Source organism: Vibrio sp. MED222 (genome assembly GCF_000153005.1).
GTDB classification, from domain to species: Bacteria; Pseudomonadota; Gammaproteobacteria; order Enterobacterales; family Vibrionaceae; genus Vibrio; species Vibrio tasmaniensis_A.
In genome coordinates, this window is record NZ_CH902610.1 from 114,621 (window position 1) to 172,291 (window position 57,671).

Consider the following 57,671-nt stretch of genomic DNA (forward strand, 5'->3'; position numbering starts at 1 on the left):
ATTCGATGCAACGCGAAGAACCTTACCTACTCTTGACATCCAGAGAAGCCAGTGGAGACACAGGTGTGCCTTCGGGAGCTCTGAGACAGGTGCTGCATGGCTGTCGTCAGCTCGTGTTGTGAAATGTTGGGTTAAGTCCCGCAACGAGCGCAACCCTTATCCTTGTTTGCCAGCGAGTAATGTCGGGAACTCCAGGGAGACTGCCGGTGATAAACCGGAGGAAGGTGGGGACGACGTCAAGTCATCATGGCCCTTACGAGTAGGGCTACACACGTGCTACAATGGCGCATACAGAGGGCAGCAAGCTAGCGATAGTGAGCGAATCCCAAAAAGTGCGTCGTAGTCCGGATTGGAGTCTGCAACTCGACTCCATGAAGTCGGAATCGCTAGTAATCGTGAATCAGAATGTCACGGTGAATACGTTCCCGGGCCTTGTACACACCGCCCGTCACACCATGGGAGTGGGCTGCAAAAGAAGTGGGTAGTTTAACCTTTCGGGGAGGACGCTCACCACTTTGTGGTTCATGACTGGGGTGAAGTCGTAACAAGGTAGCCCTAGGGGAACCTGGGGCTGGATCACCTCCTTATACGAAGATACTTACGATGAGTGTCCACACAGATTGATTAGGTTTAGAAAGTTTAAGAGTAGAAATACTTTTCCAGATGGGGCTATAGCTCAGCTGGGAGAGCGCCTCGCTGGCAGCGAGGAGGTCTGCGGTTCGATCCCGCATAGCTCCACCATCTTTAAGTGTTTTTCTTTGAAAATATTTAAAAATGGTTCATTAGTTTGAATCAAGCTCTTTAACAATTTGGAAAGCTGACTGATTAGCTTAATTATTTTTACTTTTTAAAAAGTAAAACAAAACGGCCAAGGCTGTGATTAAGTTAATCAAATTTAAAAGTTCTCAATGTTTATCTTTCATTAGGTAAACACAACAAACACATTCAAGTGTCTTGTATTCGAATCAAACTGAGTTTGATTCATAATTGAGTCCGGCAAACAGTTATCAAGAATTAACCCTTCTTGATGACAACCAAAAACCTTGGTTAGTTGCCATACTAGTTTGTTTTCACTTTTCAAAAGCGAAAGTAAAACAGAGACCCTTTCGGGTTGTATGGTTAAGTGACTAAGCGTACACGGTGGATGCCTTGGCAGTCAGAGGCGATGAAAGGCGTAATAACTTGCGATAAGCCCAGATTAGGTAGTAATAACCTTTTGAGTCTGGGATTCCTGAATGGGGAAACCCACTTACATAAGTAAGTATCCTGTTGTGAATACATAGCAACAGGAGGCAAACCGGGGGAACTGAAACATCTAAGTACCCCGAGGAAGAGAAATCAACCGAGATTCCGAAAGTAGCGGCGAGCGAAATTGGATTAGCCCTTAAGCTTTTAATGAGACAGATGAAGGCTCTGGAAAGTGCCGCAATAAAGGGTGATAGCCCCGTAATCGACATCTCATAATCAGTGAAAACGAGTAGGGCGGGACACGTGATATCCTGTCTGAATATGGGGGGACCATCCTCCAAGGCTAAATACTACTGACTGACCGATAGTGAACCAGTACCGTGAGGGAAAGGCGAAAAGAACCCCTGTGAGGGGAGTGAAATAGAACCTGAAACCGTGTACGTACAAGCAGTAGGAGCACCTTCGTGGTGTGACTGCGTACCTTTTGTATAATGGGTCAGCGACTTAATTTTAGTAGCAAGGTTAACCGTTTAGGGGAGCCGTAGGGAAACCGAGTCTTAACTGGGCGTACAGTTGCTAGGATTAGACCCGAAACCAGGTGATCTAGCCATGGGCAGGTTGAAGGTTGAGTAACATCAACTGGAGGACCGAACCGACTAATGTTGAAAATTAGCGGATGACTTGTGGCTAGGGGTGAAAGGCCAATCAAACCTGGAGATAGCTGGTTCTCCCCGAAAGCTATTTAGTAGCGCCTCGGACGATACTACTGGGGGTAGAGCACTGTTAAGGCTAGGGGTCATCCCGACTTACCAACCCTTTGCAAACTCCGAATACCAGTAAGTACTATCCGGGAGACACACGGCGGGTGCTAACGTCCGTCGTGGAGAGGGAAACAACCCAGACCGCCAGCTAAGGTCCCAAAGTATAGCTAAGTGGGAAACGATGTGGGAAGGCTCAGACAGCCAGGATGTTGGCTTAGAAGCAGCCATCATTTAAAGAAAGCGTAATAGCTCACTGGTCGAGTCGGCCTGCGCGGAAGATGTAACGGGGCTAAGCTATACACCGAAGCTGCGGCTACGTACCTTAGGGTATGTGGGGTAGGGGAGCGTTCTGTAAGCCGTTGAAGGTGGTCTGTAAGGGCTGCTGGAGGTATCAGAAGTGCGAATGCTGACATGAGTAACGATAAAGGGAGTGAAAAACTCCCTCGCCGGAAGACCAAGGGTTCCTGTCCAACGTTAATCGGGGCAGGGTAAGTCGACTCCTAAGGCGAGGCCGAAAGGCGTAGTCGATGGGAAACGGGTTAATATTCCCGTACTTCTTACAATTGCGATGGGGGGACGGAGAAGGCTAGGTGGGCCTGGCGACGGTTGTCCAGGTTCAAGTACGTAGGCGGAAAGTTTAGGTAAATCCGGACTTTCATTAACGCTGAGATACGATGTCGAGCTACTACGGTAGTGAAGTCATTGATGCCATGCTTCCAGGAAAAGCCTCTAAGCTTCAGATTGTAAGGAATCGTACCCCAAACCGACACAGGTGGTCGGGTAGAGAATACCAAGGCGCTTGAGAGAACTCGGGTGAAGGAACTAGGCAAAATGGTACCGTAACTTCGGGAGAAGGTACGCTCTTATCAGTGAAGTCCCTTGCGGATGGAGCAGACGAGAGTCGCAGATACCAGGTGGCTGCAACTGTTTATTAAAAACACAGCACTGTGCAAAATCGTAAGATGACGTATACGGTGTGACGCCTGCCCGGTGCCGGAAGGTTAATTGATGGGGTTAGACTTCGGTCGAAGCTCTTGATCGAAGCCCCGGTAAACGGCGGCCGTAACTATAACGGTCCTAAGGTAGCGAAATTCCTTGTCGGGTAAGTTCCGACCTGCACGAATGGCGTAATGATGGCCACGCTGTCTCCACCCGAGACTCAGTGAAATTGAAATCGCTGTGAAGATGCAGTGTACCCGCGGCTAGACGGAAAGACCCCGTGAACCTTTACTACAGCTTGGCACTGAACATTGAACCTACATGTGTAGGATAGGTGGGAGACTATGAAATTGCGTCGCTAGATGTGATGGAGTCGTCCTTGAAATACCACCCTTGTAGTTTTGATGTTCTAACGTTGGTCCCTGAATCGGGATTACGGACAGTGCCTGGTGGGTAGTTTGACTGGGGCGGTCTCCTCCCAAAGAGTAACGGAGGAGCACGAAGGTGGGCTAAACACGGTTGGACATCGTGTGGTTAGTGCAATGGCATAAGCCCGCTTGACTGCGAGAATGACAATTCGAGCAGGTGCGAAAGCAGGTCATAGTGATCCGGTGGTTCTGAATGGAAGGGCCATCGCTCAACGGATAAAAGGTACTCCGGGGATAACAGGCTGATACCGCCCAAGAGTTCATATCGACGGCGGTGTTTGGCACCTCGATGTCGGCTCATCACATCCTGGGGCTGAAGTCGGTCCCAAGGGTATGGCTGTTCGCCATTTAAAGTGGTACGCGAGCTGGGTTTAGAACGTCGTGAGACAGTTCGGTCCCTATCTGCCGTGGGCGTTGGAAAATTGAAAGGGGCTGCTCCTAGTACGAGAGGACCGGAGTGGACGAACCTCTGGTGTTCGGGTTGTCATGCCAATGGCATTGCCCGGTAGCTAAGTTCGGAATCGATAACCGCTGAAAGCATCTAAGCGGGAAGCGAGCCTTGAGATGAGTTTTCCCTGGCACTATAAGTGTCCTAAAGGGTTGTCGTAGACTACGACGTTGATAGGCAGGGTGTGTAAGTGCTGCGAGGCATTGAGCTAACCTGTACTAATTGCCCGTGAGGCTTAACCATACAACACCCAAGGGGTTTTGTGGACTCAAAGAAATACCAAACGCTTGAATGAGTTTGATGAGAGACTTTTAAATCAGTTTTCCAGATTATTTTGCCTTCAGTTTTTAAAAAAACTGAAAGTAAAAGCAAAATTTGCTTGGCGACCATAGCATTGTGGACCCACCTGATTCCATGCCGAACTCAGAAGTGAAACACAATAGCGCCGATGGTAGTGTGGGGCTTCCCCATGTGAGAGTAGGACATCGCCAGGCTTTAAATTAAATCTTTAGGTTGACCAACCTGGAGATATGGACGCTCACTTAGTGAGTTGACCACTGCGGAGTGGTAGTTCAGTTGGTTAGAATACCGGCCTGTCACGCCGGGGGTCGCGGGTTCGAGTCCCGTCCACTCCGCCACTTATAAGACAAAGCCCTAACAGAAATGTTAGGGCTTTTTCGTGTCTAGTGTTTTGGTTTGCGACCAACGAGTCCCGGTGCCTGCAACCCCAGCCGTTCCGCCATTTATTAGAAAGCCTAGTCTTATGACTAGGCTTTCGTCGTTTCAGGGCTGTGAGTTTTTGTCTTCGACTACGATAATATCGCTACAGATTGAGAAGATTCGCTAGGAATAGTGAAGCTTTTTCACTTAAATATCTAAAGTCAGTAGATAACTCTCAAGCTATCCCAAAAATATCACTCTCGACATACACCAATTCCCTAATGACGACTAGTATAAAAACAGTGATCGTTTATTTGGAATTGTTATGAGGTTATTTTGTACATTGGCTCTTATCTTTTGTTCGTTTGTTGTATCTGCAACCTCGTGGGAAAAAGAGAAAAGCCCAACAAGAAATTCAACCTCATCCATAGGTAGTTACGCTAATGGTTGTCTTGACGGGGCGCAAGCTTTGCCAATTAATGGGCAAGGTTATCAGGTGATCCGCCCTCAGAGAGAGCGCTATTATGGCCACACAGAGTCAATTCAGTTTATTGAAAGGCTAGGTTTAACTACAAGCAAACAACTCAACACAAATCTATTGGTGGGTGATATTTCGCTACCTAGAGGTGGACGCTTCTCATCTGGCCATTCAAGCCACCAGACTGGGTTGGATATTGATATATGGTTAAGGCTCACTGATGAGAGACTTTCCGAGAATGAACTTGCTGTTCCTAAGCCAATAAGTGTAGTCGACCTTACCAACTACAAATTACGTAAATCAAATTGGACCGATGATCATTTTCAAGTGATTCGCTATGCAGCCAAAGATGAAAAAGTGGTACGAATCTTCGTCCATCCTGTCATTAAACAAACTCTTTGTGACCAAGAAAACTCTGATGCCAATGGGAGAGCTTGGTTAGGAAAAATCAGACCTTGGTGGGGACATCATTCTCATTTTCATGTTCGTTTAAAATGTCCTAAAGGTAGTTCTAACTGCATCGCTCAAGCAAACCCGCCAAAAGGTGATGGTTGTGGAGATGAACTTGCCAGTTGGGCTCCGCAGACCATTCCAGTTCCTCCACCTAAAAAAGTCGCTAAAAGTAAGAAAAAAAAGAAAGTTAAAGTAATGCCGAGTCAGTGTTTGGCCTTGATATCTAATAAGTAATCGCATCTATCGAGGTTAATTACAGTGGAAATGCCACTGACTTTCTCGTCTCTGAAACTGGAGAAATGTCACACTTTTGTCTAGAGTTTATAAACACGTAATTAAGAACATCGTTTGATATCAAAACAAACGGATAACGACAATAGCAAAAACAACGATGAATTTGATAATGCTTAGTCAGGGATGGCGTGTTTCTTGGGTGAAAGATGCGGCTTATGTGCAGTATATGAAAATCAGAGTCTGATACCCGTCTATAAAAATTCAAGGATAAGACAATGACTATGATTTGCGCGAAGGAATTTTCAGAATGGTTAAGACATAGGTTCAACGCTGAAAGCTCGGGTATTTCTATTTCAAGAGCTGATATCAATCAGCTAACAGGCAGACAACGTTTAGATCCTAGCTTCGTAAATGATGTTCACTATGAGTTAATGCAGTATGGAATGGCATTTGTGACTGATACCAGTAGAGAAAACTTCTATCTTGTTCCGATAGCTCAATCAATAAACTGGCGAGAGCGACTCGAATATCAATTTGAGAAAGAGATGTTCTGTAACATATATCCCATTGAAAAGTCGGGTTAAAAAAAAGGTTCAACTTGATGATTAAGTTGAACCTTTTATCTTTTAGGTCAAGCCTTGAATGATGACAAACTTTTCTAATAATTCGTCGTCAGTTTCAATATGGTTCGGGTCAGTAATGATACATTTTGTGATCGGACATACTGACTGACATGTTGGCTTCTCATAGTGACCTTTACACTCAGTACATAAATCAGGATCGATTTCGAAGATACTGTCACCCATAGTGATTGCACCATTTGGGCATTCTGGGTCACACATATCGCAGTTTATGCACTTGTCAGTTATTAGTAGAGCCATTTATCTTTCCCAAGTAACCGTTATTTACCTGAAGCGTTACGTGTATCTTGGCCTTCGCTCAAGTTACGCATTAGCAAGCCATACTCTAGATCGAGATCTGCTGGCACAGGAATAAATACGAAGTGACCGTTACCTTTTGCGTCGTCTACCGCTTCAGATTTACGGTTTTCCATCACTTCTAGTTTGAAAACAACGTTACCTTTAGGTGTCATCATTTCTAAGCTGTCGCCAACTAAGAATTTGTTTTTTACTTCTACTTCAGCTAGGTCGCCACGGCGTTTACCTGTGAATTCACCAACAAACTGTTGAGTATCAGAGATTGAGTAACCGTATTCGTAGTTTTGGTATGAATCGTGAGTGTGACGACGTAGGAAGCCTTCAGTGTAGCCTCGGTGAGCTAGGCTCTCTAGCGTACCCATTAGGCTCTCATCAAATGGCTTACCTGCAACAGCATCATCGATAGCTTTACGGTAAACCTGTGCTGTACGTGCACAGTAGTAGAAAGACTTAGTACGCCCTTCAATCTTCAATGAATGAACACCCATCTTCGTTAGGCGCTCAACGTGTTGGATTGCGCGAAGATCTTTCGAGTTCATGATGTAAGTACCATGCTCATCTTCAAACGCCGCCATTTTCTCTTCAGGTTTGTGCGATTCAGAAAGTAAAACGACTTCATCAGTTGGCTTACCAAGGCCTAGTGTGTTGTCAGGGCGCTCGTCTTGAACTTCAATACCTTGAGTTTCTACTTCTTGAATAGCAACGCCGGTAGGGTTAGCTTCAACGATCTGACCGTTTTCGTCTTCTTTCGCAGCTTCTGTCTTGTATTCCCAACGACAAGCGTTAGTACAAGTACCTTGGTTTGGATCGCGTTTGTTCATGTAGCCAGAAAGTAGGCAACGACCAGAGTAAGCCATGCATAGAGCACCGTGAACAAAGATTTCTAGCTCTGTTTCTGGGCAGTGTTCGCGAATCTCTTCGATCTCTTCAAGAGATAGCTCACGAGATAGGATCACACGCTCAACGCCTTGAGTTGACCAGAACTTAACGGTCGCCCAGTTTACTGCGTTTGCTTGAACTGAAAGGTGGATCGGCATTTCAGGGAATGATTCACGTACCATCATGATAAGACCTGGGTCTGACATGATAAGTGCGTCTGGGCCCATCTCAACAACTGGTTTAAGGTCGCGAATGAATGTTTTTAATTTAGAGTTGTGTGGCTGAATGTTACATACAACATATAACTTTTTGCCTTGAGCATGAGCTTCATCGATACCGATTTGTAGGTTTTCGTGATTGAACTCGTTGTTACGAACACGAAGGCTGTAACGTGGCTGGCCTGCGTATACTGCATCTGCGCCATAGGCGAACGCGTAACGCATGTTTTTAAGGCTTCCTGCCGGTGATAATAGTTCAGGTACAAATGGTTTCTGTGTAGTCATTGCTTCGTTCTCTAATCTGATCTCAAGTCAGGTTGATACCACCAAGTGATATCAAAGGGGCGCAAATTTTACGCTAAAATGAGTTTGGTTGATAGCCCTAAAGATAACAATGGTATTAAGAAGCGAGCTGATAGGTATTGATAAGCGGGAGTGGGAAAGAAATAAGCTCAGATATCGTCGATACCTGAGCTTCAAATCGGAACAATTAAGCGTTAGGTTGAGTTAACCCGCCTAATGATTCAAATAGGTTTGGTAGGAAAACACTGAACTCACCACAAAGTAGAGAGAAGTCTGCATCAAAACGTGCAGCTTGATCTTCACGAGGAATATCGTCGTTCTCATCTTTTAGTTCATCACTGAATTTTAGACGCTTGATGCTGCCATCTTCAGCAAGAATGAACTCAATGCGATCTTGCCAGTTGATCAGAAGCTTAGTCACAACTTTGTTGGCTTCAATGTGGTTCTTAATCTCATCAGCTTCTAGTTCTTGTTTCTTAACTCGAACAATACCGCCGTCTTCTTGGATTGATTTAAGCTCAGCTTCATCAAGCATGGTGATGCCTTTAGGCGTATCACCTGACTTAACCCATTCCGTTAACGTTGTTTCAATCGCTTGCTCTGGAATAGCTGGCACTACTGGCAAGCTACCCATTGTTTTACGTAGTAATGCTAGTACGTCTTCTGCTTTTTTGTAGCTGCTAGCATCAACAACAATAAAGCCTTCTTTCGGCATGATCAGCGCGTAAGTGAAGTTACTGCGGCTGAAAGCACGAGGAAGAAGATCGATGATGATGTCTTCTTTTAGGCTGTCTTTCTCTTTCTTTTTCAGAGGAGTACCAGACTCTGCTTCAAGCGTTTCTACTTTTGCATTCAATGAATCTTTGATCACAGAAGCTGGAAGCATTTTCTCTTCTTTCTTTGCACAGATGAGAATGCGGTTTTCTGATACGTGCGTCATCATATCGCCGTGTCTACCCATCGCGTTTACCCAACCAAATTTCTGTTTGTCTTGGCTACCACAAGGGGTAAAACGGAACTCTTCAAGTTGTTTCTCTAGCTGATCTGCGTTGAAGTCTATATCACGATTAAAGCGATAGACGAGGCAATTCTTAAACCACATAAATATTTCTCATACCTTTATCTGAAGACGCTCATCATAGGAGATTTCGATCCATTTGTCTTATACCTGCAATAAAAATTAAAAGTGAAATGTTTGAGACAGTTATATGAAAATTTGTTTTCAAAGGTCACAAAAGTGTCATAATTAAACCAGATAATGCAATGCGTTGATTAAATACTAAGGCTATTCAATTATGTCGAGAAGGATTCTGGTCGTTGAAGATGAAGCACCTATTCGTGAGATGCTGTGTTTTGTACTTGAACAAAAAGGCTACCAAGCAGTAGAGGCTGAAGATTACGATACAGCGGTAAACAAGCTATGTGAACCTTTCCCAGATCTAGTATTACTAGATTGGATGCTACCTGGTGGTAGCGGGATAAACTTTATCAAGCACATGAAGCGTGAAGAGTTAACTCGCAACATCCCAGTGGTGATGCTGACGGCTCGTGGCGAAGAAGAAGATAAGGTGCGTGGTTTAGAAGTGGGCGCTGATGATTACATCACCAAGCCATTTTCACCAAAAGAGCTCGTTGCTCGCCTGAAAGCGGTTATCCGCCGTGTAACGCCTACTGCACTAGAAGATGTGATTGATGTACAAGGCCTTAAGCTAGACCCTGTATCTCACCGCGTTACCGCAAGTGAAGGTCCAGTTGATATGGGCCCAACCGAATTCAAAATGCTGCATTTTTTTATGACTCACCAAGAGCGAGTATACAGTCGAGAGCAACTGCTCAATAACGTTTGGGGTACCAACGTTTACGTTGAAGATCGTACGGTTGATGTTCATATTCGACGTTTACGCAAAGCACTTGAATCTGCTGGTCATGACAAATTAATTCAAACGGTTCGCGGCGCAGGCTACCGTTTTTCTACAAAGGCTTAACGTGGCTTCACTGCCCAGTTTATGGAGTCCTGAATGGTTGAGAAGTTAACCTGGAAAAAGCTGGCTTGGGAGCTGGCTTTTTTTTACGCACCTTGGATTATAGTCGGATGGATATTCGGTTATTTACCTTGGTTATTGCTGGCTGCAACAGTATTACAGTTAGCATGGCATCTACACTATCAAATGCGTTTGTCTGCTTGGTTGTGGGATGAAAAGCGGTTAACACCCCCTTCAGGTTCTGGAAACTGGGAGTCTCTGTTTAATGGTATCTATCGTATGCAGCAGAGACAGCGTCGTAAGCGCAAAGAATTGACCAACCTTATCCGCCGTTTCAGAAACGGTGCTGAATCCCTTCCCGATGCCGTTGTGGTGTTTCGCGGTGAAGGCAATATTGTTTGGTGCAACAAGCTTGCTCAGTATTTACTGGGTTTTCGCTGGCCAGACGATTCAGGCCAACCCATCTCTAACTTGATCCGCACGCCGGACTTCATCAAGTACCTTAATAAACAAGATTTCTCAGAGCCGTTAGAGATGCCTTCGCCACTTAATGTGGAGCGCATGCTTGAGCTTCGTATCGTACCGTATACCGAGGGCGAACACCTCATGGTAGTACGTGATGTTACTCAGCTAAAACAGCTAGAAGGCATGCGTCGTAACTTTTTCGCTAACGTTTCTCACGAGCTACGCACTCCAATGACCGTACTTCAGGGCTATCTTGAAATGACGGAAGATCCAGACATGGTCGTTGGACCTATGTGGCCTAAGGCTCATGGTGTGATGACTGAGCAGTTAAATCGTATGAACAGTTTGGTCAATCAGCTTCTTACTCTTTCTAAGATAGAAGCGGCGCCAATGCATGAATTGGATGAAGTGGTGAATGTTCCGGCGATGTTGGAAGTTCTTGAAAAAGAAGCCGCTAGTCTCAGTGGAGAGCGAGAACACAAGCTGAAATTTGATATCGATAAGAGTTTACGCGTATTAGCGGATGAAGATCAGCTGAGAAGTGCAATATCGAATCTGGTTTACAATGCAGTGAAATACACGCCGCCTGGTGCGACCGTAAAGGTTCGTTGGTACCAAACCAGTCAAGGCGCGTGTTTGGATGTGTCAGACACTGGAGACGGTATCGAACCACAACACTTGCATCGACTTACGGAGCGTTTCTATCGTGTTGATAAAGCACGCTCACGCGATACTGGGGGCAGTGGCTTAGGGTTAGCGATTGTTAAACATGCGCTTAGTCACCATGATTCACATTTAGAAATTCAAAGTGAAGTGGGTGTTGGTAGCCGATTCCATTTCACGCTGCCTAGCCGATTGACAGTGTCATGAGTTCCTTAATACGCCGGATGCGTTTCCCCATCAGTTCATTATTAGCATTAGCTTTGGTTACCCCTGTTCATGCCGAGCAAAGTGTCGATTCTCTTCCTGATTATTCTAAGGTTCCGGGTATTTCTGGCAGCTTGTTGTCTGTCGGTTCCGATACCTTAGCGGGAATGACAACGTTATGGGTTGAAGAGTTTAAGTCTTACTACCCGAACGTGAATGCTCAAGTTCAGGCTTCTGGTTCATCCACTGCACCTCCTGCATTAACGGAAGGTACTGCTCACCTTGGGCCTATGAGTCGTCCAATGCGCCTACGAGAAGTGGAAGCGTTCGAAAGGGAGCATGGCTATAAGCCGACGGCGCTTCGAGTTGCTATCGATGCGATTGGTCTTTTTGTGCATCGTGATAACTCTATCGAGGGACTTAATTTTCGCGAAATTGACAGCATATTTTCAGAGACATTGCGCTGTGGCGCGACTAAGCCGCTAAACAATTGGCAAGATTTAGGTATCAGCCAGCCGTGGGCAAAACATAGATTCCAACTGTTCGGTCGTAATTCCGTTTCGGGAACCTACGGCTACTTCAAACAAAACGCATTATGTAGTGGCGACTTCAAGAACCGAGTCAATGAACAGCCAGGATCTGCGTCGGTTGTACAGTCGGTCGCTTCATCAATCAGCGGGATAGGGTACTCAGGTATTGGTTATCGAGTGGCTGGTGTTAAGTTAATTCCTATTGCTGAGCATGGTTCTGATTACGTAGAGCCTACTCGAGCGAATATTTTAAGCGGAGATTACCCTCTATCGCGCTTTCTCTATGTATATGTGAATAAACACCCAGATAAACCGCTTTCTCCTGTAGAGAGAGAGTTCCTCACTTTTGTATTCTCGAAGCAAGGGCAAGAACTGGTAGAGAAAGATGGCTATTTAGCGATACCGCCTGAGTTCGCAGAGCAAGAGTTGGCAAAAGTCGGGCTCTGATTGAGGCTAACACAAACTTAGAAAACAAACGTATGAACAGCTTGCTAAGTCGCAGGCTGTTTTTATTTTGACTGTTCGTTATTCTATCTTTAACGACCATCCAGCATTTTGCCAACGTTGTTGTTCTTCTTTGAGTTCATATTCAAGCAGTTGGTTTTGGGCCAACCAATCGCTGTTAGATCCTTTCAATCCCCAGTTATCCTCTTGTTCAATCGTTAGAGTCGTGTCTGGGACTAGTGCTTGATTTCTCTGACGATTGAGTAAGATAGCGAGTCTTAATATGCGAATTAGTAGCGTTATTTGTTGTGGAGAAAATAGAGACAGTTCCGGCAAGTCTTGCCGCTTAATCGCTTTTCTTTGGTGGCGAACCAATGTCGAGATAAGACGTTGTTGCTCAGTATTGAAACCGGGCATTGTCGTGTGCTTAAGCAGATAAGCCGAATGGCGGTGATAGCCTTGGAATGCGATGCTTTGCCCTACCTCATGAAGTAGTGCAGCCCAACCAACTAGATCATACAGCTCATTAGTGACCATAGTCGTTACTTGAGGCTGCACTTGTTTCAGTAATGCAAGGGCGAGTTCTTTGACTCTCTGGCCATGAGCTAAGTCAACATGGTATCGAGAGACGAGCGTTTCGGCAGTTCTTGTTCGAACATCAATATCTTTAAACCTATCCTCCATGTCATAAAGAACGCCTTCTCTCAGGGCGCCATCAGAAAAATGTAACTCCTTTATGTCTAGCGTATCCATGGCTGCTGAAAGAATGATGACGCCAGCAGCAAACACCGGCTTTCTCTCATCACTTAAACCTGAAAGGTCTAAGGTTTTGGATGATGAAAACTCACATAAGTGATTTTTCAAATAGGACAGACGTTGCGGCGTAATGAGACCATCGGTAAAGCCTAAACCAATGAGTACCTCTTTTATTGACTTAGTCGTCCCTGATGAGCCAAAGGCGATTTCCCAAGGCGCCTTTGTATATTCTTCAATCAATGGCATCAATAGACGAGTAGCCGCGGTATAAGCATCTGAGAAGTGTTGTGAGGTTAGCTCTCCGTCAGCAAAGAAGTGTTGAGTGAAGCTGACGCATCCCATAGGTAAACTGCGCATAATTAGGGGCGTAAAGCCTTGCCCTGCGACGAGTTCCGTACTCCCTCCACCGATATCAATAACCAATTTAGATTCAGAAGCGGTTTGAGTGTGTTCTACACCGTTATAGATTATTCGAGCTTCTTCTTGACCTGAAATGATCTCTATTGGAAAAGGAAACAGTGGTTTGGCTTGCTCTAAGAAGTCTTGAGCGTTTTTGGCTTTTCTTAGGGTATGAGTCGCAACAACTCTTACATCATCAAGTTCAAAATCCGCTAGTCGTTCTGCGAACACTTTGAGGCACTCCAAGCCTCGCTCGATAGCACTTTCGGATAAGAAGTTAAACTCATCCAACCCATCACCTAATCTCACTTTCTGTTTGTGTCTGCTGACTAATTGCAGGTGTTGTTCGAATACTCGGGCAACCACCATATGAAAACTGTTCGAACCCAAGTCGATAGCGGCAATACATCGAGAATGTTTGTTATCAATTAGCGGCATGATTTCTTCTCTTGTTTGTACTTCTTGCGAGCAAGTTTCTCCATACGTTTAATATAGTGGTAAGTGGAGAGTTGTGACGTCGGGTAATCGAGTGGGTTTGTTGGAGCTTGTATGTAAGGATTGCTCATCGATTGGTCTAGCACTCGAGCTTTGTTGCTGTCATCGAAATGAAACTCGGTGATATCGATAATGGTTTGCTTGATCTTTGGATCTAAAATTGGAGTGGCGACTTCGATGCGGTGATCGAAGTTTCGTGTCATCCAGTCGGCAGAGGAGATATAGACTTTTGGATTACCAGCGTTACCAAAGATCATCACTCTTGGGTGTTCGAGAAAACGATCGACCACACTAACAATCTCAATCTGCTCACTGATGTTGGAGACTCCCGGTACGAGAGAGCACATACCACGAATGACCATTCTCACTTTTACATTGGCTTGGCTGGCCTGATAGAGCTTCTCAATGATCTCTCGGTCGACCAAATTGTTGAGTTTTAGAGTGATGCTTGCAGGCTTGCTCTCTATCGCGTTTTGTATTTCATTATCTATCAACTGATACAGGCGTTTTCTTGTATTCTTTGGTGACACAATCAGTTGTTTGAACTGTGATTTTTGATAAGGGTTTTCAATATACTTAAAGACTTGTCTCACCTCTTGGGTCAAATCTTCATTCGCAGTGAGCAGAGAAAAATCGGTATACACGCGCGCTGTTACTTCATGAAAGTTACCGGTGCCAATATGAGCGTAATGCGCCGTATGCTTGCCTTCTTTCCGTTTAATGAGCAGAAGCTTAGAGTGAATTTTCAAACTTGGGATGCCATGGATGACTTTTATACCGGCTTCTTGAAGTTTCTTGGTCCACTGAATATTGGCTTGTTCATCAAAGCGGGCTTGTAGCTCAACGACGACAGTTACTTTCTTACCATTGTGTGCAGCATCGATGATCGAGCTAAGGAGCTTTGAGCCTTCTGCAACACGGTAAACGTTTATTTTTATGGAGGTTACCTTCGGGTCAAAGGAGGCTTGCCTCACGAGTTCAGTGATGTGATTAAAGGTGTGATAAGGGTAATGCAACAAGATGTCACGAGCTTTGATCGCTTCGAAATAGTTTGGGTAGTGGCTGAAATGCGCACACTTAATCGCGGGAAGTGGGCGATTAACTAAATCACGCCTATTAAGGCTTGGAAATTCGCAGAAATGCTTGAAGTTATGATAGCGACCACCCGCAATGACACTGTCATAGTCAGACAGCTTAAGTCTGACTTGCAAGAAATTGAGCATTTCAGCTGGCATTTCTGACTCATAGATAAGGCGTATCGGTAGTGCCGTTAAGCGCTGTTCTAAACCTAAAGACATCGATTCTAATAGGTTACTTTCATTGTTCTCTTGAAGATCATAATCGGCATCACGCGTCATTTTTATCGCAAAACAACGTAATGAGTCATACTCAAAGAATCCTTTAAGCAAGTCATCTAAACAAAATCGAACTATATTATCTAACAAGATCAAAGTTGTACGCTGTGAACCAGAAGTGTCTGGTAACTTAACAAACCGAGGGAGGGCTTCTGATGGGATTTCGAGTAAGACATATTGAGAAGATGTCTCTCGCTCAATGTCGATGGCTAAGTAACTTTGCTCGTCTTTGATAATATTGAGCAACTGGCTATCTTCGTTCAAGAGAAACGGAGTTAAATGTGGCAGCACTTTTTTCTTAAAGTACTTTTTGATCCACTCACTCTGTTCTTCGCTGATTTGTTGTTCGTTGACCAGAAAAATACGATTGCGTGCCAGTTCCAATAGTAAGTCGCTATACAGCTCATGGAATTGAGCGTCGAGCTTACTTGCTTGGCTCTGCATTTGAGTTAGCAGGGTTTTCTGCGAGTTGGCAGGTAATTGAGGATCTTGAAGTAAGATCTTTCGTTTCACATCAGCAAATCGGACTTTGTAAAACTCATCGAGGTTTTTCGAGTAAATACCTAAAAAACGAACTCTTTCGATTAAGGGGACTGATTTGTCGGCTGCTTCTTGGAGCACTCTTTCGTTGAAGGATAACCAGCTAAGTTCTTTTGTGACATAGTCTTTTTCCATCGAGATGATAATCCTTGAGTGCTGGCTATAGAGCTGGTTACTTTAATTTAGAATGACAAGATTCACAAAATCTATGATCTTACTTTAAGAAATATGGTCAACAAACTTGTTATTAGTTTCAGTTGTTTAACGTAACTTGTAATATAATTGTCATCTAACGTACATATTATGTCAGTAGCTAAAAAAAGGTAGATAAACAGATGGCTTCAGCCCAATTTTCATTGAAAGAGCGCGACAAAAAAAGATGGTTGAAAGATCGTCTCGTCCGTTTTTCGGTGACATGTGGCGCGGTCAGTGTTCTAGCTGCTCTGGTGCTGATCTTTGTTTACTTGGCGATGGTCATTTTACCGGTATTTTCTGATACTGGTTTAGATACTGACCAAGCCGTGAAGACCGTAGCCATAGAAAAGCCTATCGCCTTATCCGTGGATGAATACGGTCAGCATGCGTTTACTATCGAAAAATCCGGCTTGGTGCAGTTTTGGGATTTAGAGTCTCAAAATACACATTCTTACTTTGAGCGTAATGTTTTAGCTAACCCCATCGCTTTTTCTCGAAATACCCCATCTGAAAACTGGTTTGCCTTTGCTGATAGCGCAAGCAACCTTACTTTTTTCTACCCTGAGTATAGTGCGCCTGTGCTGCAAAAGGGCAGTGAAGCCGAACCTAAAATTGAGCAAATCGATCTCCCGGAACCGTTTTTAAATGATGAATCATCAAACGGAACAACAATCGAAAAATTTGCGTTCTCTAAGAATGGACGTGGTATCACGGTTGCCGCTCAGCTAAGCGATCAACGAGTTTTGGTTAAGTGGTACCAGAGTGATCTTACTGGTCAGTATGTTTTTCAGAAGAGTCAATGGCTGTCGGATAAGTTGGGTTTACAGCAACAGTTGTTAGTCACGCCTGATGGCCAAACTTTATATCTTCGAGCACAATCGGATTTAGTTGTATTGAAGTTATCCGATAGCGGCTTCAATGTTCGTGAAGTGATTGATCTTAGCTTAAATGATGCGAAGCACTCGGTGAAAAGTATCGATTTACTGTCTGGAGCTTATTCACTGTTGGTTACGCATGAGGACGGACAGGTTTCTCAGTGGTTCGATGTACTCAAAGATGAAAAGCGTAGCCTGACCCATATTCGCGACTTCCAACTCGCCGAAGAGGTTCAGTTTATTCTGCCAGATACTTATAGAAAGGGTTTTTATAGTTTCTATCAGAATGGCACATTACAAAGCCACTATACGACCAGTGAAAAGCTGTCGCTGTTTGAGCGCGCATTTGATAAGTCACCACAATTAGCGGCTATGTCTGCTAACGAACTGCATTTGGCGACGCTGATTGATGGCACCATCAGCGTGGCTAAAGTTGATAACGAATATCCGCAAATATCATTCTCATCGCTTTGGCAAAAAGTCTGGTACGAAAGCTATCCTGAGCCACAATACGTTTGGCAATCAACGTCGGCGAACGATGACTTTGAAGAAAAATTCAGTTTAGTCCCTATCACATTCGGTACTATCAAAGCCGCTTTGTTTGCGATGATGTTTGCCGTGCCGGTTGCTGTGCTCGGAGCCATTTACACCGCATACTTCATGTCTCCACGAATGCGAAGAGTCGTGAAGCCGTCGATAGAACTGATGGAAGCTCTTCCGACCGTTATCATCGGATTCTTGGCTGGGCTTTGGTTTGCTCCCATTGTTGAAACGCATTTAACGGCCGTCTTCTCGTTAATGGTGCTATTACCACTGAGCACGCTACTGACTGGGCTTGTTTGGTTCTGTTTGCCAAAAATGGTGACGAGCCGTTTTACTAATGGTTGGCATGCTCTGATATTGATCCCGGTATTGGTGATTACTGTGATGGCAGTCTTTGCTGGTGAAAATGGTATGGAAGCCTTGTTGTTTGGTGGTGATATTCGTACCTTCTTGGCTAACTATGGCATCGACTTTGACCAACGGAATGCGCTGGTGGTTGGCTTCGCTATGGGCTTTGCTGTCATCCCGACAATTTTCACGATTGCAGAAGACGCTATTTTCTCTGTGCCAAAACATTTATCCGATGGCTCACTGGCGCTGGGCGCAACAGCGTGGCAGACCCTTATTTATGTGGTGTTATTGACGGCTAGCCCAGGTATCTTTTCTGCAATCATGATGGGGCTAGGACGAGCGGTTGGCGAGACTATGATTGTCTTGATGGCGACAGGTAACACCCCTATTCTTGACTGGAATATTTTGGAAGGGATGAGGACATTATCGGCAACAATTGCTGTCGAGTTACCAGAGTCCGAGGTGGGTGGTTCTCACTTCCGATTGTTGTTCTTAGCAGCACTCTTACTGTTTATTTTTACGTTCGCGGTGAACTCTGTCGCAGAGTGGGTTAGACAAAGACTGAGAGATAAATATCGTGCGCTGTAGTTTTAAAACTCTACCTCAATCTCTATCAATGGCTGTTCGCTGTTTGATTAGCGTATCTCACGAACTTGGCTCTTCCTTGGGTTCAGCACGTCAGAGCAAGGTCGTTCATAATGAATAAACTGAAGTCATTATTGTCTTGGATTAAATCAGGCTCTCCGTGGATATGGCTAACGGGTGGGGCGGTGAGCATCAGTATGCTTTCGGTTCTTGGCCTAATGCTGCTGATCGGCTGGAAGGGCTTAACCTATTTTTGGCCTGCTCCTTTGTACCAATGGCAAGTGGATTCCAAAGATGCATCGTTAGTTGTCGGCCTCGACGAAACGGTAGTAAAGCAAGATGTATTGATTGGCCAGTTATATGAACGAAAATACATCCCGATAGAGCAAGTCCCACAAGTACAAGACCTATTGTCGACTCAAAACCTGTCGACTGGGCTAATTCAGCGCTTAAGTATCAAAGTTGCCAACAGGGAGATTTATCCAGCGGACTTTGTTTCCATTTTGGATGTTAACTTACGTGAACCAACCACCCCACCTGACTGGGCTGTGATTGAGCGAAGTCGAGGTGGTTATTTCTTTGGTAAACCAGTGGGTTTTAAAACCACTTCTGGCACATTTGATTCGAACATAGACCAAAAGCTCGAGCAAGGCTTGGCGTTCGCTGATACGTTACGCAAAGAGACGTCGCGTGTTGTGAACCAAGAAATCCGCAATATCAGCTGGCAATTGGAAAACTTGCGTTTAGAAAAACGTAAGCTTGAACTCAATGAGTCAGTGAGCGATGAATACCTTAAAACCTATACTCAAACTAAATTGGAATTAAATCGCCAGTTGGCTGAAGCCGAAGTAAAGCTTGAGCATCTTAGAACACAGCTCAATGTCGAAAGCTTGTTGGTAGAAGATATGACAGGAGAGCAGGTTGAAATTTCGCTCAGTCATATTTTGGATTATTGGTACCCGAATAATATGTCTTATCTTGAAAAGGTTGGGCATTGGGGCAAACAAGTTTGGAAGTTCTTGTCGGAGAACCCACGAGACTCAAACTCTGAAGGCGGTGTGTTTCCTGCGATTTTTGGCACGGTACTGTTGGTTATTCTTATGTCGATTGTAGTAATGCCTCTTGGTGTGGTTGCTGCGATATATCTTCATGAATACGCAAAAAACAACGCACTAACACGTTTAATTCGTATCGCCGTAATTAACTTAGCGGGTGTACCGTCGATTGTGTATGGTGTCTTCGGCTTAGGATTCTTTGTGTATACCATCGGTGGTTCAATCGATTCTTTGTTTTACGCAGAACGGTTACCCGCTCCGACATTTGGTACGCCGGGTCTATTATGGTCCGCATTGACCTTGGCGGTATTAACATTACCCGTTGTTATTGTAACAACGGAAGAGGGCTTAACGCGTATCCCTAGCTCCGTGAGGCACGGTTCATTGGCGCTTGGCGCTACTCAATTTGAGACGCTTTGGCGCATTGTTTTACCAATGGCAAGCCCTGCGATTATCACGGGGTTGATATTGGCAATCGCGAGAGCTGCGGGGGAGGTGGCTCCATTAATGCTGGTGGGTGTTGTGAAGCTAGCATCAAGCTTACCTGTAGATGGTCAGTTCCCATATCTACACTTAGAGAGAAAGTTCATGCACTTAGGCTTCCATATCTACGATGTTGGTTTTCAAACATCTAATATCGAAGCGGCGCGCCCTTTAGTGTATGCGACTTCATTTTTACTGGTTACTGTGATTGTTGGATTGAATTTAACGGCCATCAATATCCGTAATAACTTGCGTGAAAAATACCGAACCTTAGGACAAGATTAGATGTTCTCGATTAATGAAACCTTGGGTTACCAAGCACCACTTGATGTTCACAATTTGAAGGATGAGCAAATTGCTATCTCGATTGAAGGGCTGAATCTTTATTATAAAGAGAGCCAAGCACTTGATGATATTTCAATGCAAATCCCAAAGGGACAGGTGACCGCGTTTATTGGCCCATCAGGGTGTGGTAAGTCGACTCTACTGCGCTGCATTAATCGCATGAACGATCTTGTTGAAGGTTGTAAGGTTTCCGGAAAAGTGAAGCTTCATGGCAAGAACGTCTATCACCCTAAGGTGGATGTCGCGACCTTACGACGCCGAGTCGGCATGGTGTTTCAACGTCCGAACCCTTTTCCTAAATCTATCTATGAGAATGTGGTTTATGGATTGAGGCTGCAAGGCGTGAGCAACAGCCGAGATCTTGATGATGCAGTTGAGCGCTCTCTGCGCGCCGCGGCGTTGTGGGATGAAGTCAAAGATCGTTTGCATGAGAACGCCTTTGGGTTATCGGGTGGTCAACAGCAGCGTTTAGTCATCGCTCGTGCGGTTGCCATCGAACCTGAAGTGCTGTTATTGGATGAGCCAACATCGGCACTCGATCCGATTTCTACTCTGACGATTGAAGAGCTGATCAACGATCTAAAAACACAATACACAGTGGTGATTGTTACCCACAACATGCAACAAGCCGCGCGTGTAAGTGACCATACTGCCTTTATTCATATGGGAAAATTGATCGAGTACTCAGATACTGACTCAATTTTTACGTCTCCATTGAAAAACCAGACGGAAGACTACATTACTGGTAGATATGGCTAACCTCTACAAAGGTGTCATCTAGAGCTAAGTCACTCTACAAAAATGGCTTTCTTCATTTCTTTCAAGGAGCAAGTATGCATTTCGGTCGCCACATTTCAGGGCAATTCAATGTCGAGTTAGAATCGATCCGTACTCATGTATTGACCATGGGCGGGTTAGTGGAGCAGCAACTCTCGTTTGCAATGCAGGCGCTCCATAAAGACGATGTTGAATTGGCCAAAAAAGTAATTCGTGACGACCATAAAGTGAATGCGATGGAAGTTTCAATCGATGAAGCATGTACTCGTATTATCGCGAAACGTCAGCCGACTGCCAAAGATCTGCGTTTGATTATGGCGATCATCAAAACCATTACTGATCTAGAACGTATTGGCGATGTGGCCTCTAAAATCGCACAGGGTGCGATTGAGATCCCTTCGACCAAAGAACAAAAATTTCACGTCTCGTTAGAACCATTGTGTCGTCAGGCTATCACTATGCTGCATCAAGTATTAGATGCTTTTGCTCGTATGGATGTAGATGCGGCAGCAGAAGTACATAAACTTGACGATAAGCTGGATGCGGAATATGAAGCTGTGATTCGTCAGTTGATGACGTACATGATGGAGGATCCTAAGAACATCCCCAATATCCTGCAAGTGATGTGGTCAGCTCGTGCGATTGAGCGAGTGGGAGATCGTTGCCAAAATATCTGTGAATACATTATCTACTTTGTGAAAGGTAAAGATGTACGCCACCTTGGTGATCAAAGCCTAGATGACGCACTGAAGTAGGTATTAACTTTAGAACCGAATAATTGCACCAAGGTTAAGGTTGATTGTTGTGTCGTAAGGCACAAAGGTCTTATTGTGATCAAAAATATTCATATCAACACCAGCACGTAGCCCAAGTATTGGTGTTGCTTGGTAAACGTAGGCTCCACCAAGACTTAATCCATGTGCTGTCTTCTCTTCAATTTCGCCGTTACGCGTTTTTGTTCCGTCATAACTCGCTACACCAATCTCCGCCTGAAAGCCGTGATTCTGGTTGCTTCCAAACATATTTTGAATACCAATGCGGTACGCATCGACAGTTTCATCGTATCGGTCGCTGTCATACCAAAGCTGAGAATAGCTCAGATAAACCACACCTAGATTTGCCACATCAGTAATACCTGCTTGTATTCCAAAACCATGATAAGAACCAATCTTTAGTTCAGGAGATAAGTGAAGACCATTTGAAAGTGCAGAGGTTGAGAATAAAGCTGAAGCTAAAAGAAGTGTTTTAAATTTCATGGTACCACCGAAGTAATTTTGCGCTCTCCTTAGCATTAGGTCGATCCATGCGTGAATCCAGTGAAATCACTGGCTAACGGTGATCATTATATGGGCTTTGAAAGAGCAGGCTAATTCGCATTGATTATCTCTGTGATAATGCTTGCTTATCAGCAGGAGTAATCATTACACGTGATCTTTGGGTCTTACGTAGCCTTACAAAACGAGCGTGATAGAAGTGTCTAAACATAAGCTGATGTTCTCTAATGTATTTGTTTAAGGCACATGAGAAAAATAACGATAGTATCGATATAGCTCATTGATGCTCGCTATATTCTTACTTATCTTTAATTTATTCTTCTACTGAATTTTTCCCTTACATTTATTTTTAGGTAGATATCAGTATGAAGAAGTTTCTTTTCGTTGTGACTCCTCTTTTCGCGTTAACTGCGTGCGGCAGCGTTGCCATCATGGACAAATCAGATGCGGTTAATCAGCAGCCAGAACTCATGGTTAAAACTGATGGTGATTTTTGGGGGTTAGGACAAGAAGGGACGTTTGATATTGCAGGTATGTACCAAGGTAAATATAGCCGAGATTCATCAGGTTCAACATGGTTTGAGACTGTTTCATTCAAAGAGGGTGAGCTGGCTGCTGAAATCACTAGAGTCGATAATGGCCAAGTGTGGAACTTAGTCTGTTCTGGCGGTGGCACTTCAGTTAACTACATGGGTGTTGATTTTGGTGGCAATAAACCTTACCGCTGTTCTGTATCTCAAAGCAATGAGAATATAGGAGAGTTCGTTTTAGAGCCTCAATCTGGGATGATCAGTGTTAGCTTAGAAAAGAAAGAAGCTGGCTATATCCGAGTTGGGGCGAATAAATATGACGTAGAAACTGTCCATTCAAGTAAAGACCTTTTAATGTCGGTAGAAAAACCACTAGGGTATAGCTTTAAAAAAGCTTCTAAAGAAATAGCGGCTGCACAGACAAATGGAATGATAACGCTACAGATGTTACCTGAACTTAATGAAGCGGAAAAAGACACATTAGTTATCGGTACCATCGCTAGCGCACTGAGCTGGCGTCCGGAAGAGTAAAATACAATATATAACTTTTAATCGAACTTACTTTTGTACTTGTTCTGATAAAACTTGCTCTATGAGTTTTGAAAGCCAGTTTGTTAAAGGTGAGTTTCGATTTTTAATGTGTATATAACTATAGACCGGAGTTTTCAGCGTTTTTCCGTCGACTGAGACATCTATCCCGCGTAATGTCGGATAGTTTTCTACTGGGAAAAGGTTGGAATGGGGCATGTACATATCAGTATGTTGAATGACATCGATTAGAGCCATGACCAATTCGCTGCGAAAACCGATACGATGCTCGATGGAAAGGTCGGTTAGAATCTGAGACGCTAAGCTAAAATTGTCATTCCAACCTGGCGTTACTAAAGATGCGATTTCGTACCCTGCCATGTCATATGGAGTCACGGTGTTTTGCTTTAAAGGGTGATCTTTCCTAACAAATATACGTCCTGTTAATTCAATGAGCTGCCTTGTATAGACTTCTTTACTTGTCTTTTCCCCTAAGTAGCTTACTCCCATCAAAACCTCATCTTTTTGTATATCTGAGACAGACGAGTTTGACCATGGAACAAGCTTTAGTTTAGCGTTTGGTGCTTGCGCTTTTATATCTTTAAAAAGTGAGCCAGACAGACAAGAAAGCACCACTGGAGATAGGGCTATTTTCAACGTGTAATCGATCTCTTTCGGATCAAAAGTGTTTGATGTATTAACCGCGATAGATAGACCGTCCATGAACGGTTTTATTTGATTGGTGAGCTGCTCTGAAAATGCCGTAGGTTGTAAGCCTCCATGAACCTTTACGAAAAGGTCATCGTTGAAGTGGTGTCTTAGCTTTTGTAGGGCTTGGCTAACCGCTGGCTGAGAAACGAATAAACGTTCCGCAGCCTTTCTGGTGTTTTTTTCTTGATAAACAATAAGAAATGTTCGTAACAGGTTTAAATCAAGAGAGCTGAATAAGTCTTTAGCCATATCTGTCCATGAAAATTTTCTGTGCTATTAACTCTAATATACGCCAGTCCGCTAGATTCGTCAGCGTGGTTCTCTGGATTTGTGTTAGTGACGATTACCCTAAGCGGTGAGGGCAGCTCTCACATTGGATATCTTATTCGCATTAGTTACTGGTATCTGATAATCATCAACATCATTACTGCCCATTTGAGCGCTTGAATTGCTTTCCATTAGGCTGGGTCTTGTCGATTTACCTGAAAGGTGAAGTGCAGGTACTTGGGTGGAGCTTTGAATCATTTTGGCATTCGTTGCGTTGACGCCTGCACCAGCCATTATATCGATTCTGCCATCGGCTTGTTTGACCATATCTGCGAGCACATTGATGCCTTGCTCTGCATTAATAGCAAGCCCTGACGTCAGGATTCTTTCACATCCAAGCTCAATAATCTGCTCTAACGCTACTTTATAATCCTGAAGCTGGTCGATTGCACGGTGGAAGGTGATTGCTAGTTTGAGTTGGTGAGCCTTGCTTGAGAGAATTTGCATTGCAGACATATCAATCTCACCATCAGGTGTTAGTACACCCAGAACGACGCCATTCAACCCTGCTCTCGCACAAGCTTCAATATCTTCCAGCATACAGAGTATATCGTCATAATCGAATATGAAGTCACCTTGTCTCGGTCGTATCATGGCATAAACTGGTACGGACGAAATTTTTGCCGCTTGCTTCATCATTCCGAAGCTTGGAGTTAACCCGCCAAGTGCTAATGAAGAGCAAAGCTCAATTCGATTCGCGCCACCAGATAGTGCGTTATATAGAGATTCTAAGTTATCGATACAGACTTCAATTTCGGTGTTCATCGTATTTATCCGTTCAAAAAGATACGGACGAAATCATAACAACCTAGATACGGATATGAATAGGTGGTAGCAGAGGAAAATAGGGGTAAAGTTTGTTCTTGTAACTGCCTCTATTAAATGTTGCAGAGGCGGTTTGGGTAGATAATTGTCGTCGGAGAGAGATGAAAAAAGCCCGAAGCGTTAACTTCGGGCTTTTAATAGGACTTTACTTCTTAACTGATTGGCGGTGCGCTTTGCGCTATTAGCTTATGCTTTATTTCTCTTTATAGAGAGTCTTCCAACCATTAACCCGCGTTGAGTTCGGGCTTAAGAGGTAATTACTTGCTTAGGTCGTCAGCGTGCTCAGATAGGAATGCAGCAACACCTTGTGGAGATGCGTCCATACCTGATTTACCTTCTTCCCATTGTGCAGGACATACTTCACCGTTCTTCTCGTGGAAGTTTAGTGCGTCTACCATGCGTAGCATTTCGTCGATGTTACGACCTAGTGGAAGATCGTTAACTACTTGGTGACGTACAAGGCCGTCTGCGTCGATTAGGAAAGAACCACGGAAAGCAACGCCTGCTTCTGGGTGCTCAACATCGTATGCTTTGCAGATTTCGTGCTTAACGTCAGCAATTAGAGGGTATTTAACTTGACCGATACCGCCGTCAGCGATAGCAGTGTTACGCCATGCGTTGTGAGAGAATTGAGAATCGATAGAAACACCGATTACTTCAACGCCTTTAGCTTGGAAATCTTCTAGACGGTTGTCGAAAGCGATTAGCTCTGAAGGACAAACGAAAGTGAAGTCTAGTGGGTAGAAGAAAACTACCGCTTTCTTACCTTTAGTGAATTCTGCGAAGTTGAAGTTATCAACGATCTCACCGTTACCTAGAACAGCTGCTGCAGTAAAGTCAGGGGCTTGACGACCTACTAGTACCATTTGGAATCTCCTAAAAAATTAGTTGGCCCAACACATCTTTGTTTGGGCTCCGTTTCTACGGGACAAACTATAGTACAATCGGTACTATAGAAAAAAGCGAATTAAATAGATTAAGTTAATCGAAAAAAGCGATAAGCTTATTCTTTGTCCGTTCCTTAGGTCAAATGACCTTCACTTAAGTTATCCTACTCATATTTCAAAGTAATTTCATGAATAAATGGCCAAGTCTTAAGCAACTTCACTATCTTGTTACTCTTCACGAAACTCGCCACTTTAGCGACGCTGCGGATCGCTGCTTCGTGAGTCAATCGACACTAAGTAAAGGCATTCAAAACCTGGAAGAACTCATTGGTTGTCCTCTCTATGAGAAGAAAGATAAAAAGAGCCCATTGGTTTTCACTCAAGCGGGTGAGCTGGTGGTTAAGCATGGTCGAGAGTTACTGGCGAAAGGGCAAGACTTGGTTGAGCTCGGAAATCTATGTAATGGAGACGCGATGCAAGGGCAGTTGCGAGTAGGGTGTATTCCTACTATTGCTCCATTCCTATTGTGCGATTTGGTACAAGAAGCGAACCAACGTTTTCCACAGTTGAACTTGTTGTTACGGGAAGACACGACAACTAACCTATTGGCTGCGTTGCGTCATGGTGAGTTGGATGTACTGATTCTGGCTTTGCCTGTCGATATCGACAACATGGAGAGCAAAGTTGTTGGGCAAGACCCTTTCAGAATGGTAATCAGCCGCAATCAAGCCGATGGTATTCGTGTTCCGATTAAATATGATGACCTGCCAGACGAATCTGTATTCTTGTTGGAGAACGAGCACTGCTTAACCGAGCACGCGGTATCAGCTTGTAAGCTAACCGACAAAGAGAAGATAAACCCGTTCACCGCCACAAGCCTACATACGTTGGTACAAATGGTGGCAAATGGTTTAGGAACCACCTTTATTCCACAAATGGCGATCGATCATGGTTTGTTGCAAAATCAGAATTTAGTGGTGATTGACCCTCCCGGTCAACAAGCTTATCGCGATATAGGCCTTGTATGGCGACCAAGCTCGTCACGTCTTGAAACCTTTCATCAGTTAGCTGATGTAGTCTCAGAATTGCTTTAAAAAACTAGAAAGTAAAATTCAAAAGAAAAAGAGCAGCTATTTGGCTGCTCTTTTTGTTTGTTTATTTGAGAAGAAAAACAAACAAATAGTGGCGTTAGAAGCTTATTTATCTATTTTACTATAACGTTAGATTTTGAAAAAACTCAGCAAGTCTTTTTGCTTAACAGCTAATGAAGAGAGTTCTTCACTTGCCTGTTTGCTCTGCTCAATTCCTGAAACATTTTGATGAACAATATCAAAGGTCAGAGAAACATTTTGTGAAATATCTTGTGTTACGCCAGATTGTTCTTCAGACGCTGTGGCTACTTGTGTGTTCATATCAGATATTAGTTGTACTGAGTCAGTGATAGAAGCGAATGCAGCACGAAGCTGTTCGCTATACTGTCTAGATTCTTCTGCTAACGAAAGATTGGATTGCATAAATTGGTTCGCATCTTTCGCTTGAGCCTGAAGGCGAGATATTATTTCTTGAATATCGACCGTTGATTGTTGTGTTTTAGCGGCAAGAGAACGAACTTCATCTGCTACCACCGCAAAGCCTCGGCCTTGCTCTCCCGCTCGAGCGGCTTCAATGGCTGCATTTAACGCAAGTAAGTTAGTTTGCTCAGAAATTGAATTGATCACTTCAATAACACTACCGATCTCTACCGAGTACTCTTGCAATTGATTAACGATGTTTGATGTTTCTTCGATCGAGTCTTCAACTTTTCGAGATATATCATCTGATGCATCGAGGGAAACACTGCCATCTTTGACATTTGTCGTTGCCCCAGTTGCAGCGCTCTCTGCGCTAGCTGCATTCTGGCTAACCTCACTCGCAGTACTAGAAAGTTCATTGATGGCTGTCGCGATTTGTTCCATTTGACTCAGTTCTTGTTGAGCATTTCCTTCTGTTTGGCTCATTACCGCGGTTAGCTCAACGGAGGCTGCTGAAACATTGTCTGAAATCTGGTGGAAACCATCGATTATTCGACGTAGTTCTTGGCGCATTTCTAAAATGTTTGCGTATATACCGGTCTCTTTACCCGTAATTGGAATCTGCTTTGAAAGATCACCAGCGGCGACTTCGGCAACAATTGCTTGGATGTCACTTGGCTCTCCTCCAACGACTTTCCATACACTGCGGTAAATCGAAACGGCAATGCTAAGAGAAGCGGCGACAACGAGAATTGAAAGAACGCCAAGCACAAATTGCGCGTTAGAGAATCGCTCGACCATATTAGGCCCGACAGAGTCTTGCTCTGACTTTGTTGATAGCTTTATCTCTTCAATTGTTTTTGCTGCATTAACACCAGCAAGATCAAGAGTCCCTGAAATGATGCCATTTCGCGTGTTTATAGTGTCAACGATCTTTGAAAATGTGTTGCGGTAAATTTTGAAGGCACTAGTGAAATCGTTTAAGTAGTTGATTTGTTCCATCGACATGAGTTGAGATTCGATTGTTTCTGCAAGTAGTGCGGCAGAGGCAAACTCTTTTTCAGCACGCTGAGCATCTTCTGTTTTATTGCTCGTCAGAAATTTAGAAGCGTACAATCTTGATAGCAATACATGCTGCTGAAGCTGTCCTGAACTGACAGCAACTTCTAAATCTTCTTCAGCTGAAGCCTGGGTCATTAGGTTAGTCACTGCCTCACGCATATTGACTCCTGATGGGTCTAAGGCCTCTTGAACTAGGTTGTTTCGAGTATTAACAAGTTGAACAACCTTGTTAAAGCCTTGGCTATATTGATCAAGCTGCTTCTTTATCGTTAGGAATTCATTTTTGTGTAGATCGTCAAGATGAGAGTCTAATATTTCATCTATCAATTGATTTGATGCGGTGATACGTCTATTCAGTTCAGAAGCATGTGACGGAATAGGGTTTTTAATATATTTAAGTGCAGATAAACGAGCTTCCAGTATATTGGCTTGGATTCGACCTGTTGAGACACTTGTTATTGCAAGAGAGCGGTAGGTGTTAAACCCATCACTCGATTGATAAAAGCGTAATGAAGCAACGACTGAAATAACCAAAATTAGCGCGAGAATCACGCCAAAACCTAAGGACAGCAATTTCTTTAAACTCATAAATATCATTCCTAGTAAGGCAGCTTGTTTTTATTCTTAACAAATTCTTACATGATTCTAACGATAAATATATCAATAAATAGTATGTATCCACTATATTTTGATGCCTAAGAATGATGGGTAAAGTAGGTTGTTGATATTGTTGTTTTTTGTAACTTTTCTCTCGGCTTTTCATAAAAATAGATGAGATTTTAGACGTGTCAGAATTTAGATATGTTAAGAGCCTCAGGTTCAAAGGCTCTAAGGATTATCGTGAGTAATACAAACGGACTAACTTTCGACCTCTTCCGGTTCCGCTTCTTCTTGTAGCTCTAGCAGGTTAATGGCTATCGTAACGAAATCGCTGTCTGTAATGATGCCCACGAGTTCGTGGTTCTCTACGACAGGTAAACAGCCCACTTTGTGTTTCTGCATATAAACAGCAGACTCTTTTAGTCCTGCGCGCGGCTCTACAGACATAACACTCTTGTGCATGATGTCATTGAGTGGTGTTGCAAGAGTATAGGATTGAGCTTGTGGGATGTTTTGTAGGCTAGATTCTTGAGCGGCAAGAACGTCTCGCTGTGTGACGACGCCAAGTAGTTGTCTGTCGGCATCAACAACCGGAATATGGCGGATATCAAGCGCTTCCATCATGTGCTTTGCATCGGCCAGTGAGTGTGAGCGCAATAGGGTATGAGGGTTGCGAGTCATCATATCTTCAACCTTGATCATACGGACCTCCTTCTTTTTTATTTGTTGCTATTACTATAGTTTTTTATCCAAAAAATAACTGAGATCTAACGCATTTTTGGGTGAGTTTCATGCAACTAATTTTGTTTTTTTTATGAGGGCGAATGGTCGTATTATTTTACGACTCTTTACAATAATCCAATGCTGTAAACCTTGCTATTGCGGCTCGTGTGCCTATACTAGCCCACTGCGAAATTTTTAGTCATGTTTACGATGTGTTTCTGGTAACGATTTACTTACCGAAACGATTGTTCGGCAACTTCGACTTATTATTCGTCAACGGCATAAATATCATCAACTAAGACAAGACTCGACACATGCAAGTTTCAGATTTTCACTTTGACCTACCAGATGAACTCATTGCTCGCTACCCTCAAGAGGAGCGCACAGCAAGCCGCCTACTTAAATTAGATGGCAATAATGGCAACCTAGCTGATGGTTCGTTTAAAGACGTTTTAGACTTGGTTGAGCCAGGTGATCTTGTTATTTTTAATAACACTCGCGTGATTCCTGCTCGTGTATTCGGTCGCAAGGCATCAGGCGGTAAGCTTGAAGTGTTGGTTGAACGTATGCTGGATGAGAAAAGCATTCTTGCGCATGTTCGTTGTTCTAAATCACCGAAACCGGGTACCAAATTGTTCCTTGGTGAGAACGATGAGTATGAAGCTGAAATGGTGGCACGTCATGATGCGTTATTTGAAATCCATTTCACATCCGATCAAAGCGTTTTAGAGATTCTTAACAGTGTTGGTCACATGCCACTGCCTCCTTACATCGATCGTCCAGATGAAGACGCCGATAAAGAGCGCTACCAAACTGTCTATAATGAAAAGCCGGGTGCAGTTGCTGCGCCAACAGCAGGCCTTCACTTTGATGACAAGCTAATGGCTGACATGAAAGAAAAAGGTGTTGAGTTTGCTTACGTGACGCTTCACGTTGGTGCTGGTACGTTCCAGCCAGTAAAAGTCGATAATATCAATGACCACCACATGCATGCTGAGTACGTTGAAGTACCGCAAGAAGTGGTAGATGCCGTTGCAGCTGCAAAAGCTCGCGGCGGACGCATCATTGCCGTTGGTACAACCTCTGTGCGTTCACTAGAAAGTGCGGCTCAAGATGCAGTGAAAAATGGCACTGAGTTAGTTCCTTTCTTTGGTGACACAGAAATCTTCATCTTCCCAGGTTATGAATATCAGCTGGTGGATTGCTTAATTACCAACTTCCACTTACCAGAATCAACGCTGATTATGTTGGTGAGTGCATTTGCTGGCTACGACAATGTGATGGGTGCATACGATCACGCAGTGAAGAGCGAATACCGTTTCTTCAGCTACGGTGATGCGATGTTCATCAATAAGAAAACGAGCTAATTTTAGCTGGTTATAAACGATATAAGCAGAATTTACGGGTGCTAGCAGTAGGCTAGGAGTCGGGCAGGGTGTCTGTCTAATCTCTCGCAAGGAATACGCGACCGCTCCTCATAGAACCCACTAGACTGAACTTTTGTTCGGCCTAAGGTTCTGAATTAACAGTCAGATTGTTTCTCTGGCATATTGGAGGCTTCGTGAAATTAAAATACGAACTTAAAAAAACTAATAGCGGCGCACGTCGTGGTCAACTTCAGTTTGAACGCGGTACCGTTGAAACCCCAGCATTCATGCCTGTAGGTACTTACGGTACGGTTAAGGGCATGACACCTGAAGAAGTAAAAGACACAGGTGCTGAAATCCTATTAGGTAATACATTCCACCTATGGCTACGTCCTGGTCAAGAAATCATGAAACTGCACGGTGATTTGCACGATTTCATGAACTGGAAAGGTCCTATCTTGACTGATTCAGGTGGCTTCCAAGTATTCAGCCTAGGCGCAACGCGTAAAATCACTGAAGAAGGTGTTCATTTCCGTAACCCTGTAAACGGTGACAAGATCTTCATGGACGCTGAGAAGTCGATGGAAATCCAAAAGGATCTAGGCTCAGACATCGTAATGATCTTTGACGAATGTACGCCTTACCCTGCGACGCATAAAGAAGCTAAAGACTCGATGGAGATGTCTCTTCGTTGGGCTCAGCGTTCTCGCGATCACTTTGATAAGCAAGAAAACCCGAACTCATTGTTCGGTATTGTACAAGGTGGCGTATACGAAGACCTTCGTGATGTATCCGTTAAAGGCCTAACAGAAATTGGCTTTGACGGTTATGCAGTAGGTGGTCTAGCAGTAGGTGAACCAAAAGAAGATATGCACCGCATTCTTGAGCACACATGTCCTCAACTGCCTGAAGATAAGCCTCGTTACCTAATGGGTGTAGGCAAACCTGAAGACTTGGTTGAAGGTGTTCGTCGCGGTATTGATATGTTTGACTGTGTTATGCCAACGCGAAATGCACGTAATGGCCACCTGTTTGTAACGGAAGGTGTGATCAAGATCCGTAATGCGAAGCATAAAACCGATACAACACCACTAGATTCAGATTGTGACTGTTACACTTGTAAGAACTACAGCAAGTCGTACTTACACCATTTGGATCGTTGTAACGAAATCCTAGGTGCTCGACTGAACACGATTCACAACCTGCGTTTCTACCAACGAGTAATGTCAGACATTCGTCAGTCTATCGATGAAGATCGCTTTGAAGAGTTCGTTGCAGAGTTCTACGCAAGAATGGGGCGTGAAGTGCCACCACTAGGTAAAGAATCTTAGTATTTCTTTTTTGCGAGCCCTATCTCTCTTCCGAGTGATGGGGCTTGAAAATAAAGGGATACGACCCAATTAGACAAACAATTACGAAAATATAATAGAGGATGTTTTAAATGTTTATTTCTCAAGCTCACGCAGCAGCAGAAGGTGCACCAGCAGGCGGCGGTTTCGAAATGCTTATCATGCTAGGTATGTTCGCTGTGATCTTCTACTTCATGATCTACCGTCCACAAGCTAAGCGTGTTAAAGAGCACAAGAGCCTTATGTCTTCTATGGGCAAAGGCGATGAAGTTCTTACAAGCGGCGGCCTAATCGGCAAGATCACTAAGATTGCTGAAGACAGCGACTACGTTGCTATCGAACTGAACGCAAACAACGAAGTCGTTATCAAGAAAGACTTCGTTACAGCAGTGCTACCAAAAGGTACTCTGAAATCACTATAAACAGCTAGAGGATCCTCGCTGTGCTAAACCGTTATCCGTTATGGAAGTATTTGATGGTGATGTTTGCCATCGCTATCGCTGCGTTGTACGCACTTCCAAATATATACGGTGAAGATCCGGCAGTTCAAGTTACAGGGGCGCGTGGCGCCTCTGTAGATCTGTCTACGCTGGATGCTGTCACCAATGCTCTTGAAGCAGAAAACCTTTCTACTAAATCCGTTGCTCTCGAAAACGGTTCCATTCTTGTTCGATTTAACGATACAGATACGCAAATCAGTGCCCGTGATATCATCACAGAAGCACTAGGTGATGACGTTATCGTAGCTTTAAACCTAGCGGCTTCAACTCCTGATTGGCTTGAATCTATTGGTGCTGCACCAATGAAACTGGGTCTTGATCTACGTGGTGGTGTTCACTTCTTAATGGAAGTGGATATGGACGCTGCGATGCAAAAACTGGTTGGCCAACAAGAAGAAGCGTTCCGCAGTGAACTTCGTGAAGAGAAAATCCGCTACCGTGCTATTCGCCCATCGGGTAAAGATGCGGTTGAAGTGATTCTGCGTAACGAAGAGCAGCTTGCTGAAGCGAAATCGCTACTGCAATCTAAGCACCAAGATATGACGTTCGTAGATTCAGAATCTAACGGTCGTTTCTCTTTGATTGCTAACTTCACTGAAACTCGTCTTCAAGAAATCCGCAATTATGCGGTAGAGCAAAACATTACTATTCTACGTAACCGTGTTAACGAACTCGGTGTTGCTGAGCCTTTGGTTCAACGTCAAGGTGCTAGCCGTATCGTAGTGGAATTGCCAGGTGTTCAAGACACGGCTCGTGCTAAAGAAATTTTAGGCGCAACCGCGACTCTTGAATTCCGTGAAGTGGACAGCAGTGCCGATTTGGCCGCTGCAGCTTCTGGCCGTGCTCCTGCTGGTAGTGAAATTAAGCAAGACCGCGATGGTCGTCCTGTAGTACTTAAGAAACGCGTTATCTTAGGCGGTTCTAGCATTACAGATGCAAGCTCAAGTGTTGATGAATATGGTCGCCCACAAGTTAACATCTCGCTAGACAGCGAAGGTGGTAGCAAGATGTCTACATTCTCTCGTCAAAATATCGGTAAGCTAATGGCAACCGTATTTGCAGAGTATAAAGACAGCGGTCGTAAAACACCTGAAGGCCGAGTGATCCTAAGTAAGCACGAAGAAGTGATTAACCAAGCGACGATTCAATCTGCGCTTGGCCGTAACTTCCGTATTACAGGTATCGACTCAACGGCTGAAGCTCATAACTTGGCACTTCTACTACGTGCAGGTGCATTGATTGCGCCTATCTCGATTGTAGAAGAGCGTACGATTGGTCCATCTATGGGTCAACAAAACATCGATATGGGTATCATGGCGATGGTTTGGGGTATGGCTGCAGTAATGCTGTTTACACTGCTTTACTACCGTACTTTCGGTTTGATTGCGAACGTCGCTCTGATGGCTAACTTAGTGTTGATTATTGGTGTGATGTCGATGATTCCTGGCGCGACAATGACGCTACCAGGCATTGCCGGTATCGTATTGACGGTCGGTATGGCAGTCGATGCCAACGTTCTTATCTTTGAGCGTATACGTGAAGAACTTCGAGATGGACGTAGTCCACAACAAGCGATTCACCAAGGTTATGCAAACGCATTTAGTACAATCGCCGATGCCAACATCACCACACTACTAACAGCAATCATTCTATTTGCTGTCGGTACAGGTGCGATTAAAGGCTTCGCGGTAACGTTATCAATCGGTATCTTGACTTCAATGTTTACAGCTATTATCGGAACACGTTGTATCGTGAACCTGATGTATGGCGGCAAACGCGTTAAGAAACTGTCGATCTAAGGCTAGGAATTAATATGTTTCAGATTCTAAAAGCAGACAAAATGATCGACTTCATGCGTTGGTCAAAGGTTGCCTTTTTATTCTCAATCTTGATGATTGGTACTGCCATCTATACTCTAACAACGAAATCGTTGAACTGGGGTCTAGATTTTACTGGTGGTACCCTGATTGAAGTGGGTTTTGAGGAGCCAGCAAACCTACCTGACATTCGAAGCGCACTAGAAGCTGAAGGCTTTGGTGATGCTACGGTTCAGAACTTTGGTTCTGCGCGTGAGGTAATGGTTCGTCTACGTCCACGTGATGGTGTTGCGGGCGAAACGCTTGGTAACCAAATCCTGTCTGCAATTAAAGATGGTACTGGTGAGCAAGTTGAGATGCGTCGTATCGAGTTCGTTGGTCCTAACGTAGGTGACGAATTAACAGAAGCTGGTGGCCTTGCTATCCTTGTTTCTCTGATCTGTATCTTGATCTACGTATCAGTGCGATTTGAATGGCGATTAGCTGCAGGTGCTGTATTAGCCCTAGCGCACGACGTTATCATCACACTAGGTGTGTTCTCTCTAATGCAAATTGAGGTCGACCTTACCATCGTAGCAGCCTTGCTAACGGTAGTCGGTTACTCCCTCAACGATACCATAGTGGTATTTGACCGTATTCGTGAGAACTTCCGTAAGATGCGTAAAGGCGAGGCACCTGAAGTGCTGAACAGCTCAATCACACAAACATTGAGCCGTACATTGATCACTTCTGGTACAACGTTATTCGTAGTTATCGCACTGTTCGTTCAGGGCGGCGCTATGATTCACGGCTTTGCGACTGCACTTCTACTGGGTATTACCGTTGGTACTTACTCTTCTATCTACGTTGCATCTGCACTAGCTATGAAGTTGGGTATTACGCGTGAACACCTAATGCCACCACAAGTGGACAAAGAAGGTGAAGAGTTTGACGAAATGCCTTAGGCCACGGCTTAACAACTTTCGCTAAACCAAAAAAACCGCTGGGCAACTAGCGGTTTTTTTATGTCTGTATATTGTGGGTTAGCTTTTGGAACCGACTGAACATTGTCGTATTTACCAATACCAATACCAATACCAAGTGCCAAAGTAGCTAAGTCACTATCTAGTGGCGATCTAAATACAGCTTACAGAGCAGTGATTTGTGCTCACTGCAACTAACCGACATTTTGGTCGTATCTCGTATCTCGTATCTCGTATCTCGTATCTCGGATACAAAAAAGCCTCGCAATAGCGAGGCTTTGAAAATCTTCTGCTCTTAACTAAAGAGCATTAACGCAAGGTCTGAATTACTTCAGCATACCTTCGTTAGAGTTCTCACGAACGTGCTTAAGAATAGACTTAACACCACGTGCGCTTGAAGCAACAACATTACCAGAGGTCATGTAATCAGTGCCGCCTGCAAAGTCAGTCATGATAGCACCCGCTTCACGAGCGATTAGATCGCCAGCTGCTAGATCCCATGGCTTAAGGCCTAGTTCTAAGTAACCGTCAACACGGCCAGCTGCTAGGTAACATAGGTCAAGAGCTGGAGAACCAGTACGACGGAAATCAGCACAATCAACGAATAGACCAGAGATGATCTTCATGAAAGATTCAGAGTGTTGTTTTTGCTTGAATGGGAAACCAGTCGCTAGAACAGTACCTTGAAGGTCTTTTAGTTGAGTAACACGCATACGAGCGTTGTTAAGTTGAGCGCCAGCGCCACGTTGAGCTGTGAATAGCTCGTTTAGCATTGGGTCATAAACACAAGCAACTTCTGTACGACCGTTCATGCGAACAGCGATAGATACAGAGAAGTGAGGGAAACCTTTTACAAAGTTGTTGGTGCCATCTAGTGGGTCAACGATCCATTGTACGTCAGAATCTTTACCTTCAGTTAGGCCTGACTCTTCAGAAATAATGCTGTGCTCTGGGTAAGATGATTTGATTGTCTCAATGATCATGTACTCAGCTTCTTGAGCAATGTTAGTAACGTAATCGTTGTTACCTTTTAGAGACGATTCGATCTTATCAGTTGTTTCTAGAGATTTAGCAATATGGTTGCCAGCTTTACGCGCAGCGCGTATCGCAATGTTTAGCATTGGATGCATATGGTTTTTCCCACAAGATGTTAAAGAACAGTTTAAAGCGGCGGCGAGTATACCAAAGTTTCCCCAAAAGGGAAGTGGTTATTTTTTGAACTCTTGATTTCACATTCCGAGAAGGGTCTGACCATTTTACTTAGCTATGTGTTAATATCTCGCGATTATTTTTAAAGTGGTGTCATATAGCATGTTAGACAATGTAAAAGTCGTTCTGGTTGGTACGTCTCATTCGGGAAATATCGGATCAGCAGCTCGCGCAATGAAAGTGATGGGTTTGAGTCAGTTAGTTCTTGTAGACCCTCAATGTGAAGTTGACGAGCAGACCTTAGCACTGGCTGCGGGTGCAGGTGACATCGCGGAAAACGCGACCATCGTTTCTACACTGGATGAAGCAGTAAAAGACTGTGGTTTGGTGGTTGGTTCGAGTGCACGCTCTCGTACGCTTGAATGGCCAATGCTTGAGCCGCGTGAATGTGGACAAAAATTTGCAGTTGAAGGTCAAAAGCACCCTGTAGCGTTAGTGTTTGGCCGTGAGCGCACTGGCTTAACCAATGATGAGCTTCAGAAGTGTCATTTCCATGTATGTATTCCTGCAAACCCAGAATACAGCTCACTAAACCTAGCAATGGCAGTGCAGACTCTGAGCTACGAAGTGCGTGTAGCTCACCTTGATATGGTCGCTAGCCAATATCAGCCACAGCAACAAGATGAGTACCCTCGTCACGAAGAACTAGAAATGTTCTATGAGCACCTTGAAAAAGTGATCATTGATACCCAATTTATCTCTAAGGATAAGCCGGGTCAGGTGATGAATAAACTACGTCGTCTGTTCAGTCGAGCTCGTCCAGAGTTGCAAGAGATCAACACTCTACGCGGCATTTTGACTTCAATTGAGAAGAGCAAAAGCGACAAATAAAGCCCGCACAAACAATAAGGGTGAATACCTGACTAAAATAGTCAACTAAATACTTGACCAATTTAGTCGGGTATGGGAAGATTCCAACCACATAAACAATGTGGATACGGTGTGATATGAAACTTACATCTAAAGGAAGATATGCGGTAACAGCTATGCTAGATGTAGCACTGCATTCGCAAAAAAGCCCAGTTCCTCTGGCTGATATTTCAGAGCGACAAGGCATCTCGTTATCTTACTTAGAACAGCTATTTTCTAAGTTACGTAAAGCTGGCTTAGTTGCTAGTGTTCGTGGTCCTGGCGGTGGTTACCGTTTAGGTGCTGAAGCGAGCGACATCGCTGTCGGAACTGTAATTGCTGCAGTAGACGAATCAGTTGATGCAACTAAGTGTCACGGTCGAGCAGATTGCCAAGGTGGCAGTCGTTGTTTAACTCACACTTTATGGCGTGATTTAAGCTCCCGAATCAGCAGCTTCTTAAACGACATTACGCTCGGTGAGCTAATGAAAGATAACGAAGTTTTAGAGATTTCTGATCGTCAAGATATCGATCTTGCGGTTAATAATGGTTTTGCACATAAAAATACGAGCACTACAACGATTAGTGCAGCACCTCACGGTGTTAATGCCCGCTCTTAGCGGTCAGTTTTTACATTGGAGTAGAAAATGAAACTGCCTATTTACTTTGACTATTCAGCTACATGCCCAGTCGATCCACGTGTTGCTGAAAAAATGGTTCAGTGCATGACGATGGACGGTAACTTCGGTAACCCTGCATCTCGTTCACACCGTTACGGCTGGCAGGCAGAAGAATCAGTAGATAATGCTCGTGAGCAAATTGCCGATCTACTAAATGCAGACCCACGTGAGATTGTTTTTACGTCAGGTGCTACAGAGTCAGATAACCTTGCTATCAAAGGTGCAGCGCACTTTTACGAGAAGAAAGGTAAGCACGTAATCACGTGCAAAACAGAACACAAAGCGGTTCTTGATCCATGTCGCCAACTAGAGCGTGAAGGTTTTGAGGTTACATACCTTGAGCCAGAAGCTAACGGCATCATCGATCTAGACAAGCTACAAGCTGCAATGCGTGAAGATACTGTTCTAGTTTCTATCATGCACGTAAACAACGAGATTGGTGTAATCCAAGATATCGGTGCAATCGGCGAATTATGTCGTGCACGCAAGATTATCTTCCACGTTGATGCGGCGCAGTCTGCGGGTAAAATCCCACTAGACGTAAAAGAGATGAAAGTTGATCTTATCTCTATGTCTGCACACAAAGCATACGGCCCTAAAGGCATCGGTGCTTTGTACGTTCGTCGTAAGCCACGTATTCGCCTTGAAGCGCAAATGCACGGTGGCGGTCATGAACGTGGTTTCCGTTCTGGTACGCTTGCTACTCACCAAATCGTGGGTATGGGCGAAGCGTTTGCTATCGCTAAGCAAGACATGCAGAAAGATTACGACCACGCACTAGCACTTCGTGAGCGCCTATTGAAAGGTGTTCAAGATCTAGAAGCAGTAACCGTAAACGGCGACTTAGACCAACGTGTACCACACAACCTAAACGTGAGCTTCGCTTTCGTTGAAGGTGAGTCTCTGCTTATGTCTCTAAAAGACCTAGCGGTATCATCAGGTTCTGCATGTACATCAGCAAGCCTAGAGCCTTCATACGTTCTACGTGCTCTTGGTCTGAACGATGAACTGGCACACAGCTCAGTACGTTTCTCATTCGGCCGTTTCACAACGGAAGAAGAAATCGACTACGCGATTGCACAAATCCGTGTAGCGGTAAACAAATTACGCGACATGTCTCCTCTATGGGATATGTATAAAGAAGGGATTGATTTGAACACTGTTGAGTGGGCTCATCACTAATCTCACGGAAATAGAGGATTCGAGGTAACTATCATGGCATATAGCGAAAAAGTAATTGATCACTACGAAAACCCACGTAACGTAGGTTCGTTTGATAAAGAAGACCCAAGTGTAGGTAGCGGCATGGTTGGCGCACCGGCTTGTGGTGACGTAATGAAACTGCAAATCAAAGTATCTGCAGAAGGTATTATTGAAGACGCAAAATTCAAGACTTACGGTTGCGGTAGCGCAATCGCTTCTAGCTCACTGGTTACAGAGTGGGTTAAAGGTAAAAGTATTGATGAAGCTGCTGCTATTAAAAACTCTGAAATCGCAGAAGAGCTTGAGTTGCCACCAGTGAAAGTTCACTGTTCAATTCTTGCTGAAGATGCAATCAAAGCAGCTGTTGCGGATTACAAAAAGAAGCACTAATCGCTTCAATACCGTAATTACGTCGACAAAATAAGTAATATTTTGGAGCACCCTTTGTGCTCCCACCTGAGTTCTCAATTTATATAAAACACAAGGTTGTAGTATGGCCATCACCATGACAGATACGGCAGCAAGCCGAGTTCAAGCTTTCCTAGATAACCGTGGTAAAGGTCTCGGGTTACGCTTAGCAGTAAAAACTACTGGCTGTTCGGGTATGGCGTATGTACTGGAATTCGTTGACGAGCTTAACGAAGAAGACGAAGTGTTTGAGCACTCAGGTGTTAAGGTCATCATTGATCCAAAGAGCCTAGTATACCTAGACGGTACTGAGCTTGATTATGTAAAAGAAGGCCTAAACGAAGGTTTTGAATTCAACAACCCGAACGCGAAAGGCGAATGTGGTTGTGGTGAGAGCTTCAATGTTTAAACGCTTGAATCGTTAAGCGTTGTAAGCGAAGAATAAAATTAGGCTCTGAACAAAGAGCCTAAACTTAGGACCACCTTTACATGAATCATTTCGAATTATTTGGGCTACCACTTCAGTTTCAACTGGATGGTAGCCTTCTTTCTTCTCAGTTTAGAGATCTGCAACGCCAATTCCATCCTGATAAATTTGCGATAGCTTCTGAGCGTGACCGCTTATTAGCCGTGCAAAAAGCGGCACAAATCAACGATGCGTATCAGGTATTGAAGAATCCAATCAGCCGAGCAGAATACCTGCTAGTTCAACACGGTGAAGACATTCGTGGCGAACAACAAACCATGCAAGATCCGATGTTCCTGATGGAGCAAATGGAACTGCGTGAAGAGCTGGAAGATATCGCAGACAGTTCTGATCCTGAAGATGCGCTATTTGCATTTGAAGGCAAGGTTAGCAAAATGTATAAACAACAATTAAGCGCTATCCAACAAGAACTCGAAAGCGAAGCTTGGCTAGAAGCTGCAGACCGAGTAAGAAAGCTTAAGTTTATTGCAAAATTAAAGAATGAAATCGAATTAGTTGAAGATCGTTTGATCGGCTAGTTTGTATAACAAGGACACATCCATGGCACTACTTCAGATTGCAGAACCAGGGCAAAGCGCCGCTCCTCACCAGCACAAGCTTGCTGTGGGTATTGATTTAGGTACAACAAACTCGTTGGTTACTGCAGTACGCAGTGGCGAGGCAAGTACACTCGTTGATCAACAAGGTCGAAGCATTTTACCTTCAGTTGTTCACTATACGTCAGAGTCGTACACCACTGGCGATGAAGCTCGTGCTAACGCGCAGACTGACCCTAAAAATACCATTATCTCAGTTAAGCGATTAATCGGTCGTTCACTGTCAGATATTCAACAGCGATACCCGTCTCTGCCATATCAGTTTGAAGAAAGTGATAATGGTTTACCTGTGATCCGCACAGAACAAGGCAACAAGAACCCAATCCAGGTTTCTGCGGATATTCTACGAGCGCTTGGCCAACGTGCTGAGTCTACGTTAGGCGGTGAGTTATCTGGCGCCGTAATTACGGTTCCTGCGTATTTTGATGATGCACAGCGTGCTGGTACGAAAGACGCGGCTCAACTTGCTGGTCTTCACGTGTTACGTCTTCTTAATGAACCTACTGCGGCAGCGATTGCTTACGGTCTGGATTCAGGTAAAGAAGGGGTGATTGCGGTTTATGACCTTGGCGGTGGCACGTTTGATATCTCTATCTTACGCCTGTCTAAAGGTGTTTTTGAAGTATTAGCAACGGGTGGCGACTCTGCATTAGGCGGAGACGACTTTGACCACTTGATCGCAGAGCACTTCCAAGAGCAAATGGGCTTATCAGAGCTAACCGCAGAACAGAATCGTATTCTTCTAGATGCAGCAACAGAAGCGAAGATTGGCTTATCTGAAGCTGAAAGCGTTAATGTTGAAGTGTTGGGTTGGGCTGGTTCATTAACTCGTGAAGAGTTTGAAGACATCATTAAGCCGCTTGTTAAGAAAACACTGCTTTCATGTCGTCGTGCATTGAAAGATGCTGAAGTTGACGCGGATGATGTTCTAGAAGTCGTGATGGTCGGCGGTTCAACTCGTACGTTACTTGTACGTGAAATGGTCGGTGACTTTTTTGGTCGTACGCCATTAACCAGCATTAACCCAGATGAAGTGGTTGCGATTGGCGCTTCTATCCAAGCGGATATCTTAGTCGGCAACAAGCCTGACTCTGAAATGCTGCTGCTTGATGTTATTCCTCTTTCCCTAGGTATCGAAACGATGGGTGGCTTGGTCGAAAAGATCATCCCACGCAATACCACGATCCCTGTTGCTCGCGCACAAGAATTTACCACGTTCAAAGACGGTCAAACTGCAATGACAGTACACACCGTGCAAGGTGAACGTGAGATGGTTGATGACTGTCGTTCATTGGCTCGTTTTGCTCTAAAAGGCATTCCACCAATGGCTGCTGGTGCGGCGCATATTCGTGTGACTTACCAAGTAGATGCTGATGGCCTGCTATCGGTGACTGCTATGGAGAAGAGCACAGGTGTTCAAGCTGAAATTCAGGTTAAACCGTCTTACGGCTTAAGCGATAATGAAGTGGCGAATATGCTGAAAGATTCGATGACGTTTGCTAAGGAAGACATGCAAGCGCGTGCTCTCGCTGAACAACGTGTAGAAGCAGATCGTGTTATCGAAGGTCTTATTGCAGCAATGCAAGCTGATGGCGATGAGCTGCTTGATGAGCAAGAAAAACAGCTCCTTCTGCAAGCTATTGAAGCACTGATTGAAGTGCGTAATGGCGAAAGCGCTGATGCCATCGAACTAGAAATTAAGAATACCGACAAAGCGAGCCAAGACTTTGCTTCTCGTCGTATGGATAAATCAATTCGAGCTGCACTGTCAGGTCAGTCAGTCGATAATATTTAATAGTTAGAGAATAGATAAACATGCCAAAGATTATTGTTTTACCTCACGAAGATCTATGTCCAGAAGGCGCTGTTTTAGAAGCAAAAACTGGTGAGACGGTTCTTGATGTTGCATTGAAGGCCGGTATTGGTATTGAACACGCATGTGAGAAGTCGTGTGCATGTACTACATGTCACGTCGTGATTCGTGAAGGTTTCGACTCTTTAGAAGAGAGTGATGACCTAGAAGACGACATGCTAGATAAAGCATGGGGTTTAGAGATGGAATCTCGCCTTGGTTGCCAAGCTAAAGTGGCTGATACTGACCTTGTAGTTGAAATTCCAAAGTACACACTGAACTTAGCTTCTGAAGAGCACTAAGAAATAAGCTCGACCAAAACTGTTAGTAAAGCTGGCATAGAATATAAGTCACTAAGATGACAAATCGTCGCTGATAAAGATAAGGAAATGTTATGAGTTTGAAATGGATTGATTCGCGAGATATTGCGATTGAACTATGTGATTTATACCCAGATACCGATCCTAAAACAGTACGCTTCACGGACTTGCATCAATGGGTGCTAGATCTTGAAGATTTTGATGATGAGCCGAATCACTCGAATGAGAAAATTCTAGAGGCCATTATATTGTGCTGGATGGATGAGATGGATTAATCCTCTTGTCTAATCACTTGGTCGCGGGTTGGTATCAGTCCAATGTAAAACGCAGCCAAGTTAACAATTCTTACTAAAAAAAGCGGACCTTATGGTCCGTTTTTTTATCAAAATGACATTTTCCTCCTACATAATGCTAACATCAGTGCGCTAATAAAAAACAATCAGAATCACATACTCAAAGTGGTTCATGACAAGGAGAAATCATGTCTACACAGATGTCAGTATTTTTAAGTCAAGAAGCTGCCCAGCCTCAGTGGGGAGCAAGAGCTATTTTATCGTTTTCAGAAGCGGGAGCGACAATTCACATTGGTGAAGGCCACGATCTAGGCGCAGTTCAACGTGCAGGTCGTACGCTTGACGGACAAGGTATCGCATTGGTTGCACTTAGCGGTAAAGGCTGGGATCTAGAAAGTGTTTGGGCTTTTTACCAAGGCTACCGTGGACCAAAGAAAAAGAATGCATTGGAGTGGGATGCTCTAGCTGAAGCTGATCAAGTTGAATTAGAAGCACGTATCCGCGCGACAGATTGGACTCGTGACATCATCAACAAAACGGCTGAAGAAGTTGCCCCTCGTCAATTAGCTACAATGGCAGCTGAATACATCAAGTCAGTGGCACCAGCAGGCACTGTTAAAGCGAAAATCGTTAAAGACAAAGATCTCCTAACTGAAGGTTGGGAAGGCATCTATGCGGTAGGCCGCGGCTCTGAGCGTACTTCTGCAATGCTTCAACTGGACTTCAACCCAACCGGCGATGAAAACGCACCCGTGTTTGCTTGTCTTGTGGGTAAAGGTATCACTTTCGACTCAGGCGGTTACAGCATTAAGCCAGGTCAATTCATGACAGCAATGAAGGCTGACATGGGTGGCGCCGCGACTATTACCGGTGGTTTAGGTCTTGCGATTGAACGTGGCCTGAACAAGCGCATCAAGCTTATCTTATGTTGTGCAGAGAATATGATCTCTGGTCGTGCATTGAAGCTTGGCGACATCATTACTTACAAAAATGGTAAGACTGTCGAGATCATGAATACCGATGCGGAAGGTCGTTTAGTTTTGGCTGATGGCCTGATGTTCGCAAGCGCTCAGAATCCTGAGTTGATCATCGACTGTGCAACGCTAACTGGCGCGGCTAAAAATGCATTAGGTAACGACTACCACGCATTATTGAGCTTTGATGATGAGTTGTCTCATCAAGCACTAACGGCTGCGAACCAAGAGAAAGAAGGTCTATGGCCATTGCCGCTTGCTGATTTCCACCGTGGTATGTTGCCTTCAAACTTTGCTGATCTTTCAAACATCAGCTCTGGTGATTACACTCCGGGTGCAAGTACAGCTGCCGCGTTCCTTTCTTACTTTGTAGATGACTACAAAAAAGGTTGGATTCACATGGATTGCGCGGGTACTTACCGCAAGTCATCAAGTGATAAGTGGGCTGCAGGCGCGACTGGTATGGGTGTTCGTACACTGGCTCGTCTTCTTATCGACCAAGCAAAATAATAATAAGAGTGAGCGGTATTTCGATACCGCTTATTCATAAACTCAGATCGAATGATCTTAGTAATTTCAGTATTTAATAACAAAAAAATGAAGTGAAGGAATCCCTATGGCTCTAGAAAGAACGTTCTCAATTGTTAAGCCGGATGCAGTTAAGCGTAACCTTGTCGGTGAAATCTACCACCGCATTGAAAAAGCTGGCCTACAGATTATTGCCGCTAAAATGGTTTCTCTTACAGAAGCGCAAGCAAGTGGCTTCTATGCAGAACATGAAGGTAAAGATTTCTTTGGACCACTAAAAGAGTTCATGACTTCTGGTCCTATCATGGTTCAAGTACTTGAAGGCGAAAATGCGATCGCTCGTTACCGTGAACTAATGGGTAAAACTAACCCAGAAGAAGCTGCATGCGGCACTATCCGTGCTGACTACGCAATCAGCATGCGTTACAACTCAGTACACGGCAGTGATAGCCCTGAATCTGCGGCTCGCGAAATCGAATTCTTCTTCCCAGAATCTGAAATTTGCCCGCGTCCAGCTGAATAAGCAGACAACAGCAAGTCTCAATAAAGGCTTCACTTCGGTGAAGCCTTTTTCATTTCTGGTGAGTTCTCGTGTTATTCCTGAGAGTGAAGAAGGAGCATATCAGGAGTCTGAGTTTACTATTGGAGATTCCAGATACCTCGTTCCTCGGTTCTGGAATGACGAACAAGTCGCGTTAGTAGGAGGTCGGAGAGGGTGCGAGTATTAGGTGGTTAAAGCCCGTCATTCCCGAAAGCGACGGAGGAGCGTAATCGGGAATCTCTCTTTGAATTGGCCGAACTTAAGCAGGTAAATTTGACTGTGTGAATTTTAATCACTTAAGTTTGAATGTCTTAGTAAACACAAGGTTTTACAGTGCTTGTTGAAGTCGCGTAAAGGCTGTACAATTCGCGCCCTTAATTATTGTTCCGTCATTGAGAGGCATCATGACCACAGCTAAAGTCAATCTACTCGATTTTGATCGTAAAGGTCTTCGTAAATTTTTCACAGAAGAACTGAATGAGAAAGCGTTTCGAGCAGAGCAAGTGATGAAGTGGATTTATCACTTCGGTGTCGATGACTTCGAACAAATGAACAACATCAACAAAAAGTTACGTGAGAAACTGCTGCATCGCTGTGAGATTGTTGCACCTATCGTTTCTGAAGCTCAGCACTCTGCGGATGGCACCATTAAATGGGCGATGAGCGTTGGTGACCAAGACGTTGAGACTGTATACATCCCAGATGGTGATCGTGCGACGCTATGTGTTTCTTCGCAAGTAGGCTGCGCGCTTGAATGTAAATTCTGCTCTACGGCTCAACAAGGCTTCAACCGTAACCTGAAAGTTTCAGAGATCGTTGGTCAAATCTGGCGTGCTGCACGTGAAATCGGTTTAGAGAAAGAAACGGGTCGTCGTCCAATTACTAACGTCGTAATGATGGGTATGGGTGAACCTCTATTGAACATGAAGAACCTAATTCCATCATTGGAGCTGATGCTTGATGATCTAGGTTTCTCACTGTCTAAGCGTCGTGTAACAGTATCAACATCTGGTGTTGTTTCTGGTCTTGATCAGATGACAGACAACATCGATGTAGCTCTGGCTATTTCTCTACACGCACCAAACGATGCACTACGTAGCCAAATCATGCCAATCAACGATCGTTGGGATATCCAAGACTTCCTAGCATCGGTTCGTCGCTACATTGCTTCTTCAAATGCTAACCGCGGCAAAGTAACGGTTGAGTACGTTCTGTTGGATCATGTGAATGATGATATGGACCACGCTCGTGAACTTGCTGAGCTAATGAAAGATACGCCTTGTAAGATCAACTTGATTCCATTTAACCCTTATCCGGGTTCGCCTTATAAGAAGCCAAGCAACTCTCGTATTGATCGCTTCCAAAAAACGCTGATGGAATACAACTACACAGTTACGGTTCGTAAAACTCGTGGTGATGATATTGATGCCGCATGTGGTCAGCTGGTTGGTGATGTTATTGATAGAACCAAGCGTACTAAAATGCTGAAAGCCGCCTCTGAAGCTAACTTGATCGCAGGTGATGTGATTCAAGTAAAAGCGGTTTAAATACCATTTAGATCTAAACAAGCCAGAAGGATTCCTTCTGGCTTGTTGCTTTTCTGGAAGGTGAATTTCCAATAATTGGATTTTTTCCCCACGCTTTCTTACATTTTTCGTCAAATTTTGGACAAAACCATGAGCTGACGGTAAATTTTGTTTAAAGTGTTTTTGCCTTGCAATGGCATTAGCTTATGATTAACTCATCTTAAATTAATTTAAGTGCTCGCTTGTTACCCGATAATCATCAATGTGTCTATTTAGGTTGGCTACTTGATAAACTAGCTTCCTGAGAAGGTCATCCATAGTCAATGGGTGATGTTCGTCTTTAAGGGTTGATGATTTAGATAACAGGAAAAATTCCACACAAAGTGGGTTGTTAGATTGAGCTTAAACGACAATAAAAATGCTCTCATCAACCTGCGATAATACTTTAGAAGTTCACTCTCTATGAACACAGAACACGAAACACAAACAAAAGAAACTGTCGCTCCAGAAATCGAAGCGGGAACGCTGCTTAAAAATAAACGAGAATCTCTTGGTTTAACACAAAAGCAGATTTCTGATCGTTTAAAGCTGCGCGTTACGCTGATCCAACAAATTGAAGAAAACCAATTCGAGTCAGATCAAGTTGCCACCTTTATGCGTGGCTACATTCGTTCATACGCGAAATACGTCAATCTTGACGAAAAGGTCGTATTGAGCGCACTCCATCATGCTGGTGACGCTCAACATCAAGAACAAGAAATGTTGAGCTTTTCTCGTAAGACCAAAACCGAGAAGCACAACAGCCGTATTATGATCCTTACTTGGAGCATTTTTGCGGTAATTGCGGGTATCTCCTCACTGTGGTGGTGGCAGAACCAACAACAAGACACCCTATCTCAATCTTTAGCTAATACTGAAAGCTCAGAAGAGCTAGCTGTAGAAGAATCACTTGCCCCTGAATTCACCTCTTTAGAAGTGATTGAAGCTGAACAAAATGAAGAGGGTTCTTCTGTTGTTGAAAGTACTGATGACCTTGCTGCGATAAGCGATGCGGAAGATTCTGTTACTTCAACTGACGAAACTACTGCACAGCAAGCAACAGAGACAGAACAAACTGCTGAAGTTGCTGTTAATGCTGAAATTGCTGCTAATGCAGAAGCTGTTGAAGCAAGCACTGCGCCTGAAGCTGTGATTAACGAGTTAGTGATGCAGTTCTCTGCTGATTGCTGGATCCAAGTGAAAGATGCTTCGGGCAAAACCTTGTCGACTGGCATCAAAAAAGCAGGTCAGTCGTTAAATCTATCAGGAACTGCGCCATATAAAGTGATTCTAGGTGCGCCAGAGGGCGTATCGATGACATTTGCAAGTGAACCTGTCGACCTTTCTGGGTATACTTCAGGCAAAGTAGCTAGAATAACCTTACCTTAGAGTTAATATGCAACACGAATCTCCTATTATTCGTCGCAAATCAACCCGTATTTATGTGGGTGATGTGCCGATCGGTGATGGTGCACCAATTGCTGTGCAATCCATGACCAACACAAGAACAACAGATGTAGCCGCGACCGTTGCTCAAATTAGAGCTCTGGAAAAAGTTGGCGCTGATATCGTTCGCGTATCTGTACCGACTATGGATGCAGCTGAAGCCTTTAAGCTAATCAAGCAGCAGGTCTCTGTTCCTTTGGTTGCTGATATTCACTTCGACTACCGTATCGCACTTAAAGTGGCTGAATACGGTGTTGACTGTCTGCGTATCAACCCAGGTAACATCGGTAACGAAAGCCGCATTCGCTCTGTTGTGGATTGTGCTCGTGATATGAATATCCCGATTCGTATTGGTGTTAACGGCGGTTCTCTTGAAAAAGAGATCCAAGAGAAATACACAGAGCCTACAGCAGAAGCGCTTGTTGAATCTGCAATGCGTCACGTCGACATCCTAGACCGTTTGAACTTTGATCAATTTAAAGTCAGCGTTAAGGCGTCTGATGTATTCCTAGCCGTCGGTTCTTACCGTTTGCTTGCTAAGCAGATTGATCAACCTCTTCACCTTGGCATTACCGAAGCGGGTGGTGCGCGTGCAGGTTCTGTGAAGTCAGCGGTAGGTTTAGGCATGCTTCTCTCTGAAGGTATCGGCGATACGCTGCGTATCTCGTTAGCGGCTGATCCTGTTGAAGAGATCAAAGTTGGCTTTGATATTCTTAAATCTTTGCGCATTCGCTCGCGTGGCATCAACTTCATTGCGTGCCCGAGCTGTTCTCGTCAAGAGTTCGATGTTATTAACACCGTTAATGCTCTTGAAGAGCGCCTAGAAGACGTGATTACTCCAATGGATGTATCTATCATCGGTTGTGTGGTTAACGGCCCTGGTGAAGCTGAAGTGTCTCACTTAGGTCTAGCTGGTAGTGCACGTAAGAGTGCTTTTTACGAAGACGGTAAGCGTCAGAAAGAGCGCTTCGATAACGATGACCTTGTCGACAAACTTGAAGCTAAGATTCGTGCAAAAGCATCAGTGCTTGATAAAGCAAATCGCATTGATGTAGAAAACTTAGAAGATTAATACAACGCGATGGGGTGTGATTGTCTATTCGCACTGATACCTGGTCGTGAGAAATTACGGAATAAATACTGTGGCTAAAAATATCCAAGCAATTCGAGGCATGAACGACTGCCTTCCAACTCAATCACCACTGTGGCAGAAAGTAGAAAGCGCAGTTAAAAGTGTGGTGAGCGCATACGGTTACAACGAAGTACGTATGCCTATCGTTGAAGAAACAAACCTATTTAGCCGTGCGGTTGGTGAAGAGACAGACGTTGTTTCTAAAGAGATGTACACCTTTGATGACCGCAATGGTGACAGTCTAACGCTGCGTCCAGAAGGAACAGCAGGTTGTGTACGTTCATGTATTCAAAACAGCCTTATTAACCGTGATGAACAGCGCCTATGGTACATGGGCCCAATGTTCCGTCACGAGCGTCCTCAAAAAGGTCGTTACCGTCAATTCCACCAATGTGGTGTTGAAGTGTTTGGCCTAGACGGCCCAGATGTTGACGCTGAACTTATTATGATGACAGCACGTCTATGGCGTGAACTAGGTATCGATAAGCACGTTCGTCTTGAATTGAACTCAATCGGTTCTCAAGAAGATCGCGTAAGCTACCGTACTGCGTTAGTGGCTTTCCTTGAGCAACACATTGATGTGCTAGATGAAGACTGCAAACGTCGCATGCACACTAACCCTCTACGTGTTCTGGATACTAAGAACCCGGATGTTCAAGCTATCTTAGGTGACGCACCTCGACTATCTGAATATCTAGGTGAAGAATCGAAGCAACATTTTGCTGGTTTGTGTGAACTTCTTGACGCTGTTGGTATCGAATACCAAGTTAACGAGCGTCTAGTACGCGGCCTAGATTACTACAACCGCACCGTATTTGAGTGGATCACAGACAGCCTTGGTGCCCAAGGTACAGTATGTGGTGGTGGCCGTTACGATGGTCTTGTTGAACAACTCGGCGGCAAAGCAACCAATGCTGTTGGCTTCGCTATGGGTCTAGAGCGTCTAGTCCTTATGATGGAAACGCTAGAACTTACAGAAGTTCGTCGTAGTGTTGACGTATACATGGTTGCTGCTGGCGAAGGTACAATGATCGCGGGCATGCAGTTAGCGAATCAATTACGCGATAACGTTGAAGGCGTACGTGTGATGAACCACTTCGGTGGTGGTAACTTCAAGAAGCAATTCAAACGTGCTGACAAAGTAGGTGCTGTTGTGGCGTTGGTACTTGGTGAGAACGAAGTTGCTGACAATACAGTTGTGCTAAAAGATTTGGTTGGCGGCGAGCAACAAACCGTGTCTCAAACGGAAGTTGCAGAAAAAGTTGCTGCGTTAATCTAAGCCATTGAGCAAACGCTCATCATGAATATCAACGTCAGCACTATGCTGGCGTTTAAAGAATTAAAGAGGACAGGAAGTGGAACTTTACGATAGCGAAGAGCAACAAGTTGAAGCCATTAAAGATTGGTGGAAAGAGAATGGCAAAGCCGTAATCTTTGGTGCGGTTATTGGTTTAGGTGGCCTATTTGGTTGGCGCTATTACCAAGATTCAGTCGTTGAAGCGCGTGAAGCCGCTTCAGAAAGCTACACCTCTGCAATCTCAGCTCTAGATGCTAAAGGCGTTGATGCTCAATCTGATATTCAAGCTTTCATCGACGCAAACAAAGACGCTGAATATTCAGTACTTGCTGCTATGCAATTAGCAAAAGCGCAAGTTCAAGCGGGTGACCTTACAGCTGCACTAGAACAACTTGAGTGGGCAAAATCGGCAACTAAGGACGCGGCATTAGCGCCACTACTGACTTACCGTGTTGCTCGTATCAAAGCTGAGCAAGGTGAATTTGACGCAGCATTGACTGATCTTGAAGCGATGACTGACGAATCTTGGAAAGACCGTGTTGCTGAACTGCGTGGTGATATCTCACTTCGTAAAGGCGACACAGATGCAGCTTACAGTGCATACTCTGAAGCTCAACAAGCTGCTGATGCGAGCCAAACGCTTCAAATCAAACTTGACGACCTAGCTAAATAAGGCGCTTTGAATGAAGAAGATGTTTCCAAAAGCGGCGTTGTGTGCGATTGCTCTTGGCCTGCTAGCGGGCTGTGCAAGTGAAGAAGACACCGTAATCATGGCACCAGTACCAACGGTAAACAGCGAGTTTACTCCTAGCCAGGAATGGTCTACGTCGGTTGGTGATGGTGTTGGTCACTACTTTTCAAAACTAACGCCAGAATTGGCTTACGACAAAGTATTTGTTGCAAGCCGTGAAGGTATGGTTAAAGCGCTTGACCCTGAAACAGGTAAAGAGCTTTGGAAAGTCGATCTTGAGAAAGAAGTACTGGCTCGTTTATCGGGTGGCTTAACGGCAGCTTACGGCAAGGTATTTGTTGGTTCTGAAAATGGCGAAGTGATCGCGCTGGATGAATCAACCGGTGAAGAGCTGTGGCGTGTATCAGTGAATGGTGAGGTGCTTGCATCCCCAGCAACTGAAAGCAACATGGTTATTGTTCATACCAGTCGTGGCATGTTGACCGCGTTAGATCAAGAAAGCGGTGAGCAAAAATGGACCATCAGTACAGAAGTACCAAGCCTAACACTTCGTGGCGATAGCTCACCTGTTACGGTTTCAGGTGGTGTATTCTGGGGTACGGCAAATGGTCGTTTAGCCGCAGCTATCGTTGATCGTGGTCAGCTTATTTGGCAACAGCCAGTAGGTACACCAAAAGGCGCAACGGAAATTGATCGTTTGGTTGATGTTGATGCATCACCGGTTGTTCTTGGCGGCACCCTATATACCGTAGGTATCAATGGTCAACTGATTGCTATCGATCTTCGTTCTGGTAAGCCAGTTTGGAAACGTAACTACTCGTCAGCGATTGATTTAGCAAGTGATGGCAGCCGTTTGTTCGTTGTGACTGACAAAGACCATGTGGTTGCGGTTGATGCGCGTAGTGGTACTGAACTGTGGAGCACTCCATTGTTAGAAAACCGCTTACTGACAGCACCTGCTATTATTAATGGTTATGTGGTTGTTGGTGATACTGAAGGTTATCTGCACTGGTTAGATCGTTCATCGGGTGAGTTTGTTGCTCAACAGTTGGTCGATGATAGCGGCTTTGCGGTTGCGCCAATTGAAATGCCTGAAGGCTACTTAGTGACGACTCGCAATGGCGATGTAAAGAAACTAACGATTAGCCAATAAAAGCGTGATATAATTCACAGTCGGCTCCTGGTTGGTAACAGCTAGGAGCCGTTTTGTTGTTATAAATTAATAAACCGTGTGGTTATAGGTAAGAGTTTAAACTTGCGATCAAGTGCTTACCTATAACTACATTTAGAGAAGAAATTGTAGAGGTTGTTATGGTACCTGTTGTTGCTCTAGTAGGGCGTCCGAACGTAGGTAAATCTACGTTATTTAACCGATTGACTCGAACTCGTGATGCATTGGTTGCGGATTTTCCTGGCTTAACGCGTGACCGTAAATACGGTCATGCTCATTTTAGCGAGCATGACTTTATTGTTATCGACACTGGTGGTATCGACGGTACCGAAGAAGGTGTTGAAACTAAAATGGCTGAACAGTCGCTCGCGGCGATTGATGAAGCTGATGTCGTTCTATTTATGGTAGATGGTCGTGCGGGTCTAACACCTTCAGACGTAGCTATTGCTAAGCACCTTCGTCAACTAGAAAAGCCTTCAATGCTAGTAGTAAACAAGGTTGATGGTATCGACCCTGATGCTGCAAGTGCTGATTTCTGGCAACTAGGCGTAGAAGACATGTACCAAATCGCTGCAGCGCACGGTCGTGGTGTAACAGCGTTGATTGATCTTGCTCTAAACCCATTCGCTGAAGCGTTAAAAGCTGAGAATGGCGAAGTAAGCGATTTAACTGAATTTGAAGACGAAGAAGAAGAGCAAGTTGATTTCACTGAAGAAGAAGCGGAAGAAGAATTCAAGCGCCTTCAAGATCAACCGATTAAGCTAGCGATCATTGGTCGTCCTAACGTAGGTAAATCAACGCTAACTAACCGTATTCTTGGTGAAGAACGTGTTGTTGTTTACGATATGCCAGGTACAACTCGTGACTCTATTTACATTCCGATGCAGCGTGATGAGCGTGAATACGTTCTGATTGATACTGCGGGTGTTCGTCGCCGTAAAAATATCAACGAAACAGTTGAGAAGTTCTCAGTGGTTAAAACACTGAAAGCGATTGAAGATGCTAACGTTGTATTACTGCTTATCGATGCTCGCGAGAACATCTCAGATCAAGATCTAAGCTTGTTAGGCTTTGCGTTGAATGCTGGTCGTTCAATTGTTATTGCCGTAAACAAGTGGGATGGCCTAGATAACGACGTTAAAGATCGTGTTAAGAAAGAACTAGACCGTCGTTTAGGTTTCGTTGATTTCGCACGTATTCACTTTATCTCTGCACTTCACGGTACTGGTGTTGGTCACTTGTTTGAGTCTGTTCAAGAAGCTTATAAGTCAGCAACGACTCGTGTTGGTACTTCTGTACTTACTCGTATCATGAAGATGGCGACTGATGATCACCAACCACCTATGGTTCGTGGCCGTCGTGTTAAATTGAAATACGCGCACGCTGGTGGCTACAACCCACCGATTATCGTTATCCACGGTAACCAAGTACGTAACTTGCCAGATTCATACAAACGATTCTTGATGAACTACTACCGTCGTTCACTAGAGATTATGGGTACACCTATTCGCATTCAATTCCAGAACAGCGAGAACCCATTTGAAGCTAAGACAACCAAGCTGACAATTTCTCAAGAACGTAAACGTAAGCGTATGATGAGCATGGTTAAAGGTCGTAAGTAAACCTTTCCAATAGATTTGATACCCGAGCCTGTCTCGGGTATTTTTTTAAGCAAAATTCACGTTAAGCCATAACCTCATATCTCCATATCGTGATGGGTTAACGAATTAGACTCAATTTCAAAAGAAGAACGATATGACCACTAGCGATTCAATGACACCAGCGACATCCATGAAACCAATAATAGTTATCACACCAACCATCACTCAATTTTGTCATCAAACTTGGCTGCTCAATGCAAAAGCGGTGTACGTTGAAAGTGACGACAGCAAAACTCACTTGATCACTGACGTGACACCTTTCCACCCTGTGAGTCATATTTGGCCCGATCACCCAGCAGACCGAGGTTTTGTCAGCGTAGGTGGTGAACAGTATATTGTTGAAGATTGCCTTGTTGGTGCAATAGAGCAATCTACTGGAAATCTTTATATTGCAGCAGATATCCCTGTTAAGCGTGATACGGAAGGGTGGGCGTTTGTGGTTGTCCACCAACTACCTGTATCAGCTTCTATGATTAACATTGGCGATGAAATTGAGTTGTCGGTTGATAAAGAGCACCAAGCCAGTTTGAGCCGCGGTCATAGTGCCGGACATATTGCTTTCTTAGCGTTGAATAAAGTATTGGCTGAGAGTTACTGGCGTAAAGATGCAGACAGAAAAGATCCATTCGGCAGCTATGACTTCAATAGCTACGCACAGGTGACTAGCTTTGTTACTCCAGAGTTGTGTACCGATAAGTATCGTTTAGGTAAAACCTTGAAGAAACGCGGTCTGAACGTTGCTGACATGCTAACTAACCTTGATGGCATTGAGGCCGACATCAACCAGATGATTGCAGGCTGGCTTGTTGAATCGACTCTTGTAACGATGAGACTAGAAGGTGAGGCGTTAACAGACTCTCGCTACTGGGAATGGCAGCTAGATGACGAGACTTTAGTGTCTATTCCGTGTGGTGGTACTCACATCGACAATACTTCAGAACTTAAGGCATTGTCGGTTAAGTTAACCCAATTAGATGACCAACATATCGAAATGCAGACGTGTGTCTCTCGATGATCTCAATTAAAGATCGAAAATAGATTGTTCTGCATTTTTGGTTTTATTGGTTTGCTTATAGTCATATATTCCATTGCAAATTGAAATGCAGTATATGTAACTTATGCTTTCGGTGTGTGGTGATATAAATATTCTTTTTGGGGTAGATCGCTGATCAAAGTAGATAAAGCAAAAGATCAACCTATGATCTTCGGTGGTGTGTTGTGGTAATTTAGTGTGTTAATATTGACCAGTATATAGGCTTGCATAAGAACAAGCTGTTCCCACCATATAATTGAAAGCTTTAGTGAATGAAACAACAATTTTTATTAGAAGGTCACCGAGCAGTAAACAGTTTGCTTCGAAAGCTTGCCCTTGGGTTGGATCGCAAAGAATTAAATCGTAAGATCATTCAACTCACCGAGCAGATTTTTGGTCAAAGGATGGCCTCTATCCTATTGCTAAACCCCGAATCGAATACATTACATTTAGAATATGCTCCAAACTTGCCTGATTTTTATAACCAGCAGATAGAAGGGGTGGGGGTTGGTGCCGGAATTGGTTCCTGTGGCGAAGCGGCGGCACTTAAGAAAGCTGTCATGGTCTCCAATATTAATGCACACCCGAATTGGACTCCTTTCTTAGCCTTAACCAACCAGGCTAACCTTCATGCATGTTGGTCAGTGCCAATCATCTCTTCACATGGTCACGTATTGGGTACCTTCGCAATTTACAGTCAGTACATCTCTGAACCTCATGAGTTTGAACTTGAGATCTTAGAGTTATTGGCTTCTCTGTATTCAGTCGCGCTTGAGAAGTATGAGTTAGAGAATCAACTCAACTTTTTTGCCAATCGAGACTCTCTAACACACAGTTTGAATCGCCGAGCATTGCTGAGAGAAGCCGAGCAGGTGTTAACTAACCGCTGTTTTACTGAAAAAGTGATGGCATGCCTGTTTGTTGATGTCGATAAATTTAAGTCAATAAACGATACGTTTGGCCACAGCTTTGGTGATGATGTGTTGTTAGCCGTTGCAAAAGTGCTTGATGAGGCAACTACTGCCTGTGCCAAGATAGGGCGCTATGGGGGCGATGAGTTTGTCGTGTTCTCTTGCTTTGATGATCAAGAAAGTGTGCTGAACTTTTATCGAAGCTTAGAAAGAACCTTGGAACAAGCTCTCTATATCGATGGCACTCAGTTTTCTGTCAGCGTTGGACTTTCTTATGAGAAAGATCCTGAGTCATTGGAAGGCTTGATCGCACAAGCTGATAAGAACATGTACCAAATCAAGCAAGCTAAGTCTTAGCAGTGGTAGATTGTAAAAAAGTAGTGAGTTAGGAAATGCTAATGAGTGAAAATATCTGCCCTAAGTGCCAATCAGAGCTAGGTTGGGATGGAAAGTATCACTGTGAAAGTTGTCAGGCACACTTTACTAAGGTTGGGTTTTGCCCTGAGTGCAGCAGCCAACTTGAGAAGCTTCAAGCCTGTGGTGCAGCGAGCTATTTTTGTAATGGTGAGTGTAATGAGCTTAAATCTAAATCGAGAGTAAAGTTTGTATTTCAACCTGCGGAATAGACTTAAGCCGAATCGCTTAAACGACTATCTGTAATGTTATATCAGAGACTCAATACCGAAGAGTTGGTCTTTTTTGTATCTAATGAACCTAGAGCTCGCTCTTAGCGACTCTTGTTGTCACTTGCGATTCAATCACACCGTCTTCAACTTGGGTGGTGATCACTTCACCGATTTCGACATCGTTAATCGATGACACAGTTTTACTCGATGCTGAATGGGTGATGCTGTAGCCACGTTTTAGGGTTGCTAATGGACT

50 protein-coding genes, 2 tRNA genes, 2 rRNA genes and 2 other annotated features (1 of these 56 only partly in view) are annotated in these 57,671 nt (G+C 44.2%); of the genes, 41 read left to right on the forward strand and 13 right to left on the reverse strand.

Annotated elements, in window-relative coordinates:
• Positions 1 to 426 (forward strand) — a sequence feature (16S ribosomal RNA rRNA prediction is too short).
• 13 nt (positions 427 to 439) lie between these two features.
• Positions 440 to 574 (forward strand) — a sequence feature (16S ribosomal RNA rRNA prediction is too short).
• A 91-nt stretch (positions 575 to 665) separates the two neighbouring features.
• From MED222_RS03970 to MED222_RS03945, 6 genes are all read left to right on the forward strand, one after another.
• Positions 666 to 741: transfer RNA gene (locus MED222_RS03970), tRNA-Ala, on the forward strand.
• 376 nt (positions 742 to 1,117) lie between these two features.
• A 23S ribosomal RNA gene (locus tag MED222_RS03965) occupies positions 1,118 to 4,007 on the forward strand.
• Between the two features lie 135 nt (positions 4,008 to 4,142).
• Positions 4,143 to 4,258 (forward strand): 5S ribosomal RNA (gene rrf, locus MED222_RS03960).
• A gap of 67 nt (positions 4,259 to 4,325) precedes the next feature.
• A tRNA-Asp gene (locus MED222_RS03955) sits at positions 4,326 to 4,402 on the forward strand.
• Positions 4,403 to 4,749: 347 nt separating this feature from the next.
• Positions 4,750 to 5,589 (forward strand): penicillin-insensitive murein endopeptidase, encoded by an 840-nt coding sequence (gene mepA, locus MED222_RS03950; RefSeq protein ID WP_009848259.1) that lies wholly within the window; start codon positions 4,750 to 4,752, stop codon positions 5,587 to 5,589.
• Positions 5,590 to 5,864: 275 nt separating this feature from the next.
• Entirely contained in the window at positions 5,865 to 6,173 is a 309-nt protein-coding gene (locus MED222_RS03945) for a hypothetical protein (RefSeq protein ID WP_009848260.1), read from the forward strand.
• Between the two features lie 42 nt (positions 6,174 to 6,215).
• On the opposite strand, the gene MED222_RS03940 is transcribed toward MED222_RS03945, so the two are convergent.
• From MED222_RS03940 to rdgC, 3 genes are all read right to left on the reverse strand, one after another.
• On the reverse strand, positions 6,216 to 6,470 hold the full coding sequence (locus MED222_RS03940) for a YfhL family 4Fe-4S dicluster ferredoxin (RefSeq protein WP_004735061.1): 255 nt from the start codon (positions 6,468 to 6,470) through the stop codon (positions 6,216 to 6,218).
• A 20-nt stretch (positions 6,471 to 6,490) separates the two neighbouring features.
• Positions 6,491 to 7,909 (reverse strand): prephenate-dependent tRNA uridine(34) hydroxylase TrhP, encoded by a 1,419-nt coding sequence (trhP, locus tag MED222_RS03935; protein ID WP_009848261.1) that lies wholly within the window; start codon positions 7,907 to 7,909, stop codon positions 6,491 to 6,493.
• A 205-nt stretch (positions 7,910 to 8,114) separates the two neighbouring features.
• Positions 8,115 to 9,029, reverse strand: coding sequence for a recombination-associated protein RdgC (gene rdgC, locus MED222_RS03930; RefSeq protein ID WP_009848262.1), 915 nt, complete (start codon positions 9,027 to 9,029; stop codon positions 8,115 to 8,117).
• A 193-nt stretch (positions 9,030 to 9,222) separates the two neighbouring features.
• Here rdgC and phoB point away from each other — a divergent pair, with 193 nt between their 5' ends.
• From phoB to MED222_RS03915, 3 genes are read left to right on the forward strand one after another with little or no spacing between them, the layout of a single operon-like run.
• Complete coding sequence (gene phoB, locus MED222_RS03925) at positions 9,223 to 9,912, forward strand: phosphate regulon transcriptional regulator PhoB (RefSeq protein WP_004735064.1); 690 nt, start codon at positions 9,223 to 9,225, stop codon at positions 9,910 to 9,912.
• A gap of 33 nt (positions 9,913 to 9,945) precedes the next feature.
• On the forward strand, positions 9,946 to 11,244 hold the full coding sequence (phoR, locus tag MED222_RS03920) for a phosphate regulon sensor histidine kinase PhoR (protein WP_009848263.1): 1,299 nt from the start codon (positions 9,946 to 9,948) through the stop codon (positions 11,242 to 11,244).
• A 17-nt stretch (positions 11,245 to 11,261) separates the two neighbouring features.
• Positions 11,262 to 12,218 carry a PstS family phosphate ABC transporter substrate-binding protein gene (locus MED222_RS03915; RefSeq protein ID WP_009848264.1) on the forward strand — a complete coding sequence of 319 codons (957 nt, stop codon included), beginning with the start codon at positions 11,262 to 11,264 and terminating at the stop codon, positions 12,216 to 12,218.
• A 78-nt stretch (positions 12,219 to 12,296) separates the two neighbouring features.
• Here the strand turns inward: MED222_RS03915 and ppx are convergent, their stop codons facing one another.
• Both ppx and ppk1 read right to left on the reverse strand, forming a co-directional pair.
• A complete protein-coding gene (gene ppx, locus MED222_RS03910) occupies positions 12,297 to 13,808 on the reverse strand; it encodes an exopolyphosphatase (RefSeq protein WP_009848265.1) in 1,512 nt (503 codons plus the stop codon).
• A complete protein-coding gene (ppk1, locus tag MED222_RS03905) occupies positions 13,799 to 15,895 on the reverse strand; it encodes a polyphosphate kinase 1 (protein ID WP_009848266.1) in 2,097 nt (698 codons plus the stop codon). Before ppk1 ends, ppx begins: the two co-directional genes overlap by 10 nt.
• Before the next feature lie 200 nt (positions 15,896 to 16,095).
• Between ppk1 and MED222_RS03900 the strand changes: the two genes are divergently transcribed.
• The 4 genes from MED222_RS03900 (at position 16,096) to phoU (ending at position 21,724) form a co-directional block, all read left to right on the forward strand.
• A complete protein-coding gene (locus MED222_RS03900; RefSeq protein ID WP_009848267.1) occupies positions 16,096 to 18,312 on the forward strand; it encodes an ABC transporter permease subunit in 2,217 nt (738 codons plus the stop codon).
• Between the two features lie 110 nt (positions 18,313 to 18,422).
• Entirely contained in the window at positions 18,423 to 20,132 is a 1,710-nt protein-coding gene (pstA, locus tag MED222_RS03895) for a phosphate ABC transporter permease PstA (RefSeq protein WP_009848268.1), read from the forward strand.
• Positions 20,133 to 20,951, forward strand: a complete 819-nt coding sequence (gene pstB / locus MED222_RS03890) for a phosphate ABC transporter ATP-binding protein PstB (RefSeq protein WP_009848269.1) — start codon at positions 20,133 to 20,135, stop codon at positions 20,949 to 20,951.
• 74 nt (positions 20,952 to 21,025) lie between these two features.
• Positions 21,026 to 21,724, forward strand: coding sequence for a phosphate signaling complex protein PhoU (gene phoU, locus MED222_RS03885; RefSeq protein WP_009848270.1), 699 nt, complete (start codon positions 21,026 to 21,028; stop codon positions 21,722 to 21,724).
• Positions 21,725 to 21,733: 9 nt separating this feature from the next.
• Here the strand turns inward: phoU and MED222_RS03880 are convergent, their stop codons facing one another.
• On the reverse strand, positions 21,734 to 22,225 hold the full coding sequence (locus MED222_RS03880) for a hypothetical protein (RefSeq protein ID WP_032555329.1): 492 nt from the start codon (positions 22,223 to 22,225) through the stop codon (positions 21,734 to 21,736).
• Between the two features lie 383 nt (positions 22,226 to 22,608).
• On the opposite strand from MED222_RS03880, the gene MED222_RS03875 reads away from it, so the two are divergent.
• Entirely contained in the window at positions 22,609 to 23,304 is a 696-nt protein-coding gene (locus tag MED222_RS03875; RefSeq protein ID WP_009848272.1) for a hypothetical protein, read from the forward strand.
• A gap of 27 nt (positions 23,305 to 23,331) precedes the next feature.
• Here the strand turns inward: MED222_RS03875 and MED222_RS03870 are convergent, their stop codons facing one another.
• The 3 genes from MED222_RS03870 to MED222_RS03860 all read right to left on the reverse strand — a co-directional run bounded on the left by MED222_RS03870 (position 23,332) and on the right by MED222_RS03860 (position 26,030).
• A complete protein-coding gene (locus tag MED222_RS03870) occupies positions 23,332 to 24,261 on the reverse strand; it encodes a LysR family transcriptional regulator (protein WP_009848273.1) in 930 nt (309 codons plus the stop codon).
• Positions 24,262 to 24,360: 99 nt separating this feature from the next.
• Positions 24,361 to 25,104, reverse strand: coding sequence for a copper homeostasis protein CutC (locus MED222_RS03865; protein WP_009848274.1), 744 nt, complete (start codon positions 25,102 to 25,104; stop codon positions 24,361 to 24,363).
• A 317-nt stretch (positions 25,105 to 25,421) separates the two neighbouring features.
• Positions 25,422 to 26,030 (reverse strand): peroxiredoxin C, encoded by a 609-nt coding sequence (locus tag MED222_RS03860; RefSeq protein ID WP_009848275.1) that lies wholly within the window; start codon positions 26,028 to 26,030, stop codon positions 25,422 to 25,424.
• Positions 26,031 to 26,239: 209 nt separating this feature from the next.
• Between MED222_RS03860 and MED222_RS03855 the strand changes: the two genes are divergently transcribed.
• On the forward strand, positions 26,240 to 27,145 hold the full coding sequence (locus MED222_RS03855) for a hydrogen peroxide-inducible genes activator (protein ID WP_009848276.1): 906 nt from the start codon (positions 26,240 to 26,242) through the stop codon (positions 27,143 to 27,145).
• Between the two features lie 126 nt (positions 27,146 to 27,271).
• Here MED222_RS03855 and MED222_RS03850 read toward each other — a convergent pair whose 3' ends face one another.
• Both MED222_RS03850 and MED222_RS03845 read right to left on the reverse strand, forming a co-directional pair.
• Positions 27,272 to 29,212 carry a HAMP domain-containing methyl-accepting chemotaxis protein gene (locus MED222_RS03850; protein WP_009848277.1) on the reverse strand — a complete coding sequence of 647 codons (1,941 nt, stop codon included), beginning with the start codon at positions 29,210 to 29,212 and terminating at the stop codon, positions 27,272 to 27,274.
• A gap of 270 nt (positions 29,213 to 29,482) precedes the next feature.
• On the reverse strand, positions 29,483 to 29,926 hold the full coding sequence (locus MED222_RS03845; RefSeq protein ID WP_009848278.1) for a CBS domain-containing protein: 444 nt from the start codon (positions 29,924 to 29,926) through the stop codon (positions 29,483 to 29,485).
• Positions 29,927 to 30,261: 335 nt separating this feature from the next.
• On the opposite strand from MED222_RS03845, the gene queA reads away from it, so the two are divergent.
• From queA to secF, 5 genes are all read left to right on the forward strand, one after another.
• Positions 30,262 to 31,314, forward strand: a complete 1,053-nt coding sequence (gene queA / locus MED222_RS03840; protein ID WP_009848279.1) for a tRNA preQ1(34) S-adenosylmethionine ribosyltransferase-isomerase QueA — start codon at positions 30,262 to 30,264, stop codon at positions 31,312 to 31,314.
• Between the two features lie 194 nt (positions 31,315 to 31,508).
• Positions 31,509 to 32,645, forward strand: a complete 1,137-nt coding sequence (gene tgt / locus MED222_RS03835; RefSeq protein ID WP_009848280.1) for a tRNA guanosine(34) transglycosylase Tgt — start codon at positions 31,509 to 31,511, stop codon at positions 32,643 to 32,645.
• Between the two features lie 110 nt (positions 32,646 to 32,755).
• The gene (yajC, locus tag MED222_RS03830; RefSeq protein WP_009848281.1) at positions 32,756 to 33,085 is read left to right on the forward strand and encodes a preprotein translocase subunit YajC; all 330 of its coding nucleotides are present in this window, start codon (positions 32,756 to 32,758) and stop codon (positions 33,083 to 33,085) included.
• A 20-nt stretch (positions 33,086 to 33,105) separates the two neighbouring features.
• A complete protein-coding gene (gene secD / locus MED222_RS03825) occupies positions 33,106 to 34,962 on the forward strand; it encodes a protein translocase subunit SecD (protein WP_009848282.1) in 1,857 nt (618 codons plus the stop codon).
• Positions 34,963 to 34,976: 14 nt separating this feature from the next.
• Positions 34,977 to 35,924, forward strand: coding sequence for a protein translocase subunit SecF (gene secF / locus MED222_RS03820; RefSeq protein WP_009848283.1), 948 nt, complete (start codon positions 34,977 to 34,979; stop codon positions 35,922 to 35,924).
• 344 nt (positions 35,925 to 36,268) lie between these two features.
• On the opposite strand, the gene suhB is transcribed toward secF, so the two are convergent.
• Positions 36,269 to 37,072, reverse strand: coding sequence for an inositol-1-monophosphatase (gene suhB / locus MED222_RS03815; RefSeq protein ID WP_009848284.1), 804 nt, complete (start codon positions 37,070 to 37,072; stop codon positions 36,269 to 36,271).
• Positions 37,073 to 37,253: 181 nt separating this feature from the next.
• Here suhB and trmJ point away from each other — a divergent pair, with 181 nt between their 5' ends.
• The 21 genes from trmJ (at position 37,254) to MED222_RS03710 (ending at position 57,415) form a co-directional block, all read left to right on the forward strand.
• The gene (trmJ, locus tag MED222_RS03810) at positions 37,254 to 37,982 is read left to right on the forward strand and encodes a tRNA (cytosine(32)/uridine(32)-2'-O)-methyltransferase TrmJ (RefSeq protein WP_009848285.1); all 729 of its coding nucleotides are present in this window, start codon (positions 37,254 to 37,256) and stop codon (positions 37,980 to 37,982) included.
• Between the two features lie 116 nt (positions 37,983 to 38,098).
• Entirely contained in the window at positions 38,099 to 38,620 is a 522-nt protein-coding gene (gene iscR, locus MED222_RS03805) for a Fe-S cluster assembly transcriptional regulator IscR (protein ID WP_010440512.1), read from the forward strand.
• A 27-nt stretch (positions 38,621 to 38,647) separates the two neighbouring features.
• Entirely contained in the window at positions 38,648 to 39,862 is a 1,215-nt protein-coding gene (locus tag MED222_RS03800) for an IscS subfamily cysteine desulfurase (protein ID WP_009848287.1), read from the forward strand.
• 33 nt (positions 39,863 to 39,895) lie between these two features.
• Positions 39,896 to 40,273, forward strand: a complete 378-nt coding sequence (iscU, locus tag MED222_RS03795) for a Fe-S cluster assembly scaffold IscU (RefSeq protein ID WP_004735094.1) — start codon at positions 39,896 to 39,898, stop codon at positions 40,271 to 40,273.
• A 103-nt stretch (positions 40,274 to 40,376) separates the two neighbouring features.
• On the forward strand, positions 40,377 to 40,700 hold the full coding sequence (gene iscA, locus MED222_RS03790) for an iron-sulfur cluster assembly protein IscA (RefSeq protein ID WP_004735095.1): 324 nt from the start codon (positions 40,377 to 40,379) through the stop codon (positions 40,698 to 40,700).
• A gap of 80 nt (positions 40,701 to 40,780) precedes the next feature.
• Positions 40,781 to 41,296 carry a co-chaperone HscB gene (gene hscB / locus MED222_RS03785; protein ID WP_009848288.1) on the forward strand — a complete coding sequence of 172 codons (516 nt, stop codon included), beginning with the start codon at positions 40,781 to 40,783 and terminating at the stop codon, positions 41,294 to 41,296.
• A 22-nt stretch (positions 41,297 to 41,318) separates the two neighbouring features.
• Positions 41,319 to 43,169 carry a Fe-S protein assembly chaperone HscA gene (hscA, locus tag MED222_RS03780; protein ID WP_009848289.1) on the forward strand — a complete coding sequence of 617 codons (1,851 nt, stop codon included), beginning with the start codon at positions 41,319 to 41,321 and terminating at the stop codon, positions 43,167 to 43,169.
• Positions 43,170 to 43,189: 20 nt separating this feature from the next.
• Positions 43,190 to 43,528, forward strand: coding sequence for an ISC system 2Fe-2S type ferredoxin (fdx, locus tag MED222_RS03775; RefSeq protein WP_004735098.1), 339 nt, complete (start codon positions 43,190 to 43,192; stop codon positions 43,526 to 43,528).
• A gap of 92 nt (positions 43,529 to 43,620) precedes the next feature.
• Positions 43,621 to 43,821 (forward strand): Fe-S cluster assembly protein IscX, encoded by a 201-nt coding sequence (gene iscX, locus MED222_RS03770; protein WP_004735099.1) that lies wholly within the window; start codon positions 43,621 to 43,623, stop codon positions 43,819 to 43,821.
• 206 nt (positions 43,822 to 44,027) lie between these two features.
• Positions 44,028 to 45,323, forward strand: a complete 1,296-nt coding sequence (gene pepB / locus MED222_RS03765; RefSeq protein WP_009848290.1) for an aminopeptidase PepB — start codon at positions 44,028 to 44,030, stop codon at positions 45,321 to 45,323.
• Positions 45,324 to 45,429: 106 nt separating this feature from the next.
• Entirely contained in the window at positions 45,430 to 45,864 is a 435-nt protein-coding gene (gene ndk / locus MED222_RS03760; RefSeq protein WP_009848291.1) for a nucleoside-diphosphate kinase, read from the forward strand.
• A 422-nt stretch (positions 45,865 to 46,286) separates the two neighbouring features.
• Positions 46,287 to 47,429 (forward strand): bifunctional tRNA (adenosine(37)-C2)-methyltransferase TrmG/ribosomal RNA large subunit methyltransferase RlmN, encoded by a 1,143-nt coding sequence (locus MED222_RS03755; RefSeq protein WP_009848292.1) that lies wholly within the window; start codon positions 46,287 to 46,289, stop codon positions 47,427 to 47,429.
• A 441-nt stretch (positions 47,430 to 47,870) separates the two neighbouring features.
• Positions 47,871 to 48,836 carry a cytoskeleton protein RodZ gene (gene rodZ / locus MED222_RS03750; RefSeq protein ID WP_009848293.1) on the forward strand — a complete coding sequence of 322 codons (966 nt, stop codon included), beginning with the start codon at positions 47,871 to 47,873 and terminating at the stop codon, positions 48,834 to 48,836.
• Between the two features lie 7 nt (positions 48,837 to 48,843).
• Complete coding sequence (gene ispG / locus MED222_RS03745) at positions 48,844 to 49,965, forward strand: flavodoxin-dependent (E)-4-hydroxy-3-methylbut-2-enyl-diphosphate synthase (protein ID WP_009848294.1); 1,122 nt, start codon at positions 48,844 to 48,846, stop codon at positions 49,963 to 49,965.
• A gap of 70 nt (positions 49,966 to 50,035) precedes the next feature.
• Complete coding sequence (hisS, locus tag MED222_RS03740) at positions 50,036 to 51,304, forward strand: histidine--tRNA ligase (protein WP_009848295.1); 1,269 nt, start codon at positions 50,036 to 50,038, stop codon at positions 51,302 to 51,304.
• 76 nt (positions 51,305 to 51,380) lie between these two features.
• Positions 51,381 to 51,995 (forward strand): YfgM family protein, encoded by a 615-nt coding sequence (locus MED222_RS03735; protein ID WP_009848296.1) that lies wholly within the window; start codon positions 51,381 to 51,383, stop codon positions 51,993 to 51,995.
• Between the two features lie 10 nt (positions 51,996 to 52,005).
• A complete protein-coding gene (bamB, locus tag MED222_RS03730; RefSeq protein ID WP_009848297.1) occupies positions 52,006 to 53,166 on the forward strand; it encodes an outer membrane protein assembly factor BamB in 1,161 nt (386 codons plus the stop codon).
• Between the two features lie 158 nt (positions 53,167 to 53,324).
• Positions 53,325 to 54,806, forward strand: coding sequence for a ribosome biogenesis GTPase Der (gene der, locus MED222_RS03725; RefSeq protein WP_009848298.1), 1,482 nt, complete (start codon positions 53,325 to 53,327; stop codon positions 54,804 to 54,806).
• A gap of 133 nt (positions 54,807 to 54,939) precedes the next feature.
• Positions 54,940 to 55,860, forward strand: coding sequence for a metal-dependent hydrolase (locus MED222_RS03720; RefSeq protein ID WP_009848299.1), 921 nt, complete (start codon positions 54,940 to 54,942; stop codon positions 55,858 to 55,860).
• A 290-nt stretch (positions 55,861 to 56,150) separates the two neighbouring features.
• Complete coding sequence (locus MED222_RS03715) at positions 56,151 to 57,146, forward strand: sensor domain-containing diguanylate cyclase (protein ID WP_009848300.1); 996 nt, start codon at positions 56,151 to 56,153, stop codon at positions 57,144 to 57,146.
• Between the two features lie 41 nt (positions 57,147 to 57,187).
• Entirely contained in the window at positions 57,188 to 57,415 is a 228-nt protein-coding gene (locus MED222_RS03710) for a zinc ribbon domain-containing protein (protein ID WP_009848301.1), read from the forward strand.
• 88 nt (positions 57,416 to 57,503) lie between these two features.
• On the opposite strand, the gene xseA is transcribed toward MED222_RS03710, so the two are convergent.
• Positions 57,504 to 57,671, reverse strand: the 3' portion of a protein-coding gene (gene xseA / locus MED222_RS03705; protein ID WP_009848302.1) for an exodeoxyribonuclease VII large subunit. It continues 1,179 nt past the right edge of the window; the window shows 168 of its 1,347 coding nt (coding positions 1,180-1,347); the start codon falls outside the window, past its right edge — the gene reads right to left on this strand; its stop codon occupies positions 57,504 to 57,506.

Bases quoted from the DNA above. Each gene is read 5' to 3' on its own strand.
- MED222_RS03710 (WP_009848301.1), top strand. From the start codon at position 57,188: ATGAGTGAAAATATCTGCCCTAAGTGCCAATCAGAGCTAGGTTGGGAT.
- ispG (WP_009848294.1), top strand. From the start codon at position 48,844: ATGCAACACGAATCTCCTATTATTCGTCGCAAATCAACCCGTATTTAT.
- suhB (WP_009848284.1), bottom strand. From the start codon at position 37,072: ATGCATCCAATGCTAAACATTGCGATACGCGCTGCGCGTAAAGCTGGC.
- phoU (WP_009848270.1), top strand. From the start codon at position 21,026: ATGCATTTCGGTCGCCACATTTCAGGGCAATTCAATGTCGAGTTAGAA.
- MED222_RS03855 (WP_009848276.1), top strand. From the start codon at position 26,240: ATGAATAAATGGCCAAGTCTTAAGCAACTTCACTATCTTGTTACTCTT.
- hscB (WP_009848288.1), top strand. From the start codon at position 40,781: ATGAATCATTTCGAATTATTTGGGCTACCACTTCAGTTTCAACTGGAT.
- MED222_RS03845 (WP_009848278.1), bottom strand. From the start codon at position 29,926: ATGATCAAGGTTGAAGATATGATGACTCGCAACCCTCATACCCTATTG.
- trhP (WP_009848261.1), bottom strand. From the start codon at position 7,909: ATGACTACACAGAAACCATTTGTACCTGAACTATTATCACCGGCAGGA.
- pstA (WP_009848268.1), top strand. From the start codon at position 18,423: ATGAATAAACTGAAGTCATTATTGTCTTGGATTAAATCAGGCTCTCCG.
- MED222_RS03875 (WP_009848272.1), top strand. From the start codon at position 22,609: ATGAAGAAGTTTCTTTTCGTTGTGACTCCTCTTTTCGCGTTAACTGCG.
- iscR (WP_010440512.1), top strand. From the start codon at position 38,099: ATGAAACTTACATCTAAAGGAAGATATGCGGTAACAGCTATGCTAGAT.
- MED222_RS03945 (WP_009848260.1), top strand. From the start codon at position 5,865: ATGACTATGATTTGCGCGAAGGAATTTTCAGAATGGTTAAGACATAGG.
- MED222_RS03720 (WP_009848299.1), top strand. From the start codon at position 54,940: ATGACCACTAGCGATTCAATGACACCAGCGACATCCATGAAACCAATA.
- phoR (WP_009848263.1), top strand. From the start codon at position 9,946: ATGGTTGAGAAGTTAACCTGGAAAAAGCTGGCTTGGGAGCTGGCTTTT.
- ppk1 (WP_009848266.1), bottom strand. From the start codon at position 15,895: ATGGAAAAAGACTATGTCACAAAAGAACTTAGCTGGTTATCCTTCAAC.
- pepB (WP_009848290.1), top strand. From the start codon at position 44,028: ATGTCTACACAGATGTCAGTATTTTTAAGTCAAGAAGCTGCCCAGCCT.
- MED222_RS03800 (WP_009848287.1), top strand. From the start codon at position 38,648: ATGAAACTGCCTATTTACTTTGACTATTCAGCTACATGCCCAGTCGAT.
- pstB (WP_009848269.1), top strand. From the start codon at position 20,133: ATGTTCTCGATTAATGAAACCTTGGGTTACCAAGCACCACTTGATGTT.
- queA (WP_009848279.1), top strand. From the start codon at position 30,262: ATGCAAGTTTCAGATTTTCACTTTGACCTACCAGATGAACTCATTGCT.
- ppx (WP_009848265.1), bottom strand. From the start codon at position 13,808: ATGCCGCTAATTGATAACAAACATTCTCGATGTATTGCCGCTATCGAC.
- MED222_RS03940 (WP_004735061.1), bottom strand. From the start codon at position 6,470: ATGGCTCTACTAATAACTGACAAGTGCATAAACTGCGATATGTGTGAC.
- MED222_RS03915 (WP_009848264.1), top strand. From the start codon at position 11,262: ATGCGTTTCCCCATCAGTTCATTATTAGCATTAGCTTTGGTTACCCCT.
- iscX (WP_004735099.1), top strand. From the start codon at position 43,621: ATGAGTTTGAAATGGATTGATTCGCGAGATATTGCGATTGAACTATGT.
- secF (WP_009848283.1), top strand. From the start codon at position 34,977: ATGTTTCAGATTCTAAAAGCAGACAAAATGATCGACTTCATGCGTTGG.
- bamB (WP_009848297.1), top strand. From the start codon at position 52,006: ATGAAGAAGATGTTTCCAAAAGCGGCGTTGTGTGCGATTGCTCTTGGC.
- mepA (WP_009848259.1), top strand. From the start codon at position 4,750: ATGAGGTTATTTTGTACATTGGCTCTTATCTTTTGTTCGTTTGTTGTA.
- phoB (WP_004735064.1), top strand. From the start codon at position 9,223: ATGTCGAGAAGGATTCTGGTCGTTGAAGATGAAGCACCTATTCGTGAG.
- MED222_RS03870 (WP_009848273.1), bottom strand. From the start codon at position 24,261: ATGGCTAAAGACTTATTCAGCTCTCTTGATTTAAACCTGTTACGAACA.
- rdgC (WP_009848262.1), bottom strand. From the start codon at position 9,029: ATGTGGTTTAAGAATTGCCTCGTCTATCGCTTTAATCGTGATATAGAC.
- yajC (WP_009848281.1), top strand. From the start codon at position 32,756: ATGTTTATTTCTCAAGCTCACGCAGCAGCAGAAGGTGCACCAGCAGGC.
- iscA (WP_004735095.1), top strand. From the start codon at position 40,377: ATGGCCATCACCATGACAGATACGGCAGCAAGCCGAGTTCAAGCTTTC.
- MED222_RS03865 (WP_009848274.1), bottom strand. From the start codon at position 25,104: ATGAACACCGAAATTGAAGTCTGTATCGATAACTTAGAATCTCTATAT.
- der (WP_009848298.1), top strand. From the start codon at position 53,325: ATGGTACCTGTTGTTGCTCTAGTAGGGCGTCCGAACGTAGGTAAATCT.
- hscA (WP_009848289.1), top strand. From the start codon at position 41,319: ATGGCACTACTTCAGATTGCAGAACCAGGGCAAAGCGCCGCTCCTCAC.
- iscU (WP_004735094.1), top strand. From the start codon at position 39,896: ATGGCATATAGCGAAAAAGTAATTGATCACTACGAAAACCCACGTAAC.
- rodZ (WP_009848293.1), top strand. From the start codon at position 47,871: ATGAACACAGAACACGAAACACAAACAAAAGAAACTGTCGCTCCAGAA.
- MED222_RS03850 (WP_009848277.1), bottom strand. From the start codon at position 29,212: ATGAGTTTAAAGAAATTGCTGTCCTTAGGTTTTGGCGTGATTCTCGCG.
- ndk (WP_009848291.1), top strand. From the start codon at position 45,430: ATGGCTCTAGAAAGAACGTTCTCAATTGTTAAGCCGGATGCAGTTAAG.
- MED222_RS03880 (WP_032555329.1), bottom strand. From the start codon at position 22,225: ATGAAATTTAAAACACTTCTTTTAGCTTCAGCTTTATTCTCAACCTCT.
- MED222_RS03755 (WP_009848292.1), top strand. From the start codon at position 46,287: ATGACCACAGCTAAAGTCAATCTACTCGATTTTGATCGTAAAGGTCTT.
- MED222_RS03860 (WP_009848275.1), bottom strand. From the start codon at position 26,030: ATGGTACTAGTAGGTCGTCAAGCCCCTGACTTTACTGCAGCAGCTGTT.
- MED222_RS03900 (WP_009848267.1), top strand. From the start codon at position 16,096: ATGGCTTCAGCCCAATTTTCATTGAAAGAGCGCGACAAAAAAAGATGG.
- trmJ (WP_009848285.1), top strand. From the start codon at position 37,254: ATGTTAGACAATGTAAAAGTCGTTCTGGTTGGTACGTCTCATTCGGGA.
- MED222_RS03715 (WP_009848300.1), top strand. From the start codon at position 56,151: ATGAAACAACAATTTTTATTAGAAGGTCACCGAGCAGTAAACAGTTTG.
- fdx (WP_004735098.1), top strand. From the start codon at position 43,190: ATGCCAAAGATTATTGTTTTACCTCACGAAGATCTATGTCCAGAAGGC.